Origin of the sequence: Exobacillus caeni, assembly GCF_005747095.1 — a bacterium.
GTDB lineage: Bacteria > Bacillota > Bacilli > Bacillales > Guptibacillaceae > Exobacillus > Exobacillus caeni.
Genome location: NZ_SWLG01000008.1, coordinates 230,687 through 279,893 on the forward strand (window position 1 = coordinate 230,687; position 49,207 = coordinate 279,893).

Annotated in this window: 53 protein-coding genes, 1 riboswitch and 4 other annotated features; of the genes, 11 read left to right on the top strand and 42 right to left on the bottom strand. The window is 39.9% G+C overall.

The features are described from left to right. Positions 1 to 114: 114 nt before the first annotated feature. Positions 115 to 573: a YkyB family protein gene (locus FCL54_RS13425; RefSeq protein WP_171016839.1), complete on the top strand. Its 459-nt coding sequence runs from the start codon at positions 115 to 117 to the stop codon at positions 571 to 573. A 56-nt stretch (positions 574 to 629) separates the two neighbouring features. Here the strand turns inward: FCL54_RS13425 and FCL54_RS13430 are convergent, their stop codons facing one another. The 13 genes from FCL54_RS13430 to FCL54_RS13490 form a co-directional block, all read right to left on the bottom strand. Beyond that, positions 630 to 1,808: an MFS transporter gene (locus tag FCL54_RS13430; RefSeq protein ID WP_138127142.1), complete on the bottom strand. Its 1,179-nt coding sequence runs from the start codon at positions 1,806 to 1,808 to the stop codon at positions 630 to 632. Between the two features lie 147 nt (positions 1,809 to 1,955). Then, positions 1,956 to 2,993, bottom strand: a complete 1,038-nt coding sequence (locus tag FCL54_RS13435; RefSeq protein WP_138127143.1) for an ABC transporter substrate-binding protein — start codon at positions 2,991 to 2,993, stop codon at positions 1,956 to 1,958. Beyond that, on the bottom strand, positions 2,975 to 3,727 hold the full coding sequence (locus FCL54_RS13440; protein WP_138127144.1) for an ABC transporter permease: 753 nt from the start codon (positions 3,725 to 3,727) through the stop codon (positions 2,975 to 2,977). The genes FCL54_RS13435 and FCL54_RS13440 overlap by 19 nt, the downstream gene beginning before the upstream one ends. Beyond that, the gene (locus FCL54_RS13445) at positions 3,724 to 4,500 is read right to left on the bottom strand and encodes an ABC transporter ATP-binding protein (RefSeq protein WP_138127145.1); all 777 of its coding nucleotides are present in this window, start codon (positions 4,498 to 4,500) and stop codon (positions 3,724 to 3,726) included. Before FCL54_RS13445 ends, FCL54_RS13440 begins: the two co-directional genes overlap by 4 nt. Beyond that, positions 4,493 to 5,167, bottom strand: coding sequence for a thiaminase II (gene tenA, locus FCL54_RS13450; RefSeq protein WP_138127146.1), 675 nt, complete (start codon positions 5,165 to 5,167; stop codon positions 4,493 to 4,495). Before tenA ends, FCL54_RS13445 begins: the two co-directional genes overlap by 8 nt. A 19-nt stretch (positions 5,168 to 5,186) precedes the next feature. Then, positions 5,187 to 6,461 (bottom strand): acetylornithine deacetylase, encoded by a 1,275-nt coding sequence (locus FCL54_RS13455; protein WP_138127147.1) that lies wholly within the window; start codon positions 6,459 to 6,461, stop codon positions 5,187 to 5,189. A 347-nt stretch (positions 6,462 to 6,808) separates the two neighbouring features. Then, positions 6,809 to 6,911, bottom strand: a riboswitch (TPP riboswitch). A 412-nt stretch (positions 6,912 to 7,323) separates the two neighbouring features. Continuing rightward, a complete protein-coding gene (locus FCL54_RS13460; protein WP_138127148.1) occupies positions 7,324 to 8,481 on the bottom strand; it encodes a GNAT family N-acetyltransferase in 1,158 nt (385 codons plus the stop codon). 106 nt (positions 8,482 to 8,587) lie between these two features. Next, positions 8,588 to 9,433 carry an alpha/beta fold hydrolase gene (locus FCL54_RS13465; RefSeq protein WP_138127149.1) on the bottom strand — a complete coding sequence of 282 codons (846 nt, stop codon included), beginning with the start codon at positions 9,431 to 9,433 and terminating at the stop codon, positions 8,588 to 8,590. A 110-nt stretch (positions 9,434 to 9,543) separates the two neighbouring features. Continuing rightward, complete coding sequence (locus tag FCL54_RS13470; protein ID WP_138127150.1) at positions 9,544 to 9,834, bottom strand: hypothetical protein; 291 nt, start codon at positions 9,832 to 9,834, stop codon at positions 9,544 to 9,546. A gap of 60 nt (positions 9,835 to 9,894) precedes the next feature. Beyond that, positions 9,895 to 10,347 (bottom strand): GNAT family N-acetyltransferase, encoded by a 453-nt coding sequence (locus FCL54_RS13475; protein WP_138127151.1) that lies wholly within the window; start codon positions 10,345 to 10,347, stop codon positions 9,895 to 9,897. An 88-nt stretch (positions 10,348 to 10,435) separates the two neighbouring features. Further along, positions 10,436 to 12,073 carry a methionine--tRNA ligase gene (metG, locus tag FCL54_RS13480; protein WP_138127152.1) on the bottom strand — a complete coding sequence of 546 codons (1,638 nt, stop codon included), beginning with the start codon at positions 12,071 to 12,073 and terminating at the stop codon, positions 10,436 to 10,438. 56 nt (positions 12,074 to 12,129) lie between these two features. Continuing rightward, positions 12,130 to 12,396: a binding site (T-box leader), on the bottom strand. A gap of 57 nt (positions 12,397 to 12,453) precedes the next feature. Further along, a complete protein-coding gene (locus tag FCL54_RS13485; RefSeq protein WP_138127153.1) occupies positions 12,454 to 12,996 on the bottom strand; it encodes a GNAT family N-acetyltransferase in 543 nt (180 codons plus the stop codon). Between the two features lie 115 nt (positions 12,997 to 13,111). Continuing rightward, positions 13,112 to 14,002 (bottom strand): LysR family transcriptional regulator, encoded by an 891-nt coding sequence (locus FCL54_RS13490; RefSeq protein WP_171016840.1) that lies wholly within the window; start codon positions 14,000 to 14,002, stop codon positions 13,112 to 13,114. A gap of 122 nt (positions 14,003 to 14,124) precedes the next feature. Between FCL54_RS13490 and FCL54_RS13495 the strand changes: the two genes are divergently transcribed. Further along, positions 14,125 to 14,745, top strand: coding sequence for a class I SAM-dependent methyltransferase (locus FCL54_RS13495; protein ID WP_138127155.1), 621 nt, complete (start codon positions 14,125 to 14,127; stop codon positions 14,743 to 14,745). Between the two features lie 73 nt (positions 14,746 to 14,818). Here FCL54_RS13495 and FCL54_RS13500 read toward each other — a convergent pair whose 3' ends face one another. The 5 genes from FCL54_RS13500 to FCL54_RS13520 form a co-directional block, all read right to left on the bottom strand. Continuing rightward, on the bottom strand, positions 14,819 to 16,051 hold the full coding sequence (locus FCL54_RS13500) for a dicarboxylate/amino acid:cation symporter (protein ID WP_246055238.1): 1,233 nt from the start codon (positions 16,049 to 16,051) through the stop codon (positions 14,819 to 14,821). A 917-nt stretch (positions 16,052 to 16,968) separates the two neighbouring features. Further along, positions 16,969 to 17,751, bottom strand: coding sequence for an arylamine N-acetyltransferase family protein (locus FCL54_RS13505; protein ID WP_138127156.1), 783 nt, complete (start codon positions 17,749 to 17,751; stop codon positions 16,969 to 16,971). 93 nt (positions 17,752 to 17,844) lie between these two features. Further along, on the bottom strand, positions 17,845 to 18,333 hold the full coding sequence (locus FCL54_RS13510; RefSeq protein WP_138127157.1) for a GyrI-like domain-containing protein: 489 nt from the start codon (positions 18,331 to 18,333) through the stop codon (positions 17,845 to 17,847). 87 nt (positions 18,334 to 18,420) lie between these two features. Beyond that, the gene (locus tag FCL54_RS13515; protein WP_138127158.1) at positions 18,421 to 19,086 is read right to left on the bottom strand and encodes a DUF421 domain-containing protein; all 666 of its coding nucleotides are present in this window, start codon (positions 19,084 to 19,086) and stop codon (positions 18,421 to 18,423) included. A 121-nt stretch (positions 19,087 to 19,207) separates the two neighbouring features. Next, positions 19,208 to 20,173 carry an MBL fold metallo-hydrolase gene (locus tag FCL54_RS13520; protein WP_138127159.1) on the bottom strand — a complete coding sequence of 322 codons (966 nt, stop codon included), beginning with the start codon at positions 20,171 to 20,173 and terminating at the stop codon, positions 19,208 to 19,210. Between the two features lie 215 nt (positions 20,174 to 20,388). On the opposite strand from FCL54_RS13520, the gene FCL54_RS13525 reads away from it, so the two are divergent. Both FCL54_RS13525 and FCL54_RS24815 read left to right on the top strand, forming a co-directional pair. Beyond that, the gene (locus tag FCL54_RS13525; RefSeq protein ID WP_138127160.1) at positions 20,389 to 20,589 is read left to right on the top strand and encodes a hypothetical protein; all 201 of its coding nucleotides are present in this window, start codon (positions 20,389 to 20,391) and stop codon (positions 20,587 to 20,589) included. Next, positions 20,590 to 20,859 carry an OsmC family protein gene (locus tag FCL54_RS24815; protein ID WP_138127161.1) on the top strand — a complete coding sequence of 90 codons (270 nt, stop codon included), beginning with the start codon at positions 20,590 to 20,592 and terminating at the stop codon, positions 20,857 to 20,859. It abuts the gene before it with no gap. 264 nt (positions 20,860 to 21,123) lie between these two features. Here FCL54_RS24815 and FCL54_RS13535 read toward each other — a convergent pair whose 3' ends face one another. Next, positions 21,124 to 21,600, bottom strand: a complete 477-nt coding sequence (locus FCL54_RS13535; RefSeq protein WP_425467127.1) for a YhcN/YlaJ family sporulation lipoprotein — start codon at positions 21,598 to 21,600, stop codon at positions 21,124 to 21,126. A 163-nt stretch (positions 21,601 to 21,763) separates the two neighbouring features. Between FCL54_RS13535 and FCL54_RS13540 the strand changes: the two genes are divergently transcribed. Further along, a complete protein-coding gene (locus FCL54_RS13540; protein ID WP_138127163.1) occupies positions 21,764 to 22,087 on the top strand; it encodes an LSm family protein in 324 nt (107 codons plus the stop codon). A 168-nt stretch (positions 22,088 to 22,255) separates the two neighbouring features. Here the strand turns inward: FCL54_RS13540 and FCL54_RS24420 are convergent, their stop codons facing one another. The 4 genes from FCL54_RS24420 to FCL54_RS13555 form a co-directional block, all read right to left on the bottom strand. Beyond that, positions 22,256 to 23,272 (bottom strand): 3'-5' exonuclease, encoded by a 1,017-nt coding sequence (locus FCL54_RS24420; RefSeq protein WP_246055242.1) that lies wholly within the window; start codon positions 23,270 to 23,272, stop codon positions 22,256 to 22,258. Positions 23,273 to 23,450: 178 nt separating this feature from the next. Further along, complete coding sequence (locus FCL54_RS24425) at positions 23,451 to 24,551, bottom strand: HelD family protein (protein WP_246055244.1); 1,101 nt, start codon at positions 24,549 to 24,551, stop codon at positions 23,451 to 23,453. 173 nt (positions 24,552 to 24,724) lie between these two features. After that, positions 24,725 to 25,885: a hypothetical protein gene (locus tag FCL54_RS13550; RefSeq protein ID WP_138127164.1), complete on the bottom strand. Its 1,161-nt coding sequence runs from the start codon at positions 25,883 to 25,885 to the stop codon at positions 24,725 to 24,727. Then, positions 25,878 to 26,435, bottom strand: coding sequence for a sigma-70 family RNA polymerase sigma factor (locus tag FCL54_RS13555; protein WP_138127165.1), 558 nt, complete (start codon positions 26,433 to 26,435; stop codon positions 25,878 to 25,880). Before FCL54_RS13555 ends, FCL54_RS13550 begins: the two co-directional genes overlap by 8 nt. Before the next feature lie 267 nt (positions 26,436 to 26,702). Between FCL54_RS13555 and cspB the strand changes: the two genes are divergently transcribed. Further along, positions 26,703 to 26,900: a cold shock-like protein CspB gene (gene cspB, locus FCL54_RS13560; RefSeq protein WP_138127166.1), complete on the top strand. Its 198-nt coding sequence runs from the start codon at positions 26,703 to 26,705 to the stop codon at positions 26,898 to 26,900. A 47-nt stretch (positions 26,901 to 26,947) separates the two neighbouring features. Here cspB and FCL54_RS13565 read toward each other — a convergent pair whose 3' ends face one another. Further along, positions 26,948 to 27,232: a phospholipase gene (locus FCL54_RS13565; protein WP_342773889.1), complete on the bottom strand. Its 285-nt coding sequence runs from the start codon at positions 27,230 to 27,232 to the stop codon at positions 26,948 to 26,950. Between the two features lie 254 nt (positions 27,233 to 27,486). After that, on the bottom strand, positions 27,487 to 27,954 hold the full coding sequence (locus tag FCL54_RS13570; protein ID WP_138127167.1) for a hypothetical protein: 468 nt from the start codon (positions 27,952 to 27,954) through the stop codon (positions 27,487 to 27,489). 144 nt (positions 27,955 to 28,098) lie between these two features. Between FCL54_RS13570 and FCL54_RS13575 the strand changes: the two genes are divergently transcribed. Next, positions 28,099 to 28,335 (top strand): hypothetical protein, encoded by a 237-nt coding sequence (locus FCL54_RS13575; protein WP_138127168.1) that lies wholly within the window; start codon positions 28,099 to 28,101, stop codon positions 28,333 to 28,335. 178 nt (positions 28,336 to 28,513) lie between these two features. Here the strand turns inward: FCL54_RS13575 and FCL54_RS13580 are convergent, their stop codons facing one another. Continuing rightward, positions 28,514 to 29,074, bottom strand: a complete 561-nt coding sequence (locus FCL54_RS13580) for a sugar O-acetyltransferase (RefSeq protein WP_138127169.1) — start codon at positions 29,072 to 29,074, stop codon at positions 28,514 to 28,516. 82 nt (positions 29,075 to 29,156) lie between these two features. Next, a complete protein-coding gene (locus FCL54_RS13585; RefSeq protein ID WP_138127170.1) occupies positions 29,157 to 29,570 on the bottom strand; it encodes a VOC family protein in 414 nt (137 codons plus the stop codon). A gap of 173 nt (positions 29,571 to 29,743) precedes the next feature. Here FCL54_RS13585 and FCL54_RS13590 point away from each other — a divergent pair, with 173 nt between their 5' ends. Further along, complete coding sequence (locus FCL54_RS13590) at positions 29,744 to 30,484, top strand: CAP domain-containing protein (RefSeq protein ID WP_138127171.1); 741 nt, start codon at positions 29,744 to 29,746, stop codon at positions 30,482 to 30,484. A 97-nt stretch (positions 30,485 to 30,581) separates the two neighbouring features. Here FCL54_RS13590 and tyrS read toward each other — a convergent pair whose 3' ends face one another. From tyrS to FCL54_RS13615, 5 genes are all read right to left on the bottom strand, one after another. Then, positions 30,582 to 31,835: a tyrosine--tRNA ligase gene (gene tyrS, locus FCL54_RS13595; RefSeq protein ID WP_138127172.1), complete on the bottom strand. Its 1,254-nt coding sequence runs from the start codon at positions 31,833 to 31,835 to the stop codon at positions 30,582 to 30,584. 41 nt (positions 31,836 to 31,876) lie between these two features. Further along, positions 31,877 to 32,092: a binding site (T-box leader), on the bottom strand. A 412-nt stretch (positions 32,093 to 32,504) separates the two neighbouring features. Then, a complete protein-coding gene (locus FCL54_RS13600; protein ID WP_171016841.1) occupies positions 32,505 to 33,050 on the bottom strand; it encodes a GNAT family N-acetyltransferase in 546 nt (181 codons plus the stop codon). A 33-nt stretch (positions 33,051 to 33,083) separates the two neighbouring features. Further along, on the bottom strand, positions 33,084 to 33,584 hold the full coding sequence (locus FCL54_RS13605) for a hypothetical protein (protein WP_138127174.1): 501 nt from the start codon (positions 33,582 to 33,584) through the stop codon (positions 33,084 to 33,086). A gap of 91 nt (positions 33,585 to 33,675) precedes the next feature. Further along, entirely contained in the window at positions 33,676 to 34,677 is a 1,002-nt protein-coding gene (locus FCL54_RS13610; RefSeq protein WP_171016842.1) for a phosphotransferase enzyme family protein, read from the bottom strand. 23 nt (positions 34,678 to 34,700) lie between these two features. Continuing rightward, positions 34,701 to 35,528 carry a phosphotransferase family protein gene (locus tag FCL54_RS13615; protein WP_138127176.1) on the bottom strand — a complete coding sequence of 276 codons (828 nt, stop codon included), beginning with the start codon at positions 35,526 to 35,528 and terminating at the stop codon, positions 34,701 to 34,703. A 96-nt stretch (positions 35,529 to 35,624) separates the two neighbouring features. Between FCL54_RS13615 and FCL54_RS13620 the strand changes: the two genes are divergently transcribed. Next, positions 35,625 to 36,857, top strand: a complete 1,233-nt coding sequence (locus FCL54_RS13620) for an aminopeptidase (protein WP_138127177.1) — start codon at positions 35,625 to 35,627, stop codon at positions 36,855 to 36,857. 194 nt (positions 36,858 to 37,051) lie between these two features. After that, complete coding sequence (gene bcbE, locus FCL54_RS13625; protein ID WP_246055246.1) at positions 37,052 to 38,311, top strand: bacillibactin exporter BcbE; 1,260 nt, start codon at positions 37,052 to 37,054, stop codon at positions 38,309 to 38,311. Between the two features lie 53 nt (positions 38,312 to 38,364). On the opposite strand, the gene FCL54_RS13630 is transcribed toward bcbE, so the two are convergent. Further along, a complete protein-coding gene (locus tag FCL54_RS13630) occupies positions 38,365 to 39,969 on the bottom strand; it encodes an FMN-binding glutamate synthase family protein (RefSeq protein ID WP_138127179.1) in 1,605 nt (534 codons plus the stop codon). 49 nt (positions 39,970 to 40,018) lie between these two features. Then, on the bottom strand, positions 40,019 to 40,636 hold the full coding sequence (locus tag FCL54_RS13635; RefSeq protein WP_138127180.1) for an NAD(P)H-binding protein: 618 nt from the start codon (positions 40,634 to 40,636) through the stop codon (positions 40,019 to 40,021). Between the two features lie 142 nt (positions 40,637 to 40,778). Between FCL54_RS13635 and FCL54_RS13640 the strand changes: the two genes are divergently transcribed. Beyond that, a complete protein-coding gene (locus FCL54_RS13640) occupies positions 40,779 to 40,964 on the top strand; it encodes a YfhD family protein (RefSeq protein WP_171016843.1) in 186 nt (61 codons plus the stop codon). A gap of 65 nt (positions 40,965 to 41,029) precedes the next feature. Here the strand turns inward: FCL54_RS13640 and thrS are convergent, their stop codons facing one another. The 8 genes from thrS to FCL54_RS13680 all read right to left on the bottom strand — a co-directional run bounded on the left by thrS (position 41,030) and on the right by FCL54_RS13680 (position 49,166). After that, positions 41,030 to 42,949, bottom strand: a complete 1,920-nt coding sequence (gene thrS, locus FCL54_RS13645; RefSeq protein WP_138127182.1) for a threonine--tRNA ligase — start codon at positions 42,947 to 42,949, stop codon at positions 41,030 to 41,032. A gap of 51 nt (positions 42,950 to 43,000) precedes the next feature. After that, positions 43,001 to 43,224: a binding site (T-box leader), on the bottom strand. Positions 43,225 to 43,256: 32 nt separating this feature from the next. Next, positions 43,257 to 43,476, bottom strand: a binding site (T-box leader). Positions 43,477 to 43,616: 140 nt separating this feature from the next. Further along, positions 43,617 to 44,531 (bottom strand): phosphotransferase family protein, encoded by a 915-nt coding sequence (locus FCL54_RS13650; RefSeq protein ID WP_138127183.1) that lies wholly within the window; start codon positions 44,529 to 44,531, stop codon positions 43,617 to 43,619. 77 nt (positions 44,532 to 44,608) lie between these two features. Next, a complete protein-coding gene (locus tag FCL54_RS13655; RefSeq protein WP_138127184.1) occupies positions 44,609 to 45,022 on the bottom strand; it encodes a CoA-binding protein in 414 nt (137 codons plus the stop codon). A 158-nt stretch (positions 45,023 to 45,180) separates the two neighbouring features. After that, positions 45,181 to 45,936, bottom strand: a complete 756-nt coding sequence (locus tag FCL54_RS13660) for an MBL fold metallo-hydrolase (protein WP_138127185.1) — start codon at positions 45,934 to 45,936, stop codon at positions 45,181 to 45,183. 292 nt (positions 45,937 to 46,228) lie between these two features. Continuing rightward, entirely contained in the window at positions 46,229 to 47,218 is a 990-nt protein-coding gene (locus FCL54_RS13665) for a GNAT family N-acetyltransferase (RefSeq protein ID WP_138127186.1), read from the bottom strand. A gap of 119 nt (positions 47,219 to 47,337) precedes the next feature. After that, a complete protein-coding gene (locus FCL54_RS13670) occupies positions 47,338 to 47,658 on the bottom strand; it encodes an MGMT family protein (RefSeq protein ID WP_138127187.1) in 321 nt (106 codons plus the stop codon). 22 nt (positions 47,659 to 47,680) lie between these two features. Then, complete coding sequence (locus FCL54_RS13675) at positions 47,681 to 48,445, bottom strand: DeoR/GlpR family DNA-binding transcription regulator (protein ID WP_138127188.1); 765 nt, start codon at positions 48,443 to 48,445, stop codon at positions 47,681 to 47,683. Continuing rightward, positions 48,435 to 49,166, bottom strand: a complete 732-nt coding sequence (locus tag FCL54_RS13680) for a UDP-N-acetylglucosamine 1-carboxyvinyltransferase (RefSeq protein ID WP_138127189.1) — start codon at positions 49,164 to 49,166, stop codon at positions 48,435 to 48,437. Before FCL54_RS13680 ends, FCL54_RS13675 begins: the two co-directional genes overlap by 11 nt. Between the last annotated feature and the right edge of the window lie 41 nt (positions 49,167 to 49,207).

Below are 49,207 nucleotides of genomic sequence, written 5' to 3' on the forward strand. Positions count from 1 at the left end.
GTATTGTAAAGACTTCTCTATCCTCCTTCTCCTTTTTATTCCTCGAACAGCTTCCTGGTTTTAAAATTCAAAATAAACAGGTATACTAATAAGTATAGAAAGGGAGTAATAAAATTGAATGAAAAACAAATTGAAACAATCGCTGTTGCGCTGTACACGGTCAACAAGCATGCAAAAGTTGCCTCGAAAGAAAGCCAGCTTTATCTCCTGAAAAATAATGCCCTCAATAAACTGCTTAGAGAAGGAATCGCCAAGAAGATTGGAATCCACAAAGCCACTTCAGCAAAGTACTCCAAACAACAGCTGGAATTATTAATCCAGATAGGCCGTTTTACTTTTCATCAGAAACCAACCAAACATGACCTCAAGAATTTTCCGCACCTTGGGGAACGAGATGAAGGCATTCGAAATCCGAAAATCCATATGCCGTTAAAAAAAGCAAGACAAACCCTGGAACAATATGCAGGACGTGTGAAACAGCCAGAACTGAAAAAGAAAAAAGATGACAGCAAACTGTCGCTCTGGGAAAGAAACAAAAAGGCACAGGAAAAGATCGGACTTGGCTCATGGTAATGTGAAAAAACCGGACAGAAAAATTTTTCTGTCCGGTTTTTTTGCATTTTTTACAGTTATACCGCTGCCCCTGATTCTTTTCGCAAGCGGGAAAATTGTGTCGCTGCAAACCATACAGCAACAGCAAAGACAATACCCGCGAAGATAAATTCGATGCGGTTGCCGAATTGATAGAAGAATTCTCCTATCAGCGGTCCTGCCGCCATCCCTAGATAGCGAAAAAAGTTATAGACGCCTATTGCTGTCGCACGATTATGATGAAATTCCTCAGCAAGTATAGTCGTTTGAACCGGCAACGAAAGGCCGAGACAAAATCCGAACAAAGAGATGCTGACAATGAGCGCAGGCAATGCAACAGGAGCGAGCAAGACGAATAAAAAAGTTGCGAACACATTGAGTGAAGCAGTAACCGTCAACAACTTATTGCCCTGAAAGTATTCCTGCACCCTTCCTCCTGTAAAACTGCCGATCACGACGAACAAGGACATCGGGAGAAACACCAGTCCGTTCTCACTCGCCGATAAACCATAGAAACTTGTTAGTAGATCTGGCAAGAAGACCAGGAAGTTATAGAACGTAAAATATTGAATGAAACCTAACAATATAACAGCCGACCCTGACCGTTTTGATAAAACATCGGAAAATTGTCGCATACTGAAGCGGGCTCTCAGGTCAGAATCCGGCTTCGTTTCAGGTAAATAGATAAAATTAGCTAGCCATAATAACAGTGCAGTGACAGCCAGTACCCAGAACACACTGTGAAAGCCGAAATGTTCTCCTACAAATCCGCCGATCACAGGTCCCACGACCGGCCCTAACGCCACAAGCATCTGAAAGGTTCCCATCGCCCTTCCACGTAATTTCCCTTCATATAAATCCCCGATCACACTCACTGCCACAACAGAACCGACAGCCATTCCACCTGCTTGCAACGCCCGGAACGCTAGCAGCAAATAAATCGAGGAAGAAAATGCTGCTCCAATAGATGCGACAACATAGATCAAGATCCCCGTTAATAATACTTTTCTCCTTCCCCGCCTATCTGTCATAGGACCATAGACGATTTGCATCAACGCCAGAACGAGAGTGAAAATCGAAATAGTCAGGTTTACCATAAACCCGGAAGTATGAAGCTGCTGTTCGACTTCCGGCAGCATCGGTGTATAAATCGTCTGTGTAAAAGGCCCGAAAAAGGCAGCGAACGAAACAAGATATACAATCCATCTTTTATTCATAATTTAAAACCAGCTTTCTATCTTTCATTCTAAGATGTTCAAATTTTACCAAAAAAGGTTCCTGATTTCGAAAAATGTGTTTTCCACAGGTTTGCTATGCAATAAAACGGCCACCTTCTCTACAAAGGTGACCACTATTTTCTGCATCTATTCTTCTATATCAACGATCATATCATCCACTTCCGGTGAAGATTTGATCAGGCCGGCATCATACATCCAGTCCCGGACTTCTTCCCATGACGCTTTGCTTTGAGACCCGAACTCCGCTCCGTCCTCTTCCATTTTCGGAAGGAGAATATCGATGCTCTCTTGTTCTACCTCTTCTACAAGCGGGAAGTTTGCTTCATCCTGGTTACTAAGTAGGATGTTCAATGCTTCATCAGGATTTGCCTTCATAAATTGATAACCTTTTTCAGCTGCTCTCCAGAAAGCCTGAATCGCATCCTTATCTTTTTTCCATGTTTCATCCCCGGTCACGAGCACGATCTCATTGTAAGCGGGCACGCCATAGTCGACCGGGTTGAAATAGCGGGTATCGTAACCCTTATGTTTTAACACCGGTACTTCATGGTTAATGTATGCACCGATCACGGCATCCACTTTTTCTGAAACGATCGATGAACCAAGTTCAAAACCAACATCGACCATGTCCACCTTGCTGAAATCTCCGCCGTCATTTTCGACCATCGTTTGAAGTAAAGCCTCGTTCAACGGGATACCCGGGTAACCTACCGTTTTCCCTTCTAAATCTTTTGGAGATTGAATCGGGCTGTCTTCCATAAAGACAACATGGTTTAACGGTGAGCGAACGATCGACGCAACTGATTTAACAGGAACCTTTTCGTTTGCACGGGCGATGATCACATCCGGCTGATAGTACAATCCAAGCGTCACTTTTCCAGAAGCTGCAAGGTTCAACGGATCTGTCGGGTTGGCCGGGAACTGGATATCCACCTTTACTCCCTCATCTTCAAAGTACCCTTTCTCCTGTGCTACGTATAAATAGCTGTGCACCGCGTTCGGATACCAATCGAGCATGATGCTCACTTCTTTAAGACCTTTATTGCCCGGGTCCCCATCTGTTCCGTTACTGCCTGCCGTTTCCGAATTTCCGCAAGCAGCTAACGCTAATAAAGCTAGAATAGTAATGAAAACTAAAAGTTTCTTCACACCTGTTTCCTCCATCTCAATACGATTTTTTCAATAACTGTAACGAGTAAAAACAATAGGATGCCGACTGCTGATAACAGGACGATCGGAGCGAATACAGCAGCACCATCAAACTGGGTCATCATACGGCGGCTAAAATATCCAAGTCCAGCCTGTGCCCCGAGCCATTCGCCGATCGCTGCTCCGATCACACTCATCGTGACCGCGACCTTTAGCCCTGAAAAAATGGACGGCATAGCTGACGGTACATCCAGTTTAAGAAACAGGTCTTTTTTGGATGCTCCCATCGTCAGCATCAGTTCTTTCAAATCTTTATCAGAAGAACGCAATCCATCGAACGCACTCACTGTAATAGGGAAAAACGTGATCAACACCGTTACGACGACCTTGCTCCAGATCGAATAGCCGAACCAGAGCACAAAGATCGGTGCAAGTGCGATGATCGGAATGGTCTGTGACGAAATGATGATCGGATAAAAAGCTTTCTCCGCGATTCTGCTCACGTTCATCCAGATCGCAAGGCCAAAGCCGACGATGATTGAAATGGCGAGTCCGATCACGATGATCAAAAGAGTAGCTGGCAAGTGTTCGAATATAAGTACCTCCCGCAGTTCCCAGAGCTTCACTGCGATTTCGCTCGGAGTCGGGAGGATGAAGCTTTTACCGTAAGACCATGCGCCGATTTCCCAGATGACCAGCAAGACGAGAACGAGTGAACTTGATAGTAGATAGGAATGAAGTTTTCTCATGATAACTCCTTCGAACGAAGCTGGTCGATCAGTTGTTCTTTTAGTGTCACGACTTCCGGACGGCTCAGGTCACGGACGGTTCTGGGACGCCCGAGCGGTACCGTTACTTCTGTCAACTGGTGGTTCGGTCTTCCGGTCAGAACGAAAATTCGGTCTGATAAAAACAACGCTTCATCCACATCATGCGTGATGAACAATATCGTCTTCTTCCATTTCTGCCACTGGGCAAGCAGCCATTCCTGCATCGAAAGCCGGGTGATCGCATCGAGTGCGCTGAACGGTTCATCTAGTAAAAGGATGTTCGAACCACTCAAGATACTTCTCAGAAAAGAAACACGCTGCCGCATCCCGCCGGAAAGATCGCCAGGATATTTATCCTCCACGCCTTTTAATCCGAAGTCATCTAACAGCTGCAGTACACGACTTTCTGCTTCTGCTTTCTTCATGCCTTTGATCTCGAGAGGCAGCACGGCGTTTTCCTTGATCGTCCTCCAGGGCATCAACAGATCCTGCTGCGGCATGTAGCCGACCTGCCCGAGCCTGTTCTCAGTCTTTTTCCCGTTGAGGAAAATCTCTCCCGCCGCTGGATTCTCAAGCCCTGTGACCAGACGGAATATCGTACTCTTGCCAGATCCGCTCGGTCCGATGATACTGACGAACTCCCCGTCATTCACACGAAAGTCGATGCCATCAAAAATAGAAACAGCTTCTTTCTTTTTGCCAGTTTGATAGTGGAATGCAATACTATTAAAGGCTAAAACCGAATCACTCATCGGTCGGCCACATTTCCCTGTTGTACGCCATATCCCAGAACATATATTCATAACGGGTCGTGTTGAGGAAGATTTCTTCGAGCTTCTGGAGCTCCTCCTCTGACTTTCCTTCCGCCGCTTTATCCATCAATTCGATGCACCATTGGGCCAGCTCTCCGAATTCTTCCGAGCTGTACATCTTGATCCATTCCCCGTACAATTCATGGTCGCATGCTCCAGGTACCTCATTCAGCTCTTTACCGATCTCCCAGTAGCTCCACATGCATGGAAGAAGCGCCGCGAGCAGTTCTGCAAGCGTTCCGTTCTGGGCAGAATACAGCATGTAATGGGTGTATGCCAGAGTGACCGGAGAAGCTTCCGCATTCTCCAGCTCCTCGTTCGAGATACCAAAACGCTCCGCATACTGCCGGTGAAGCGCCATCTCTTCGTTCATAGTGGAATTAAGGAGTTCTGCGAATTTCCCCATGTCCTCCAGGTTCGTCGCTTTTACAGCACCGATCGCAAACAGCTTGCTGTAATCGATCAAATAAATATAATCCTGGATCATATAAAAACGGAATTTATCCTGATCTAACGTTCCATCCCCCATCTCTTTTACAAAAGGATGGGCATGGTTCTTTCGCCAGATTGGCTGAAGCTTTTCATATAGATGCTCGGTAAACGTCATTTGTCTCACTCCAATTCAGTTATTTTTGTGTATGGCACCATTGGTAGATGAACTTTAAAAGCACCTGTGTATAGGAAACTAACTGCTCGATCGAAACCTGTTCATTGACGGCATGGGCATTTTGCAAGTCGCCAGGACCGTAGATGGCAGCAGGGATTCCCGCGTCGCTGAACCAGCCACCGTCTGTTACGGTCGGTGAAACATCGACGATCGCCTTTTCGTTCAGGATGCATTCATGTGAGTTCATGAGAGTATGAACGGCAGGATGCACTGAATCAACTTCAAGCGACGGAAAAATTTCGCCGCGGTCTTCGATCATCGATGTGCCGCCCCACTCAAATGTTGGCGGGTTCTCACGCAACCATGGATCTCCTTTGGCAACAGCCAGGATATGCTCTTCAATTTCTTTGGAAACCTGCTCATATGTTTCATCCGGATAAAAATGGACCGTAATCCATAAGCGGCATTCATCAGCGATAAAGGCCGCATGCCTTCCCCCTTCGATCACCGCAGGATTGATCGTGTTCGTTCCCGGTGGATACCCCGGATAGCTTTTCATTACAGCCCAGTGCCTTTCCAGCTCCTGAAGCCCCTGGATAATTTTGGCCATCTTCTCGATCGTGCTTGCTGCGTGAAGCTTTCCTCCCGCATGGATCATGTTCCGGCGAGTCGCATCATGATAAGTTTTCTTACTTTTTACAGTGATCCAGCCGGTGATGACGCCGCCCTGGCCCTGAATATGTAGATCGCTCGTATCAACCACAACCGCAAAGTCTGCAGTATATCCTCGCTTGCAGCATTCCAGCGTACCCGCTTCTCCAACTTCTTCTCCTATAACAGACTGGAAGGTTAGATCACCCGGGAGTTTGATTCCTGCTTCATGGAGTAATTGGATTGCGAATAACGCTCCGGCGAGACCGCCCTTCATATCTGCTGCTCCTCTACCGATCACCTTGCCATCTCTTATGATAGGAGTGAACGGATCTGTTTCCCACTCTTCATCCTCGCTAACCTCGGCTACATCCATATGGCCGTTGATGATGAGGCTCTTATGCTGTTCTGGATCAGTCCCTTTCAGCAAACCTACGACGTTCGGATCACCGGGATACACATCCCACTTGTCGATGCAGAATCCTTTTTCTTGAAGGAACTCGGTGACAAACTTCTGAGCATCTTCTGTGTTTCGTGCTGGAGGTGCAGGCGTTTTAAAGCGGATGAGCGTTTCTAACAGATCTATTAGCTCATCCTGCCGTTCTTTTACTTGATGGAGTATAGTCAATAATTTTTCATCCACTAGCGATACCTCCCTTGAATTGGTTAGTGGGTCAGGCTAATAAACGATGAGATTTGGACAACAAATTTTTTATGTGGCAAATAAATCAGGCAAACCCGACAATAAAACAAGAATGAAAAACTATAAGCCTGGCTTCTAAGCGGTCCCGACGGCTATTTCGGCAAATATATCAATTAAACTATTAAAAAGCTCCCTATTCCTTACTTTTGGTCATTAAAAACCCCTTACTAACATGAATGCTCGGCGAAATTGCAATTAAAAAAACCACTTCATCAAGAAGTGGTTGCGTTGTATGTCTTAAGAATGTTGATTTTACCTAATTACATATAAAACAATTAGATATCACCAAACGTTCCGTACCACTTCCCTTCGCTAGTATTACCTAGATCAGGTTCAAGGGTTAAGGCAGCGATTGCCTCTCTCAGCTTTTCAGCACCCCTAGTGTTACATATGAAGTTTTGTTCCAAATTTCTTATTAACATAGTTACACAATTAAAATTTGAAGTCAACAGTCTTTTCTTGAGGATAGTTAACGAAAGACGTCCTCTAAATAACAATGAGGTCATTACTTAGATGAACAGAAATAATCTTGTTCAACTCTTCTACGGTCAGCGCCGGCATCTCTTGATTTGTCTTCTTAGAATACATGGTCTGCCTGGCATTTTCCTGGTAATCCCTGAATTGCTTTTAAGAGGATTAATACTTTCTCCTCAAGCCTGTTGTCATCTCCAACAGGAGGTAATTCCGCATTCACCGTGCCCTGTCATGTTAATTCCGTACGGAGGTTCAGCATCATTTATTCGGAGTTTCAAGATAAAATCATTGAAAAAGGAGCAGCTAGCAGCTACCCCAAGAATATTTTTTAGAAAAAGTCATAAAAACTAGCCGGTCTCGTAGGAATACCTTCTTTAAACTTTTGAAACTCTTCCTTGCTTCCAGATATTTTCCTGCAATCATATAAGAAGTCAGCTGTTTGATAACCGATTAAAGCTGCCATCAGTGTCTGGATGTCCATCTGTAAACCTTGCTGCTTATCCGCATTCTCGGAATACTCTACCTTACCTTCTGAAACAACAAAGGTTCCATTGTTCCACTCTGCAAAAGAATCCTTAATATGCAATGTCAGTGGTTCATCAGTTTTGTTCAGCTCATACTGTTCAAGGAATGGATTAACATCTACAATACGTCCCATAAAATACGGAAAGATTTCCTGCTCAATCTTCGGCTGTTTTAATAAAAACGGCTGCTGGTCATCGATCGGTAAGATCATTTTTACTTTATTTGCCATAGAGTCGTGCTGTGAGATAAAGTTCCAGAGCCCTCTTCGCGCCAGTTCATCCATGTAAACCATTTCCTGTACATCTAGCAGCTGGTCTTTCATTTTGTAGAGAACGTAGCCCTTTGGATTTTTATTCTCATCATAATAGACGCCCGCCTGAAAACCTTTCGTGAAAATGGCCTGTGTCCACCAGTAGTCTTCCCTTTTTAATAACCCGTTGTACCTTTTGAAGTAATACTCGTAAATTTTTTTAACAGGATCAAGATTATCGTCCTTGTATATCCGCTCTACTGTTCCGTTTATATCTTGATATATGAACAGGTTCTTTGCTTCGAAATTGTATTTTTTCATGGAAGCGGTGATTTCCCATCCAAAGCGACGGTAAAAATCAATATCGAACGGATGGAGGAAGCTGACCATCTGCCCTTTTTCTTTCATACTGAGCAATGATTTTTTTAAAAGTCTTGAAACAGAACCTTTCCTTCGATGTTCTGGCCAGGTCGCTACTCCAGCTACTCCACCCATGGAATAAAATTTCTCATTGATGGAAACCTCGAGCGATAGAATATGTATCTTTGACATAAGTTGCTCCTCTGTAAACTCACCCCATATTTCATGCCTTTTCAGTCTTTCAAGCCTTTCTTCCTTCTCACTCTCACTGACTTCATACTGAAATGCATATTCAGATAACCGCAGAGCCTTGATCAACTCTTGTTCTTCTAGCTTTCTTATATGAGCCATCACTATTCCCCCTGTTCTTTCGACTATCTAAATGATACTACTCCTTGATGAAAGAATATACTGAATTTTTCAGAGGCTCTTTAAACTCAAATCGTAATAATATGCTTTAAGCGTCTCCTAATGTTTTTAATCCCTGGATGATAACATCCGGTCGATCGATATGAATTTCATGATCACTTTTTTCAGCAACAATCAATACTCCCTTCGTTGATAAACGGGATAACTCGACCTGAAGCTTTCTCCAGACATCTTCATACATTATAGCCTCTTCTTCTGGAATCTTATGTTCTATAAAAGGTTTGATTGATTCTTCTTTGTCCCTGGCTATTACCACCAGCGGAATATCAGGGAACGCTCCCATCTCCTTGATCATCCTGCCGCTTTCATCCCAGTGTCCGAAATCGTTTGCAATCGTTTGAAACAGTGTGGGATCGGTTATAAATTCCTCAAATTTCTTTCCCTCGTGTTCAGACAGATCTTCCTTATTCTTCTCAATCATACCTTTGAATTCTTCTCGGAGTCCTTTTGACGATCTTTGAGATGCCATTACGTTACTTTCTATCATTTTCTCCAAAGAGATCAAGGAATTCATCACAGGTAGATTCAAGTGGTACAGCTCTCTAAAATTATAAGAAGTGGAATCTAGCAAGATCAATCCTTTTATCTTTTCAGGATATTTCTTAACAAAGTGCTGGGCACATAATCCGCCATAAGAATGGCCCATCAGCAAGAATGGCTCGGTTATGCCAAGGTATTCGACAAGACTATTTAGTTCTTCTGAAATATATTCGGTTGTTCTCGCTTTCGTAGTTGCAGTGCTGTTTCCGTAGCCTGCCCGATGGTAAAGGATAACTGTAAAGTCTGCTTTAATTTTATCAACAAAAGGATACCAGCTATAAAAGGAACAGCCGATACCAGTTTCAATTAATAAAACAGATTTACGCGGATCCAAATACTTTGTATTCTAGTGATGGTTGAGTCAATTGCGGTACCTCCAAAAACTTAGTCATGAACTACTTCCTTTGATGGATTCCATTTCCTCCTGAAAAATAGAACAACATGCTAGGCATCTCCATAATAGTCCGCGAAATACAGAAATCCTTTTTTCTTCACGATGTAATTTTTCAAAAATCCCTGTGTGCTCTTTTCCACCGGTGGACTAGAAAGGCTATAGCATTTAGCATTTTCTTCAGCTAGTTTTTCTTTATCCACCCTGTTATGAAAATAGTCATCGACAATGGATGAAGATATCGCTGCCTGTGGGTGCCCCATCATCAATACGTGCGTTCTAAGTGCTAGATTCGGAGTGAGATGCAGCGAAACAAACAGGACAATCACAGTACCAATAAACATAATTAATTTTCTAATGCCAATCGTCTCCTTTTTTTAAGCATGATTTAATGAAAAAATCTATCATTCCTTAAGAAATCTCGCCTCTTCCAAATACTTTTTCGCTGGCTCCGGATCTAAGTATCTGGCCATCGCTGTCTTATGCTTTCTTAAGCCCAGTTTTTCATAGAAAGGTTCTCGTCCCTCTGTAGTCGTAAGATGAATAAAGTTCACATCATCCATTTTTGATAAAATATTAGCCATCAGCTTCCTGCCGATACCCTTGCCCTGATAGTCGGGATGAATAATCACATCATAGACCGCACCATAAAAGACTCCATCGGAGATAACCCTTCCACAGCCTATCAGCCTGTTATCATCATATAGAAGTGCAACATAATAACTCGAATGAAACGCCTGCTGAAGATTTTCCTTTGTCCGCCCTTTCCATTCCACTGTTTCAAAGAGGTTTACAAGTTCTCCCCAATCTAATCCCTCTAATGAATTACAGATCTTTATCTGATTTGTATTTTCCATTTCCTGTGATCCTCCTGTTAAATTCTTCTTTTATGTTATCAAAAATATATTCTTTTCGTAATTCTCCCTCTCCTCTTTTCCTCGTACACTATTTAACACTTTCCCGACGCAGTTTATCCAGCTCCTCTTCTATACGTTCCTTTTCAATTCTTTCGAAAAGCGGTTTAACCTCATGTAATGAGACAACCGTATGCTCGGTTTCTTCCCACTTTAATTCTCCCAGCCGAAGCATTTCTTTTACTTTTTCACTGGAAAAAGGAAGAAAAGGATATAGCAGCTGTGCAAGGTTTGCAATAATATAAACACAGGTTGCCATCGTATCATCACAGGATGTTTTCTCTTCTTTCACCTGTTTCCATGGTTTCTGCTCATCAAAGTATTTATTTGTGTTTCGAATATAACAGAAGATTTCTTGAAGAGCATTTTTAAAATGAGTGTGAGAGATCAATGAACCGACTTTTTCATATAGTTTATTTGTAGTTCTTTTGATATCTACATCTACTTTTCCAACCGGAACGTTTCCTTCATAAGCTTTTTCGATAAACTTTAATGTTCGATTGACAAAATTGCCATACGCTCCAAGCAGCTCGCTATTATGACTATAAATAAATTCCCGCCATGAGAAATCCGCATCTCTGTTTTCAGGAGCGTTGATCGTTAAGAAATAGCGTATAGAGTCGGCGTTATACCTGCTTAAAATATCCGGAATCCATACTGCCCAGTTCCTGCTTGTAGAAAGCTTTTTCTGTTCCAGGGTTACGTATTCATTAGAAACGATATGTGTCGGCAATGCACGTTTTCTTATTCCAAGGAGAATCGCCGGCCAGATAATCGTGTGGAAAGGTATGTTATCCTTTCCATGCACATAATAGGAAACAGCATTTTCATCCCAGAAAGCCGTCTCCTCTTTTTGGTGCTCGGTAGCCCACTGTTTACTTGCTGAATAGTAACCAGACACCGCTTCGATCCATACGTAGATCTTCTTATCTTCATAACCCTTTACAGGTACACTCACCCCAATAGGCAGATCACGTGAAACTGCCCGGTCATGAAGGCCTTCTTTTAAGTATCTTTCTGTTAATTGAATGGCATTATCACGCCACCTGTCTTCTGTTCTTGCCTTTCCCAGATAGTGTTCCAACTCTTTCTGGAATGAACTTAACTCAAAATAGAAATGCTCAGTTTCTTTGATAATTGGAGTGTAGCCACAAATTTTACACTTTTTCGAAAGAAGGTCTAACGGGTCTAAAATGGCTGAACAATGATCACATTGATCCCCTCTCGCTTCCCGACTGCAATAAGGGCAGATTCCCTCCACAAACCTATCCGGCAAGAACTGTTCACAGGAATCGCAATAGCACTGTTCTACCTCTTTTTTGTAAATCCAATTATTTTCTAGCAATTGAAGAAAGATAGACTGCACCACCTCATGATGGTGGGTTGAATCCGTCCGTGTATAACAGTCGTATGTGAAACCCAGTGCCTTAAAGCTCTCTTCAAACTCCTTGTGGTACCTGTCGGCGATTGTCTTTGGTGAAACACCTTCCTGCCTTGCTTTAATCGCGATCGGCGTTCCGTTACAGTCACTTCCCGAAACATACAGCACCTTTTCCCCTTTCACACGAAAATATCTCGCTAAAATGTCACCGGGCAATAAGCTTGCGATATGTCCCAAATGCAGCGAACCATTCGCATAAGGCCATGCTCCACCAATAAAAATACTCATTTTACATCCTCCTTTTTACAAAAAATAAAAAACCTCGCCCTAAGACAACAGCATTGTCAAAGGACGAGGTATCACTCGTGTTACCACCTTTTTTCGCTAATAACTCACATTATCAGCCTCACTAAGTACGGAGCTTAAAAGAAACTCTTATACTCTGTCATTTGTAACGAGTGACAAATCTCGTCTGAATCTAATTCTTTTAATGAATGTCGACCCATCGGCTCAGAGACCATTTTCAATCAATTATTTTCTGCTTCTTTTCAGCAACCGAAGCTCTCTGTTAGAAAATGAAGTTGATCTACTTTCCTCATCATCGCTTTTCCCTGCTTATAAATTTTCCTTATTATTGCACAGAATAGAAAATATTAAAAGCACTAATTTTATATCAGTTCTTTTCCCATGATTATTTGTGGACTTTCTATAGAAAGGACCGGAGCATTCATTTTGATTAGCATCCATCCTTTCTTTTGATAAAACTTAATTGCAGGATTGTTGCTGGTGCCTGTCGTCAAAACTGATGTCCTATGATCCGCTTGAGATAGCAATTCATCATGCAAGCGGCTCGCAATTCCAAGACGTTTGTAGGAAGGGTCCACAGCTATCTCGACAAACTCAAAGCAATTACTCAACCAGTGTTTTATCTGTTCTTCTGTGAGCTGTGCTGCGATTTTTTGTCGGTAAAATTGGTCTGGAAAACTTGAATATCCATAAGCAAATCCAACGATCCTTTCTTTTGTATCTTTTCCCTTTACACCATAGAATCCCTTGTAACCTGCATGTTTTTTAATATTGGAAACTGCAGCCTCTTTATCATCGGTTGTATAGCCTTCTTTTAAAAATGTTTTACAGTATAGCTCTCCTATTTGTTCCAAATCTGTGTCCTGTTGATCAAAAGTATCGAATGTGATATTTTCTGATAACATACTTCACCCCGTAACCATTCATAAAATTTTGATTGAACAATGTACTACTAAAAATCGATTCTATTGGCTGTTGCTATTGTCTTTATACCGTTAAAAAGCTATGAAGCCATTCCTTTTATATATCGACCATACCATTCAAGACTTTTAGAAAAGTCTTTGCAGATGGTGTTAATGCGTATTCGCTTTCTAAGCTTACCAGCGCTATTTTCCTGAATAATGCCGGAAAATCCGCCGGCTCAAGCTTAACGAGCGTTCTGCTATCTAACAATTCTTTCGCAAACGATTCAGTGAGCAGTGTGACACCATGCCCCTTTCGGATAAAATCCATTGCTGTGAAAGGAGGAAGCTCTAACGATTCCAGCCCAAAGCTCATAAAAGTCTTTTGCCAATGCTTACTCTCCTCACTCCAGTCCGTGAGAATATATGGGTTGCTGTATTTAAACACATCTCCTACAGTATAGCTTTTTGCTTTTAACCTGCTTAATTGATGGTTTTTATTAGCTGCAAGGATAAGGGGTTCCTTTATCAAAAGCAGTTCTTTCAAGTCACTATTAAAAAACGGAGAAGTGATCAAGCCCATTTTTACAAATCCATCATACAGCATTTCCATGATTTGCTGATTATGACCTGTATGGATAACCAGGTTAATCTCTGGATAATTCTGTTGCATTGCCACGATCGCTGAACTAAATAGACCAGTTGTAAAAGTAGGCAATGTCCCTATTTTAATTTCTCCCCTTTTTCCTTCTTTGATCGATTGAGCTCTTTCTGCTCCTTTTAAAAGAACTTCTAATGCCTGCCTTGCATAAGGAAGAAATCCCTTGCCCAAATCTGTTAGTTCCATATGTTTTCCAACTCGATTAAATATAGGGCCTCCGATGCTTTTCTCCAGTTCTTTAATTCGTAAGCTTATCGTAGGCTGTGAAACATCCAGGTACCTTGCCGCTTTACTAAAAGACCCTAGACGGACAACCTGATCAAATGCCTTCAGCTGGTTGATTTCCAACGCTCCCACTCCCTCCTATAAAAAAATCTAATAATAAGTATAGTTTCTATTATATTGTTTAATATCTTTTTCCTACCTATACTTTACCTATACAAATCTTAAAAAGAAAGAAGGAAAGAATCTTGCTATTAAAAAAATTTAGAGACATCATCGACAGTCAATACAGAATGCCGAGTGGATTGTTGGGATGGTATATAGGCGAAAAAATGAATCGCCAGCATAAAACTGAAACTAACTGGACAATCAACCTTTTAAACCTTCAGGAAAACGAAGATATTCTTGATATAGGATGCGGAGCAGGTTATGCAATAAAACTTTTGCTAGACGAATCTCCTACTCATCGGGTTACTGGAATAGACTTATCAAAGACCCTCATCAACTCGGCAAAGAGAAGAAACTATAAAAAAATCACCAATAAAAGAGCTTCGTTTGTTCTTGGAAATGTAAACAATCTTCCTTTTAAAGACAGACAGTTTTCGAGAGTGTTTAGCATCCATTCAATTTACTTCTGGGGAGATTTACAAGGATCAATCAATGAGATACACCGAGTGCTTAAACCAACAAGTTCTCTGTGTATTACACTTTGTGATGGAAAAAATGGAGTAAGCTGGGAGGGGATAACTAAAATGATTCATTCACAACTTCTACCTTTATTGGAAGAGGCTGGCTTCAAAAACGTTAGGATTATAAGGGGTCCACTCTCCAGAAAATACCACACTCTAGCTGTTACCGGTGAACTGTGACCAGGCAGCCTGTGCCTGACAGATTTCTGTTACTTAAAAACCAGACATCAAAAATGATGTCTGGTTCTAAGAATCATGAAGAAACGGGTTCTTTTTCATTATCTTCTGTTTTACTGATCAAAGTAGTTCCGACAAGATCACCTGTGACATTCAATGCTGTTGCTCCCATTCCAACGAGGGCGTCGATTGAAGCAAGCAATGCAACAACTTCGATCGGCAATCCAACCTGCGCAAAGACTGTTGCGATCATGACAAGCCCTGCACCGGGTACTCCAGCAGTACCGATTGATGCGAGTGTACCGACAACAACAATGGCAACCATATTTGCAAGGCTTAGAGTCGTATCCGTATAATTTGCTGCGAATACAGCAGAAACCGCGATTCTAATCGCTGCTCCGTCCATGTTTATCGTTGCGCCAAGTGGCAAGCTAAAGCCATACAAACTTTTAGATATACCTAATTTACTTGCTGCATTTAACGTTACCGGCAATGTTCCAGAGCTGCTCTGGGTCACGAAAGCCGTAATCATCGGAGTACGGGCCTGGGCAAAAAACTGCCCTGGCTTCACTTTAAATAACAACATTAAAACAATATAAATTCCAATTTGAACGAACAAAGCTATATAAAGAACAGCGACCATATTTCCAAGCGAAAGTATGGTGTCTAACCCCTGGTTCCCAACCGTTTTTGCGATAATAGCAAAAATACCGATCGGAACATATTGCAAAATGATGTTCATGATCTGAAAAGTCGCTTCATTCATTCCATCGACCACTTTATAAATGTGATCGCCAAGCACTCTATGTTCATCTGAACTTCTCAATGCAGAAATGGCAATTCCAAAAGTAACTGCCATAAAAATAATGCCGAGTAAATTCATTTCAGTGAATGCCGTAACAATATTGCTCGGCACGATATTGAGCAACACACTCGCAATGCCGGGATGCTCATTAGCCTCGATTGTTTCATTCGTCTGCTGGGTAATTCCTTCACCCGGCCCCATGACCGTCGCCACAATCAATCCGACGATAAGTGCCAGAGCTGATGTTACCACATAATATAAAAACACTTTTCCACCCATGCGTCCTAAATTTCCTAACCGTGTCTGGTTAACTCCGACAATCAATGTAAATAAGATCAGCGGAATGATTATAAACTGAAGCAACCGAATCAACAAGTCACCGAATGGCGCCAATACATTTGCATCCTCGCCAAAAATAAGACCAACGATAACACCAAGAAAAAGCGCAATCGTTATTTTTATTATTAAAGATACATTTAGATATCGTTTCATAAGTGTACCCAAGTTATTCCCTCCTTTTTATCTATTATTCCTATAAGTTTTATCGGGATTATACTAGTAAATTAATCGGAAAATGTCAACTATAAGAACTTTTTCTGTTTTGTCTTATACTAAATGATCTTTTTGCTTACTTGTTGTATAATAAGCTCCCATTAAGGATGAACTGCGACGCAATTGCAGCATTGATTTCCGGGCAGTTCGCTTTCCGCCGGCAACGCTTCAGCTTCCTTGTCAGCAAAAACCGCCTGTCTAGTTTCGGCTCACAGAGACTAGTGGATTTCCCTCACCTCCTTGCGATAAGGCAACATCGGCTCTCTTTCATTCGGCGTTGATTCTTATCTCCATGCGATTCAATCCAATCCATACCTCTCTTGGCGTTCGCCTCCACTTTTCAACACTGCGGGATCTTCAGATGTTGCTTTTCCCGCAGGAGTCGACTGCCCTCTGCTCCAATTAATTGACGTTTTCAAAGATGTGGAACGTCAAAGACAGCTCAGCGAAGGTAATACACGCAGACTCCTCGAAAATGAACATCACAATTTCTCCGTGCGATATAACGCTGCCGTATCCTTCCTTGTCCTGCGAGCCCCCGGAAAGCGTAGTGTACTTCCGTAGCGGTCAGCCGTTTGCTATGTCGCAGTTTTTCGCTTTTGTGGATAAACAACAATCTTTTAGAAAAGAGCCTTACTAAGTAAAGGGATAATTCGAGAATAAAAGGAAGAACTAAAGAAGCTTTCATAAGTAAGAGGGATAAAGTGTTTTATCCACATTGCTCTCTTAAGCGGAATTAACGGAGGTGATAAGAATAAGATGGCTGATTCAAAAGCCAGGAGTTCAATCTAGCGTTCGCACCTGGAAAACAACATGTGACCTGAATGCAATGGAAATGGAAAGCTGACCCTGACCCGCTGTACTCAATATTATCGTTGAATACCAAAGTGTTTTTGCAACATCTCTGTAAATTGTCTTTTATCAATATTCTCTTTCTTCACTTTTCCATCGACCCATTCAGTAAAAGAAGTCCCTGTTAAAGTTATATTTCCTCTGTCTGTTAACCGGGTAGCTAAAGGGCGCTTGTTAAAAGGAGAATCGGGGTGTTTTCGAATTACTTCTTGCACCTCGTTTAAAGTGGATACGTTCTTCATTGCCTCCGACGCATCAAAAACATACCCTGGTTTCCATTCGTTCTCTTTTTGATATAGCTTCATAAAAAATATGTAATCACCGTGTTCAGTATCAACACCTTCAACACGAAACGCACCATTTTTAGATGTCACAATCTCGCCGTTAAACGGAACAGGTTTTAAAGGTAAATTCGTTCCAAAACCAGTATCAATGATATAAGATTGTTCTTTGTGATTCAGAATAATCGCTACATGGGTTTTCCCAATCGTATTCCATCGTTGATTTGAAGAATCATATGTTACTCCCCGAATCAAAGAAACATTAAAACCATTCTCTAGCAAAAACAAATAAAGAATAGCGTTCAGGTCATAACAAAGTCCACCTTGATTTTTTGTCAGTATTTTCGTTATGAGATTCTCCTTTGTTATTTCATCTGCTTGATCTTCTAGAACATTCAAGTTTTCAAATGGGATTTCCATCGCTGCATTATTGAGAACCTCAGGTAAGTTGTTAAAAGTAATTGTTTTATTTTTAGAAAGACCAATCCTTTCTCGAAACAATAAGTTCAGGTTATTCATAAACATTCCTCCTTTACAGGCCATTTTAAAGTATTCTAAGCAAAAAAAAACGTGTGAACACTCACACGCCATGAAGATTGCTATCTCTAATAATCACTTTTTTATAACAGGAATCAAGATATCAAAATGAGGATCTTCCAAATCGCGGCCAACCGGGTATCTCTCATGTTTGATAGGAAGGTCATCGTAGTACGTTAAATCTGTTTCTGTATATGGAGAATACTCGCTTTCCTTAAACCATTGATAAAGGTTTTGGTAAGATTCTCCGATATCCTTCCCTTTTTTATGATGTGTAATAATGTAGGTCATTTCCGGCACTTTGATTTCCACCATACCTTCAGGAACTTCCTGTTCTTCTCCAACTTCAAAAACCGAATAATGTACAAAGCCATCAGGTCTCAAGTGATAGGATAAACCTAATTGAACTTCCGGGTTTACTGCTTGTTCTAGTTCTCCAACACGGCTGCTCATTTTCAAAATTACATCTTTAAGCGTATGGATCTCAGTGTAGGGTCCCTCCCATTTAAATCCGATGCCGCGATATGCCGGCACTTCTACAATGTCATAACTAAAATTAGCCACTAAAAAACCCCCTTTAATTTTTATCCGGGAGTAATTTCGATTTCAATCGTTTCTTTTCCTGCTTTCTCTTTAAATAATCCATACCTCTTAGTTGCTGGAACGTTTATTAATGTTTAACTTTTTCGTCTTTTCGTTAACATAAGCATAAATAATATCCTTCACCTTCAAATCGTTTGATTCTAAATGCTGTTGTAGCCACTCTTTGGATTTGCCAAGCAATCTTAAATTCCGATGTTGAATTCTTCCATCGATGATGACAGCGATAGGCATCCCTTCATCATCGATAGGTATTTCTAAGTGTTGAACTGTTACCGGTGTGTTTTCGGCTTTTGGAATCACACTTATTTCGCCGATCGGTTCAAGCATTGCATACTCCACGTCTGATATTTTGGGATAACCCTTACTCCTTAATATCGAAAGCACCTGTGATACAGATAAATGAGACTTTTCTAGATTGTCTTCAAGAATCTGGCCATCCTTTATTAACAAGGTGGGTTCACCTAAAAAGAAACGGTTTCCGAATTGGCTTAATGTAAGCATTGAAAAAATGATATGTAATCCAACCAGAATGGCTAATACATACAGAGTGGGCAAATATTCAGTACTGATCAGTGGTTCTGAAGCAACTGTTCCCACAATGATGATGGCAACTAAATCATACGGTGTCATTTGAATGATTGTTGACTTTCCCATCAATCTCATTATTGCTATCGTAATCAAGTACAGACTTAGAATCTTTATTACTAACATCATCGTATCACCGCTTATTAAGTAATTAACAACCTGGTATAATGTATTTTTCCCAAACTCCACATTTGAATGCCATTATTTAAAAAAATCCACCATTCTCACAGAAAGGTGGATTTTTTCTAAGTTATTTATTTAGTGTTTGTTTTGATAAGTAATCCGTTATCCCCATTGCACATACGCTCAAATCAAGATTTAGTATTTCATACACAACCGCATCCCGCGATACGTTCTTAGTATCAAGGAACCTGCTTACCAAATCAAAAAGCTTTTCAGAAATAAGTTGGGATTTTTCCTGAAAGGATAACTCCGGATTCGTTTCTATGACTGTTTTCCCGGCTTCAACAAATTTAGGTAGCCAGTGTCGTAGCTGATCAAAAACTTCATCTGGATTTTCTGACATTCCATAATGGCCAAAATAAATACGATCAACACCATAGTCCTCAATCCGTTTAGCTGATTGTAACATTGCCTCCGGACTAAATTGATTAGGAGAAGTTGAGGGCAAATAAAGCTCAACCCCATCAAGAAGCAATTGAGGATAATAAACACCAACTGTATCACCTGTAAAAACACCGTTACTTTTTGAATCAAAAATAGAAAAGTGATGTTTTGCGTGTCCCGGGGTATCCATAAAAGTAAGGGTTCTTCCTTCGCTTAACTCCAATGTATCTCCATCTTCTTTTATAATAAGGTTTTCTTCTGGAATCGGAAGTATCGGATCAAACAGTTCATCAAATTTTTCGCCATAAACAGCTTTTGCACCTTCTATAAGCCTGGAAGGATTCGAAAGGTGTCTGTATCCCTTCTGATGGACAACAACTTTTGCATTCGGGCACTTTTGAAGCAAAAGGCCCACTCCTCCTGCATGATCAAGGTGAATATGAGTCACAATGATATATTTTATTTTTTTAAGAGCTATTTTCATTTCTTCTAACCCATTCAACAAGTGAGGGAGGGACGGACTGGCACTCGTTTCAATAATAGTAAGTTCCTCTTCATGAAACACGTAAGAACCTGTTCTCTGGTTCATCCCTAAATCAAATAAGTCGATTAGTGATATGTTATAACCTAATTCAATCGGTTTCTCCATATTTTCCTCCTGTGAAAAAAAGTCGTCTGTATCTTATTTCTGTTTAATATAACAAAAATCCTTTTAACGGTAGGAAAAACCAGATAAGATATGAATACATATGCAAATTATGGGTTTTAGTTTTATAAGAAGTAACTGGTATATGTATAGCTAATCTACCCATTTGATTAGTAATCGTATAGTCGGGTATTCTTATAAATAGGTGGTGATATAAGATGAGCAAACCAATTGAATTAACGGAAATTAAAATCATCCAGAAAGATACCGCAAATAAGATCCGAGAAGCATATATCGGTGATTTCGAGGAACCTGTTATGTATGGTGTACATGGAGGGGTAAAGGAGTTTTATGGAACTGAACCTGAAACAGAATATCCGTCTACACTTGACCACATCGTGGCAGCTGCCGGCGGCTGACTGGTCGGCACTCTTTCTGGCGCGCTGGAAGCGCGTAAAATACCCACTTCGCCGGATAAAGTCAATGCAAAGGTTCAGGGTACCATCGAAGCCCCTGAAGGTGTGTTAAAAATCACTAAGATCAGCTGTGAATATAACGTCAAGGTTCCGGAGGGTAAACGAGATGCTGCCGAACGGGCTCTGTCTGTTTTTGATAGAGGCTGTCCAGTCGCCCAAACCCTTAAAGGGGCTATTGAGTTCGAACATAATTGGAACATTGAAGAATATTAAAATCTATATGAACAGAAATTCCTGATCTTTTTAAATTAGAATAAAGCCTATGGAAAAATGGTTGTAAACTAAAAACGTTTACAACCATTTTTTCTACAATATTAATAAAAAATCTTTTGGGTACATATCGATTAAGGTAAGTCAAAGTTAAAACGAAAGCTCCAGCCTAAAAATAGCCTTCTTTATCAGACAAAAAACCCCCACACCGCTGCAGATTTCCACATAATCTGGAAGCTGTATGGGAAACCAACTTCATCCTTTTAGTTAACGCTGATTTGGAAAAACCCTGCGAATCGTTTCACTGAATTCTTCTCCAAGTCCCTGAATAGGGTTACCATTTTGTACTTTATTTGCGTAGTTACCCATCCTCTTGAAAAAGTCAGGATTTGTGGATACATAAACATTGTCTATATCTTTATCTGTATCTTTTACCTGTTTAGATATTTTCTTTTCTATATCTCGTGTTAATTTACCTTCTTCGTTATCCTTTAGTGTTGCTGCCACATATGCATTATTGTCAGTTGTAATGACGTAAGCATTATTAACTTCTTTAAGATTCTCCACTCGGTCTGCCGCTTCATCCGCTACTTCATAACGGTTATTTCTGTCGTTATCGTTTACATTTTGGATGTTTGCATTGTTGTTTTTATCATTGTTATTGTCCCCATTCACGTTACATCCGACTAAAGAAAATACGCATAATCCGATAACTATTAACAAATTTTTTTTCAAATTTAACACCCCTAACCTATCTATTTATAGGTTAGAATATCCATTTTGAAAAAAATCATTCAGATGAACATTTTCCTGAGAAAACGGAAAAAGTTTTTTTATTTTTTAATGGTCAAACACATCTCTTATCACAATGAATATTTTACTAAGGTAAAAAAAGGAGGCGGATATCATGGAAAGCTATAGAGATTCAGAGTCTTCGAGCTCTTATGAACACCACCATCATGACCATCATCACTTTCATCATAAGTGTCAACAAAACTTGTACCAATTCGTTCAAGTTGAAACAAGGGATGCCTCGGTTTACCAGGGAATCCTCCATAGTTACGATAACGACAAACTTTATTTATTAATGCCTACAACCGCTCAGCCTAGAAACGATCTTGACCCCGACCAAACCCGTCAATTTTTTCCGTTCTTTGGACCGTTTGGACTATTCGGTTTTCCGTTCTATGGAATTGGCAGATTCGGACCGTTCTCACCTTTCTGGTGGTAAAAAGAAACAGGATCGGCTTCAATCTTTACAACAATGAAGCAGGCTCTTATGAGTCTGCTTTTCTAACGTTAAGCTTTAATAAAAAACAAAGGTGGATTTTAGTTATTTAACAATTAAACTACCGCTGTAAGTATAAATTGAATTTATCATAGTCATCAAGTTGTACTATTAGTTCACATTAAAAAGTTCAGATGAAATCCTATCCAGCATAAAAACACCCGGTTCTTTACCAAAGAATGACAAATGATGAAGTGGCCTTGTCATCGAAACATACAAAAGTTTTATATCGATTTCATTTTCCTCAAATACTTCATCAAAGGAACAAATGAGAACAGCGTCAAACTCCAGACCTTTTGATAAAAGGCTGTTAACTATGACAACCTCTTCTTTATTAATTTCTTCGTTTTCTCTCAGTAACTGAACAGGCAGATCGGAATGCTTCTTCAAAAGCTTTGAAATCCGCTTACACTCTTTATCATTCTTTCCTATAACCGCTACCGTTTTCATCCCATCCTTATGAAGATTTTTGATATGGTTCGATATTTTTTTGGCCGTTTCTTTTTCTGTGCTAGAATGAGGATGAAATTCAGGTTTCCTGCCATGTCGAACGACCGGTTCTACTGTTGGCAACTCAAGATTCAACAGCTTCATAATTCCATTTGCAGTGTTCATAATCTCAACTGTGGTCCGATAACTCTTTTGCAATGTTCGATAAGAAGCTCTCGGAAAAATTTGATTTACTACTAAATCCCAGTCATTAATTCCCCGGTATGAGTGAATTCCCTGTGCAAGATCACCGACAATGGTAAACATATCCGTCTCAAGTGCACTCTTCAAAGCATATAGCTGGAAGTAGCTATAGTCCTGCGCTTCATCGATCACCACATTTTTCACTCGCAGATCTTTATCGATTCCATATAACTTGTATTGAAGGTAAAGTAGGGCAGCAAGGTCTTCCTGTTCGTAGGTCTTTTCTTGATGGAGGTTTGTTTCATAGTGTATAAAGTAGTCAATTTCTTCAGTTGTTAACATTGTTTCCGCGTATTTTCCAAAGATATCCTTTTTTGTAACTAGTTCTTTATAATAGGTAAATAAATTTACATTCGGCAGCTTTTTAAGATAGGCATGAATTGCTGTGCGGGATTGTTTCTTAATTTCATTAATCGCTTCCTCTTTTTTGTCCATCGCTTTGACAACATAGTTCCGCCTTTTTTCTGCCGCACTATGAAAGAATAAAGCCTTTTCGATTTTTTCATCATAAAATTTAGTAACCTTTTCAATGAACTTCTTTTTATCTGTTCGAACATGATTCTGGAGGATTCTCTTTATCTTGTCTTTCCGTTGGTAGAAAGGTAAATAGGTGTTATTCTTCCTTCATTAGCCTGCGAATGTCTTTTGCTTCATAAACCTTGAACTTCCAGATATAAAAATCTTGATCAGGGAGCAAAGTTTGCAAGATATCTTCTAAGTAAGCATCGATTATATTCCGGAACTTTAAAGACCCTTTAAAAGCAGCAATCCATTTAAGCTTATCCGGTTCTTTTGCACTTCTGTTAATAAACTTTATCAGTTTTTCGTCCGGATGTTTTATCTTCATTTTCTTGGCGATACATGCTTTGGCGTATTCAACAAATGTTGTTTGCAAAGAACGCTCAACGCCTAACTCAGGGAGTACTTCTGAAATATAATCGATAAACAAACGGTTCGGTGCAAGAATCATCAGATCACCTGGAGAAAATCGTTCTGCATATGTATAAATAAAATAAGAAATCCGGTGTAAAGCGATGGTTGTTTTACCGCTTCCCGCAGCCCCCTGGACTATGATCGGTTTATTTAAATCGGCTCTGATGATCTGGTTCTGTTCTTCCTGGATAGTAGATACGATATCAGTTAAACGGTTGCTTGAGCTCTCTGCTAACGACTTTTGCAAAAGTTCATCGTTTGTTGTTAAATCTACATCTCGAATTTCCTGAATCTCTGCATCTTCAATTATATATTGCCTCTTCAGGGATAAATATCCTTTGTACTCTCCGCCTTCTGCTTCGTAAGATACCTCCCCCAACCTTCCATCGTAATAGAGGTTGGCGATAGGCGAACGCCAGTCCACGATTATCGGCTGCTGGGTCTCTTTGTCAAACAATGAACCTTTTCCAAAGTAAAGTTCTTCGTTCTCCTCTTTACCTTTTCTTTGAAAATTGATTCGTGCAAAGTATGGCTTTTTGTGGATTTTCTTTAAATTGAGGACTTCCTCTTCTGTTCTTCTAAGGAAATTGGCATTGGTCAACATGTTAAGATAAGTTAAACTGCTGTCTTTAAAATCAACACCCTCAAGTGCGGATTTTAAGTTTTCTCTTAAATTTTCTTCCGTTGACTGCGAAGCTCTGATTACCACATCGATATACTGCATCGTGAACTGAAGCCGTTCGACTTCCTTCTGATAATCTGCATGCTGCTTTTTTTCCATCTGACCACTCCCTCAATTTCATTTTTCACGACAGAAAAAACCATGGATTATTCGAGAGAATCCATGGTTCAAACGCTTTCAATTGTCATAGCGCAGTGTTTAATCTCAGTTAAGAGCCGTATTTACAATTATATGATAACTTTTCTGGCATTTTCAAGTTATTTTTAACCAGCTTACTTTTTCGTAATCGAATCCAACATTTTTTCCAGCATGTTTTGAGAAACATCCCCCTGGTAAATAAGGTTATAGTTTAAATCATTTTTTTCATCACGCCATTTTAAATCAATAGAACGGTCAGTCTTCGTGATGACTATATTTTTTCCATCCTTTAAATCTACTTCTTTATCACCAGGAGGCATAGAATCTTCCATGACTTGCTTTACTGAATAAGTTAATGTTTGTCCGTCCTTTCCTGTTATGGTTTGTTTAATTTGATTTTGATCAGGAAATGCATGCGTTTCTGCTTTAATTAGTTTCATATCCATTATTAACTTGTATCTCGGCGGTTCCATAAAGAAGACCATCTCATCAGGAAATTCATGGATCGTTCCTGTCGGTTCAATCGTTCCGATCCTAAATACCTCTCTATTTATTACATCGTTAAATTTTAGGCCGGTTGTTTCCAGATAGCTTCCATCCTTGTTTTTATATTTAAGCAATATTCCGGTTTTAGAGTGGAACCATGCTTGAAAAGAATCGCTTTTAATTTTTATTGCCTTTTCCCCTTTTACCTTATCTGTCCCCTGGTATGTCCACTCTTCTTTATTATTTATCATAGAAGGTAGCATAGGGAAGACATCGGAGCTATTTGCAAGTTGTTTTTTAATAGCAACCTCATCAAAAAGCTTTTGTTCATGTATACCCGTACCTTCAATTATCTGTAAGAAAGAGGTATTGTTATTTGTGTTTATTTTGTCACTTTTGGTGCTCACCTGGTAAGTTATTTTTTTTGTAACATTTTTATTTTTATTAAAATAAATGTACTTACCTTCGAATGAACCGAAAAATAAAAGCGGATCTTTAAGACGTTCGAGAAGCTGTTCTTTTGTTGTAACCTCGTTGTTCCCGGCACGCATATCATTTCCTTCTATCATTAGCTTTCCTGTTTGTCCATCTGTGAAAATCTTCGTTTCTGCAAGCGGTATGAAAGCGACTATCAGTAGAACACACACCGAGAAACTTAAGACAGGTTTTATATATCTAGATGAAACTGCTTCTGCTTGCTTTGATGTTTTTTCATACAATTGGTGAACTGTTTCCCTATTCCTTTTTGTGAACTTTATTTTTTCAAAACTGCTATTCTCAAAAGATTGTCGAACCTCTTTTTTATTCATGAAAGTCGCCCCCTTCCAATTTATGTTTAAGCAATTGCCTTCCCCTGGTTAATCTGGATTTTAAAGTATTAAGGTTTACATTAATCAAATCGCTAATTTCCTGCAGCGTAAGTTCCTCGTAATAATATAAGTACAGAACTTCACAAAACTTAGTGGGCAATGACAAAATCTCTTGAACGACCCGTTCGCTATCTTGTTTTTCAATCGAGATACTTTCTGTTGATTCCGTCTTTTTATAGCGGATTTTGTTAATGACATCAGTTAAAAAAGTTTTCTTGAAATAAGCGCTCCGTAAATGATCCTTGCATCGGTTGACTGTTATTTTATAGAGCCAGGTTTTTAGGTTTGACTCTTGTCTGAATTGATCAATTTTCGTGTAACACCGTAAAAATACTTCCTGTGCAATGTCTTCCGCAGTTCCGTGATCTCTTACATATGAAAATGCAAGCCGTAAAATATCATCGCCAAAGTCTTTCATTATCTCTTCCATTATTTGAGCTCTTGCTTCACTATCTTCAAAAGAATAATGTTGTGTATTGATGCCCTCCATTTCCATCCCCTTTTCTTTAAGTTGCTATTAATTAGACGGTTTTCATACTGAAATGGTTGATTTTCATCAAAAATTTCCTTCGCCCCAGGTTTATTAGTTCAAATTACCTATATCTTTATTTTGTATCCCTGTTATACTAAGGTTAACTGATTTTGTTCGGTATGATTGAGAGAATGAATAGCTAAAAAGTGTTTCGTCTTGAAAGATGACTATTAGAGCAACAATTAGTAATACAAAGTGGCCATATGCCACACAGGAGGATTTACAATGCTACAAGGTAAAGTAAAATGGTTTAACTCAGAAAAAGGTTTCGGATTCATCGAAGTTGAAGGTCAAGACGACGTATTCGTTCACTTCTCTGCTATTCAAGGCGAAGGCTTCAAAACTCTAGAAGAAGGTCAAGAAGTTTCTTTTGAAATCGTTGAAGGAAACCGCGGACCACAAGCTGCTAACGTTTCTAAGTAATGAAAAATGAGGCACCCATCCGGGTGCCTTTTTTATTTTGATTTTTATTACAAACAAGTAAACATCGTCCGAAACTTCATATATTGATACATAACCTGTGCATGGCGCCCTTCTTCAGTATATGGGTTGACCAGCGGTTCAAGCTGTTTCATAAATGCTATATCACACTTGCAGGATGGCCCATATTTTTTATAACAAAAATCATGAGCTTTACAGGCTGCATCAACCTCGTTGATCGGTTCTTCTGGTCCACTACATCCCGGTCCACACCACTTGTATCCAGGAAATATACAGAATCCGGGACGCGGGCCTCTCTTTTTTTCCATTGCCATATTAATCCTCCCTAAATCCCGTTAAATGTAACTATTTACTATATATTATGACCTGGAATTTAAATAGGTTTAGGAATATGCGATAATTAGTTTATGTGCACAGAACAACGATATTACCTGCTTGCAGTTACCTTTTCCATTTCTTTTTCACTTCTGCCACAACAACTTCTGTATCGTCCCAATGAAGTATGTGGGTTCTATATTCTTCCTTTTTAATCATCGCTTTCGCCTACTTCTTAAATACTTCCGACTGTCTACCTATAATTCTCTGCCATGTTCACTAACCACTCTTTGTCACTTTTTTGTTCAGTCACCAGATATTTGTAACTTTCCTTTTTTGTTTCTCGCCATTTAAGAACGTATTCTTCATCTTTATGGATCCATTCCAAATCTCTATTTGATACGTTTTTAATACTTTCAGTTGGCCAATCATCATATAAAGAAGAAGCGAGTATAAAAGTAATTCTAGAATCGTTATTAGAGTATAAAATTTTTGTAACAGGATGAGTGAAACCGTCATTGTCATATGTTATCTTTTGGATTCTATAGTTTTCCGTTAACCCTGGCTGTTTAATTTTCCCTATTGTTTTTTCGGCTTCATCTAATTGATAAAAAGTTAAATGTGTTTCATTGATATAACGATCATATAAAATGAATGCCATACCACCGATGAAAACGAGCAAAATTCCGGCAATCAGCCCCCATATTTTTATTTTCTGCATTTTTATGAAGTTCCTCCTTTGTTCCGCAGGCATGAAGTTCTATCACACGTAATTCCTGTTTAAAATCAGTTCTAAATCGATACTTTGTGTCATGGCTATCATTACAGGTATACTAAAGAAAATGGGAAAAAGGAGTGATTACTTGTGGCTGGTCCAGGACCCGGCATGGATATATTCGGCATGATGTTTGGCTTTTTGGGAATCATCTACATGCTTATAATGCTGTTTATCGTCGTCCTAACGATCGTCTTTATTTTTAAAGCAATGAGTTTTATGAAGAAAAAAACGGAAAACGACGAGCGTTTAATTCGAGCAATCGAGAATTCTAACTTAAATAAAAGGGATTTTACGATTGATCGGCCAGAGGATGAAGAATTTTAGATCAAATATGAGAAATGGCATGTTAAAAACATGCCATTATTTACTTTCTATGAACTACTGCTTGCGTTCTTATTATAAAACGAAACAAGATGAAGCTATTCACAAAGCGAATAATATGTATACGTTGGTTTAAAAGGTTGCTCCTTTATTCCTTTACGATTCCCGCCCCTGATTATAATTACTGAATTTCCTTTATTATTCTGGCAGGATTTCCTCCTACAACAACATTATCGGGAATATCATTTATAACAATTGCTCCCGATGCTATAACAACATTATTTCCGATTGTAACGCCTGGATTTATAACAGCCTTTCCCCCTATCCACACATTATCACCGATTGTTACTGGCTTTCCATATTCTGTGCCAGCATTTCTTTCAAGCGGATTTATAGGGTGTGTCGCAGTATAAATATGAGCCCCGGGAGCAATCATACAATTATCGCCTATTGTAACATTGCAAACATCTAGAATGACACAATCAAAATTAGCAAAAAAATTATTGCCAACGTGAATATTAGATCCATAATCGCAGTAAAAAGGAGGTTCGATATAAAGATTTTTCATGGATGAACCGAACAGTCCTTTCAATAAAGTTATCCTCTTATCATGATCAGTTTCAAGCGTTTGATTAAATTGCCGCGTTAATCTCCGAGCATTCTCCCGTTCTTTAAACAATTGTGGATCGAGGGGATTATATAACTCCCCTGCTAGCATTTTTGCTTTTTCAGTTTTCGACATTTGCAACTCCTTTATAAATTTTGTTTTAAGGCTCTGTTAGAGAGCGGTGTTTTTATTGAAAATCCAGAAAAACACCATATTTTTATAGACCAAAGTAATCCTTGAACCGTTTACTCAATACGCTCCAAACATCGAACTTGTTGCCGTCCGGATCATAAAACACAAAATTTCTCCCTTGATGGCCTCGGTCTTCGATTTCCCCCACCCTGACTCCTTTTTCCATTAACTCGTTATGTAGCTTCACCAGTTTATCTTCTCCGTCAACTTCAAAAGTAAAAGGAAAGTGTTCATTTCCATCGATATCCGTAAAGTTTAAAATCTGTCCGGCTTTTGCCTTAACTAAAAAGAAACTCTGGTTCGCCAGTTCTAATATACTTTTTTTATTATCCTTATAGTTCACTTCTGCACCTAGCTTTTCATTATACCATTCAGTCGATTTTTCAAGGTCGGTAACTGGTATGTAAGTCGTCCCTATTCTCAATAGCTCTTGCTTCAATTCAATTCCTCCTCAAAAAAATGCTTATAGTTTTATTCTCTTTACTTATATCGAATCCTGCTTCTTCAACTCAATGATAGCAAACCAAAAATTACATATTTCCACTCGGATAAAAACAGTCTGTACATCAAAAATTAAAGATGTCTAAATGAATTTCTAAAGGAGACAGCAAAATGAAAAAATATAACAAAAGCCTGGTCGTTATAATGCTTTCCTTAAGCGTTTTGGCGGCCTGCAATACAACTGATAATCAAGAAGCAACTAACAATAGAGCAAATTATAACCCGATGACCTTTGGCCCGGATAATCAACGGCAACTTGATAACCGAAACAACCGATTTGTCACACCGATAATTCCGAATCCAGAGGAACAGAGGGAAACCCGTTACTTTGAAAGAGACCGCCGCAATATACCTGATCAATTTTACACTCAGCCCCCTGCTCCTGAAAGAGAGCTAAACAGAGAACCGCAAGAAAACATTGATATGGGCAATCGAATGGATAAAGCTCAGCCTGCACCAAAAGTAAACTCTGAATTTAAAGAAAGAGTAATACAGCTAACTAACCAGGAACGGCAAAAAAATGGTTTACCTGCCTTAAAGCCCGATCTTGAATTAACAAAGGTTGCTCAGAAAAAGTCCGAAGATATGGTGGCAAACGACTACTTTTCGCACAATTCACCAACCTATGGTTCGCCTTTTCAGATGATGAAGCAATTCGGGGTTGACTATAGCAAAGCTGCTGAAAACATTGCTGCTGGCCAGTCATCACCAGAAGAAGTGGTTAAAGCCTGGATGAACAGTCCGGGACATAGAAAAAACATTTTAACTAAGGATTTAACACATATAGGTGTTGGAAATGCAAAAGATGAGACACAGGGTATTTACTGGACACAAATGTTCATCAGGAAATAAACTATTGGCAACCAGTTAAAAGGGATGCAAAGATGCATCCCTTCTCTATTGTTCAAAAAAATCTTAATTTGTTAATAAAAATTCTGTGTCTTTAATTTTATTTACTCTTCGTCTTCAGCTGCACAAATCTTCTCTTTCCAACCTGAACAATCAGATCGTTTGTTATGGAGACATCAAGCTTAAGATCAGTAACCTTTTCTCCGTTAAGCTTCACACCGCCGTTTTGAATCATTCTTCGCGCTTCGCTTTTAGATTTCTGCAGGTCTAACTGAACAAGCAAATCAATAACAGGAACAAGCTTTTCACCTTCCCAGTTTACAGTAGGAATCTCATCTGGCATTGCTCCTTTTTGGAATACCGATTTAAAATGCTTTTCGGCAGATTCTGCAGCACCCTCTCCATGGTACATCCTCACTAGTGTCTTACCTAAAAGTATTTTTGCATCTTTTGGATGCAGCGAGCCATTTACGTATTCCTCTTCCAATCGGTCCTTCTCCTCATATGGCAGATCAGTCACTAGTTTAAAGTATTTAATAATTAACTCGTCCGGGATCGACATGGTCTTTCCAAACATATCATTGGGTTTATCGTCGACGCCAATGTAATTGTTCTTGGACTTTGACATTTTCTCTACTCCGTCTAACCCTTCGATAAGCGGCATCATCATAACTACCTGTTTCTCTTTTTCATAATGTTCCTGTAAATGTCTTCCCATCAAAAGGTTAAAGTGCTGATCGGTTCCGCCTAACTCTATATCACTTTTCAATTCAACTGAATCATAGCCCTGCATCAAAGGATAGAAAAATTCGTGGAGTGATATTGGCTTTCCTGAACCTAACCTGTTAGAAAAATCATTTCTTTCAAGCAGGCGGGCCACAGTGATGGTACCCGCTAAGCGAATGGTGTCTTCCAGAGTAAGGGATGACAACCATTTAGAATTATAAAAGAGCTCTGCTTTTTCCATATCGAGCACTTTCCCGAACTGTTCAAAATAGGTCTGTGCATTTTTCTTCACTTCTTCATCCGTAAGCTGCTTCCTCACCGCTGACTTTCCTGTTGGATCACCGATTTTTCCTGTGAAATCTCCTATAATCAATTGAATAACATGGCCATTTTCTTGAAACTGCCTTAATTTGTTTAATACTACCGTATGGCCTATATGCACATCAGGAGCTGAAGGATCCAATCCGAGTTTAATTTTTAATGGTGTTTCATGGTAAATTGACTTTGCGATTTTATTTTTCAATTCTTCTGCAGGGATGATTTCTTGGGCACCCTGGGAATAAATCGAAAATTGCCTTTCTACTTCTTTTAATTGTTCGTTTGAAAGCTTCTCTAAAAAATTATCCATGACTCTTTTCCCCTTTCAAAATAAAAAAACCACATCCCTAATAAAGGGACGTGGTTGCACGCGGTACCACCCTTGTTGAAGAATTGTATAAAACCCTTCCGCTTATACGTATAACGGTACGCCCGTTCCCCGCTACTCCATTTCACAGGGAAAGTTCAAGGAGGTAATTCACACTTATCTTTGTTCCGATTCGCACCTGCCATCGGCTCTCTGATACAGGGAGATAAGATGCTACTGATTCCTTTCATTACTTTTAAAATATATTAGAGATTATTTTAGCTTAAAAACCTTATTTATGACAAGGATTTTTTACTCTATTCAAAACTTAGCGGTTGCAATTTTAGATCTCTCATTGGAAAGCAGATATAATGGTAAAGGCCAGGGCTTCGCCACATCTCAAATAATTGCAAATAATGAAACTAGAAGACATACATTAATAAAAGAACGCTGGGGAGCTACCCCCCAACGTTACGTAGCTATAACGCAAGAAGAGCGGTGGCTCGAAGACTATTAAAGATTGACTCATCCTATCCCTTGCCGGGGCAGGATGGTTATTTTTTTGCTTGTAACCGCAATAATAGTAACCATAAGTTTCAAGCAAAACTGCTCGTTAAAATCAACGCTTCATAGGCACTGAAGCTTTATTCTCCACCCTATACTCTTTTAATCCTAATTACTTACCCAATCTTCCTTTAGAATTCCATATAGTGCATGATCTTCAAATTTTCCGTGCAAATATTCTTTTTGCCGGATAATGCCTTCCTGTTTAAAACCGAGTCTTTCAGGGACTGCCCTGCTTCTATTATTAGAGGTAACAGCCTGAATCTGCACTCTGTTTAAGCCAAGCTCATGAAAAGCTGCATCGAGCAGGCCTTTGCATGTCCTGCTGATTATTCCTTTTCCTTCATAATTTTTAGATATCCAATAGCCTATTTCGGCACTCTTATTGTTCATGTCAATATCATGCAGGCTCATTGTACCTACCAACTCACGGTTAAATAAAATACCCATATGATAAGCGGAATTTTCTGCATAACTGCGTAGCGCAGTTTCAATAAATTTCTCTGTATCACTTACTTCTTTCGTACTATCTGTAAAACCAAGGAAAGTTCGAATATGCTCCCTTGATTCTTCCATAAGTTCAAATAACCTTTGGGCATCTTGTTTTTGCCATAACTTTAACTGCAGTTCTTGATCAATTCGATAGGTAAACATTTGACTCCCCCGTTCCATTTCTTCTCTCTTTGTTCACTGCTTTTCTAATAATAAAAATTCATCAGGATGACTTCGTATGTGTGCACAGATCAAGCCTTTTGTGCCCGGCACTATTCTTAGAAAATCTTCATAGAGATCAGTAACTATTTGTTCCTTTTTTCCATCGAGTAATTGTCGAGGTTCAGACCCCTGCAAAAGAAAATTTTCCGTAAATTCCCTTTCTGTCTTTTCTAAGAAACCCAACATATCATTGTCCTGAAAATATAGAAACGATCGCTTGATCTCTTTCCAAGTAGCAGGTTGTTCCCCTACAAGAAGAGACATCCATAAATAAAATTCTGTCACACTATCCTTCCCATGGTCATAAAGGACTCGAAACATCATAAGGGATTGCTGTCCTCTCGTAAGCTGGTTATACACACTGGATTTCACATCATAACTTTTGCCGCGTATTTTTAAAATCACCGGCTCAATCACCTTCCATAACGACTCCTCATTTTCCATGGATATCAAGTCCTTATTCGAGATTGTCATGAACACTTCCACCTCTCCAAGAGTATTGTGAATCCCTTTGCCATGGTTAAAATGTTTTAAAATATACCGAAGACTTTTTGGATTTTGTTTCTCAGGTTAGCTTTTCTGTCCGTTCAAATCCAGTTCGATACCGATCCATCACATTCATAAGCTTTGAGCTTAAACCGGCCAGCCACTCAGCCTTGTTATGAGAAGGCGCACCATCAACAGCGCGTTTCAACTTCGCAAATGTCACCAAGTTATGAAGCCTCATAAACCATTCAATCTGTTGAAGCAGCTCATAATCTATATCGGTTTTTATTTGATAACCTTTGATAAATGCCTTAAAAGAAGGATGTTCCAATTCGATTTCCTCTTTGAATAAATCCCTAAGCGCATAGGCAATATCTGCGACATACCAGTTTCCCGAACAGTCGTCAAAGTCCAATATATTGATGGTATCTTCTGTCCAGCAAAGATTATCAAGTTCAAAATCATAATGAATCAAACCATAGTTTTCCTTTGTAGCATGCAAGCTTTCAAGCCAATCACTTACTAAATGAAGTTCTCTTTCTGTAACAGGATCATGTTCAACAACCGTCTCTTTAATAAAAGCAAGCTGGTCTTTCCAGTTTGTGCGGTTATGTAAATGTTTTTCAGAGACACTTTTCATTGCTTTATGAAGGTTCCCCAGACTTTCGCCCCACCGCATAAATTCTTCTTCAGCCAAATCTTCGAGCTCCTTGTGTCTTCCTTTAAGTTTTTTAAATACAACTGCATAGAATGTTCCGACTTCTGTTTGAACTTCTTCTACAAGATTACCATCCAGCGACTTAATAGGCTGCACTACGTTTAAAGAATATTGATTTAAATCCTGTAAAATAGCTATCTCAGACTGAACTGTGTAAAAGGTTCTTTCAGAAGCTTCGTTTATTCTTAGAAAATAAATATCTTCTCCTTTTTTAAATATAAACAAAAAATTGGCGCTTGCACGATAATACTTTACTGTTCCTGGGGTATGCTCCCACCTATTAAGAATCATTTCTGCAATCGGGCTTTTCCAATTTTCATCAAGAGTATCGACGACCTTTTCCATCATGCTGAGCTTCATCATAGCAACGCACCTCATCAGTTTCACTAAATTGTTTTCAGGTTTTCATCTGAGATATTTTCTAAGTGGTATTCAATTTCCTTTAACAGCAACTGTTTTTCTTCTTTTGACAATTCTTCCTCTAATCTTGCTGCCATAAGAGGCAGGAGCCACATCTTCATCTCTTCCTCTTTCGTTCCTGTAAGCCTCGAGTATTCTTTAATGTATTCCTCACACAATACTGTTCTTAATTCCTCGATTTTCTCTCTCGCAGCTACCGGCATTTCGGTGGGTAAAATTGCATATTTGTAGATCATCACTGTTCTTGCCACATCAGAGAGAGGGTTTCCTTTACATGCCGTTTCCCAGTCTATGACCACCTTCTTTTCCTGCTCAACTAATACATTATCAGTATGAAAATCCCCATGGCAAAGAACGTTTGCATCCGGAAGCTTTGCAAGATAGGATAAGATTTGTTCTTTAGACCGATAATCGAGTAGCCGCGTACGTTTAATAATTGCTTGTAATTTTGCTGTAAAAGCTGGCAGGTTTCTTGCATCAACACGGTGTATGTTTTGATGCAGTTTTGCTAACTCCTTTGCAGATTCGGTGACATTTCCATTGGGATCAAGTAGCTTCTCTGTCATAGAAACACCACTGATCTTTTCGTAAACAATCCCTGAACGGCCATCCATCTCAACACTTCCGTAAACTTGAGGCACCATTAGTCCCATGCTTTGCAGCCATTTACCAAGCACTACTTCCTGTTCAACAAAAGACTCTTTCACCGAATGAAAGAACAGCTTAATTACCTTACCTTCTTCCCAGTCGTAAATTTCCCCTGTCCTTCCCTTCCCGATCAATTTTCCAATCATTGAATTCACCCCATTTACGTATCGTAAAAGTTTCAAATCGCTTTCCAACCTGTTAAAATGAATTTATTGACAATTTACATAAAGGAGACTTATTTTATGCTTACATACCAAAAAAACCTTGAAAAATATGCTGATCTAGGTGTTAGAGTCGGCGTGAATATCCAGAAAGATCAAACGCTTGTTGTTAATGCACCGCTAGCAGCTGCTGAATTAGTTCGCCTGGTTGCAAAAAAGGCATATGAAGCGGGAGCAAAGAATGTGCATGTTGAGTGGCATGATGATGATCTTACTAGAATTAAATTCGACATGGCACCTGATGAAGCCTTCAAAGATTTCCCGATGTGGAAAGCAAAAGGATATGAAGAGATGGCAGAAAATGGAGCTGCGTTCATGTCAATCGTTGCTTCTAATCCCGATCTGCTCAAAGGGGTAGACCCCGAAAGAATCGCTGAAGCTAATAAAACCGGCGGAAAAGCAATGGGCAAATACCGTGAATATGCACAGGCCGACAAAATCAGCTGGACCGTTCTTGCCGCTCCTTCTAAAGAATGGGCTGCCAAAGTTTTTCCTGATGCAAATGAAGAAGAACAAATGTCTAAGTTATGGGATGCTATCTTTAAGGCAACAAGAGCTGATTTAGAAGATCCTATACAAGCGTGGAAAAAACACAATGAAAACTTAAGTGAAAAGGTAGATTACCTCAACAATAAAAAATACAAAAAGCTGCACTATAAAGCTGAAGGCACCGACTTAACAATTGAACTTCCGGATGGCCACCTGTGGGTTGGAGGCGGCGGCCCAAATGAAAGAGGAGCGATATTTGTAGCTAATATGCCGACAGAAGAGGTATTTACCACTCCTTTAAAAGACGGCGTTAACGGTACTGTTTCCAGTACCAAGCCTTTAAGTTACGGTGGTAATTTGATCGAAAACTTCAGCCTTACTTTCGAAAAAGGAAAAATTGTCGACTATAAAGCTGAAGAAGGCTATGAGACGTTGAAGCGATTGATCGAAACAGATGAAGGATCCCATTACTTAGGAGAAGTAGCCCTAGTCCCTCACGATTCGCCAATTTCAAATACGAACATCATTTTCTTCAACACACTGTTTGATGAGAACGCATCCTGCCACCTTGCGATTGGAAACGCTTATGCTTCCTGTCTCGAAGGCGGAACAAAAATGAGCAAAGAAGAATTAGAAAAAGCAGGTGCAAACTCCAGCATTACCCACGTTGATTTTATGATCGGCTCAGCTGAAATAGACATCGATGGAATTATGGAAAACGGTGAAGAAGAACCGTTGTTTAGAAACGGCAACTGGGCATTTTAAAAACCCCCACATTTTAGCCCCTTCCTGTATGACAATGCAGGAAGGGGCTTTTTTCATGGAGTGAAGTCCAAACAACTTATGGTGTAGGTTCTTTTCTCTCTTTCTAACCAAAAATGCCCTTGTATAACAGAAACAAATTAAACCAGCATAATAACATCGTGATAATTCAGATAGCTGTTTGGAGGGACAATACCTTGAAAAAGAAATGGGATCTTTTTGCATTAGCTTCTATCCCGCTCGTTATGACATTAGGAAACTCCATGCTTATTCCAGTTTTGCCTACCATGGAGAAGGAAATCGGAATCACCCCTTTCCAGTCCAGTATGATCATTACTGTATATTCGATCGTAGCAATCCTTCTCATTCCTTTTGCCGGTTATATCTCAGATCGAATCGGAAGAAAAAAAGTTATCATCCCAAGCCTAATTATCACAGGTCTCGGAGGGGCACTCTCCGCCTTTGCTGCCTGGAAATTAAATAATCCTTATACCGTTATTTTAATCGGCCGTTTCTTACAGGGAATAGGAGCCGCGGGAGCTTTTCCAGTCGTTCTTCCAACCGTGGGGGACTTATTTAAAAAGGATGAAGAGATTAGTAAAGGGTTAGGAATTATCGAAACCTCCAATACATTCGGCAAAGTTTTAAGTCCGATTTTAGGGGCAATCCTGGCGGCAATCATATGGTTTATCCCTTTTGTCTCTATCCCTATCTTTTCACTAGTATCTGTTTTATTGATGCTTTTTTTAGTTAAACCCCCGGTAAATGACGAAGAAAAGGTTACGTTTAAAAAGTTCGCCTATTCTATAAAAGGAATATTCTCTAAAAACTGGCGTTGGTTATCATCTGTGTTTTTAATAGGATGTTTTAACATGTTCATTTTATTTGGCTTTCTTTTTCACTTGTCATCCATATTGGAATCAAAGTTTGGCATAAATGGAATTTCAAAAGGCGGAATATTGGCTATCCCACTTTTCGTTCTATGCCTGGCATCTTATTACACCGGCAAAAAAATAGGTAAAAATAAAAATATTATGAAATGGACAATCTTTATTGGAAATTTAACCTGTGGTGTTACGCTACTTTTAATCAAACCTGGAGCTAGCCTATTAATGATCATAACGTTGCTCTCCTTTGGCAGTGCAGGAATCGGAGTTTCATTACCATGTCTGGATGCTTTAATTACGGAAGGGATCGATAAGCAAGAAAGAGGGACGATCACATCAATTTACAGCAGTATGAGATTTATAGGGGTAGCTGCCGGACCCCCGGTCGTTGCAACATTGATGGGATTTTCCTTTAATTTGGTCTACCTTTGCCTGGCTGTGTTCAGTGTTCTTGGTTCTCTGTTAACCTTTTTTGCCATTAAACCCGATCCATCTCCAGAAAAACGGGGATTAGCTGACAAACTGGACAAGCTGGATGTGCCAAACACTCTTTTTGCATCGAAAAAATAAGAAGACGGACAGCTAATAACTGCTGATCCGTCTTCTAATCCTAGCAACATGATTTAGTGTTTTTGGAGCTGGGCTCTTTTTGCTGCATGAATAAGATCTTCCACAGGAGAAACACGACCCAGGTCATCCTTGTGGACAATATGTTTTCGTTCAAACTTCGTAGGAGAATCGAGTCCAGCTGCAGCCGCTAGATTAAACAGGCCTTCACGCAATGAAATTACATAGTTTGCAACCCGATAATGCTTCTCTTCTACAATTAACCCTTCTTGCAGTTTCTTATCAGTAGTAGCGACACCTACAGGGCATTCATTCGTATGGCATACTTGAGCCATGATACAGCCTACACTAATCATGAACCCGCGTGCGATGTTGACTAAATCTGCTCCCATCGCAAGTGCGATTGCAATTTTATCAGGAGTAATCAACTTTCCTGATGCAATCACCTTCACTCTATCCCTTACTTCGTATTTCTTCAGTATTTCATCCACTACAGGAAGGGCAGCTTGAATCGGCAGCCCGACTCCATCAGCAAGTTCCTGGAATGTAGCACCTGTTCCCCCTTCTCCACCATCTACAGTGATAAAATCGGGTCCTTTTCCTGTTTCCTTCATCGTGGAGACCATGTTTTCTAGAGCATCGAGGTCACCTACTACAATTTTCATACCAACCGGTTTTCCGCCAACATCTCTTAACTTCTCAATAAAATCAAACATAGAATCCGGATTATCAAACTCGTAGAATCGATTTGGACTGTTAATCGTTTTACCTGGTTCAACAAGGCGAATTTTTGCAATCTCTTCGGTTACTTTGGATCCTTCCACATGTCCGCCCCTTGTCTTAGCTCCCTGTGCTAGTTTTAATTCAAAAGCTTTCACCTGATCCATTTCACTTTTTTTCTTAAACTCTTCCCAGGAGAACTCACCGCTTGGCTTTCTTACTCCAAACAGATCCGGACCGATTTGCATAATAATATCCGGGTTTCCGGCTAAATGGTGGTCAGACAGGCCGCCTTCTCCAGTATTCATCCATGTTCCCTTTGCAAGGCCCAATCCTTTTGATAGTGCGGTAATCGCATTCTCTCCAAGAGCTCCAAAACTCATTGCAGATTGTCCGACAAGCCCTTTCACCTTAAATGGCTCCCTGCACCTGTTTTCACCAAGAACAACTGCGTCTTCATCTCTTAAAAAGTACGGATCAACAAGCTGTTCTTCATGATGTTCTTTACGAGTAAAAAGACCGTCCTTGTCTATTTTATAGGCCTTCGTTTTGATCTTATCCGTGTTATCTACCTTCAGCTCATCTCGCAACTTGGGGAATAAAGTATTTCGAATATAAAAGCCCTCAGCTTGAAAGTCTCGGTCAGATCCAAAGCCAATCAAGCGCTGTTTATATTTTCCGGCCTTTACAACGTCCTGGTATTCCTTCCTCGAGAATGGTTTTCCTTCATTATCGTTATTAAATAAATATTGCCGTAACTCCGGCCCGATTTTTTCTGTCATATACCGGACATTACCCAGAACAGGAAAGTTTCTCAAAATCGCATGCTGCTTTTGCCGATCGTCTTTTATATAAAGCCAAACTAAAAACCCGACCGGAATTAAAAGAGCAAGAACTACAATTACGAGAAGAGCTATTACTAAATATGCAACAGTACTCACAATATCACCCTTTTCTTGTCATTACTTTATTTTTATCTGGTCTAACCGATTAAAATGCTTCTTCTATCCTCGTGTCACCAGCGGTTACTTCGTATGTTTGTTTATATGTAGCCTCATTCTCTAGTACTTCGACTAGAACTGCGGCAACATCTTCTCTTGGAATTTCGCCTTCACTGCTTACCGATTCAGCTGCTTCAATCTTTCCACTGCCCGGTTTGTCCACCAAATGACTGGGACGGATTATCGTATACGTCAGTCCTTCCTGTCTTAGAAGTTCATCAGGTTCATCCTTCGCACCTGTCGTTCGGGAATCACTATCTTCCGGTTCATTGGCGCGGATCGCACTCAAGAAAACAAACCGGTCAATTCCCTGTTTTTTTGTTTCCTTTACAGAGTCAATTACAGCCCGATGGTCAACTAGGACTGTTTTCGTTTCGCCGGCATTTGGACTCGCTCCGGAAACATAGATAACTGCATCACAATCAGCAAATGCTTCTTCAAAATGTTCATCATTACTGACCGCTACTTCTGTTGCGCCTAACTTTTTCATTTCCTCAGTCTTGTTGGTTTCGTTTATTACTGCGACAGATTCGTAATTTTTCCTGCTAAGAAATTTGATGACATGTTCTCCCACACTGCCGCTGGCGCCCATAACTGCAACTTTCATCTTAAATCCCTCCTTAAACGGGTTACTCTTTTTTTACCACTCTTTTTTTGATTAAAACCTTTTTATTGAAATATTAGGCATGCATTTCTTTGTGTTTTTGCTACATTCTAATACTGTTATTATCTTTGAAGGAGGGAATTCCATGGGAAGGATGGATCATGGTCAAAAAGGCAATAACCATAAGAAAAAAATCTCACAGGCGCCTAATCAGACTGGTGGCTTGAGTAAAGAAGAAGTCGAACTTTCAAAAGAACTGGCTGAGACTTACGAATACGAAGAAAAGCCAGGCTTTGAACCTACAGATGTTCAAAGAAAGAAACAAAAGTAAAAAAAATGCCCCGCATAAATCTGCTGGGGGCATTTTTTTTCTTGGGAATTGGTTATGGGAAATAATCAAGATAAATCTTTAGCACTTATAGCATCCAAAACCTTTTTCTTATAATCCTCCAGTGTCATGGCTTTTGAACTGTCCTGTCCGTACCTTCTGACGTTAACAGAATTATTCTCCGCTTCTTTATCACCCACAACCAGAAGATATGGGATTTTTTTCACCTGTGCCTCTCGGATTTTATACCCGAGTTTTTCACTGCGAAAATCCGCTTCTACCCGTATGCTATTCTTGCTTAACTGGTCAACGATCGATTGTGCATATTCATGGTGGACCTCTGAAACCGGAATTACCTTTGCCTGTACTGGAGCGAGCCAGACAGGGAAAGCTCCTGCAAAGTGTTCAACAAGAATACCGAAGAATCGGTCTAACGAGCCAAGGATTGCCCGATGGATAACAACAGGCCGTTCCTTTTCACCTCGTTCTCCAACATAGTGCAAATCAAACTTCTCCGGCATTTGAAAGTCGAGCTGAACAGTTGCGCATTGATGACTGCGATTCAACGCATCTTTAATGTGAAAATCGATTTTCGGTCCATAAAAAGCTCCATCACCCTCATTAAGGTCATAATCGTAGTTCATTTCATCTAAAACTTTTTGAAGTGCTCCTTCGGCTTTCTCCCAGAGCTCATCACTTCCCATCGAGTCTTCCGGCCTTGTTGATAATTCTACTCTATACTCAAATCCCAAAACTTGATATACCTGGTCGATAATGTCCAGGACTCTTTTGATCTCTTCTTCAATCTGCCCCGGAGTTACGAAGATATGTGCATCATCCTGGCAGAAAGTACGTACTCTCAACATGCCGTTCAATGCTCCGCTGAACTCATGGCGATGCACCTGGCCAAACTCAGCGATCCGGAGAGGGAGATCACGATATGATCGTAACTTGTCTTTAAAAATAAGCATATGTCCAGGGCAGTTCATTGGCTTAAGCACGTAGTCTGATTCATCCACTTTAGAAAAGTACATATTCTCCTTATAGTGCTCCCAGTGCCCTGACTTTTCCCATAAGCGTTGATTCATCATTAGCGGAGTACGGACTTCTTTATAGTTTTCTTTTATTTGCAAGTCCCTAAGAAAGTTTTCTAGCTCGTTGCGGATGATGTTTCCGTTCGGCAGGTAAAACGGCATGCCTGGCGCTTCTTCTGAGAACATAAACAATTCAAGCTCATTTCCAAGTTTCCTGTGGTCTCTCTTCTTCGCTTCCTCAAGGAATTGAAGATGGTCATTCAGATCCTTTTTATTTGCAAAAGCAACACCATATATTCGCTGGAGCATCTGATTATCACTGTTGCCACGCCAATATGCCCCGGATACGTTCATAAGCTTTATAGCTTTTAACATCCCAGTTCTCGGCAGATGTGGTCCTCTACAAAGATCAAAGAATTCTCCCTGTTTATAGATTGAAACGACCTCATTTTCTGGAATATCGTTCAACAGTTCTAGTTTAAGATGATCGCCTATTTCCTCAAATATTTCCTGGGCTTTTTCTCTAGAAACCACAATTCGTTCGATAGGAAGGTTTTCCTGAACGATTTTTTCCATTTCTTTTTCAATTTTCGCAAGGTCTTCTAAAGAAAGGCTTTCTTTCAAGTCCATATCATAGTAAAATCCATTTTCAATGACAGGTCCCACCCCGAACTTTACTTTTCCGTAACTTCTTTTAACTGCCTGTGCCAAAATGTGAGCAGCAGTATGACGGGCAATTTCCACTCCAGCCTCAGAATCGTTTAAAACGATTTCTACAGAAGCATCCTTTTCAATTCCTTTTTGCAAATCAACAAGCACTCCATCCACTTTTCCAGCAACGGCTTTTTTTCTTAAGCTAGGACTAATAAACTGCGCGATCTCTGCAACTGTTGTCTTCCGGGCAAAACCTTCTTTATGTCCATCTGGAAAAGCAATCATAATTTGTTCCTTCATTTTTAACACTCTCCTTTTTAAATAAAAATAAAAAAACACATTCATCCCCTATATAGGGGCGAATGTGTCATTCGCGGTTCCACCCTGATTCCTGCCAGTATAAACAAAGGCCGGCAGCTCAATTGGCTTTAACGCAGCTAACGGCAAAGGTTACTGTATACTTCACCTTGCAGCTCAAAGGGGGTAGATTATTCTTCTGCGTTAGGAAGTTTCCAGCAATCCTTCCCTCTCTGTTAACCGGTATAAATAACCCATGGCCTTATCATCGCTTTCATTTTCTTGAAAAATAAAAACACACTGCATCCCGCAAAGGGACGAGTGTGTTTGCTCGTGGTTCCACCCTGATTCCCGCCTGATAAATCTGGCGGCTCAATCGCTTTAACGCAGCTCCTGCGGTACTGGTTACTGGATTTCATCAGTACAGCTCAAAGGCGGTAAGTTAGATTCACTTTGTTAGGAAGTTTCCAGCTACCCTTCCCTCTCTGTTAACGGTGAGAAATAACCCATGTCCTTTTCATCGCTTTTCATAAGTCGTTGTAGATGTAATTAATAATATAGAAAAATCGAAATGCTTTGTCAATAGGTTTTTTGAAGAGTTTTACATTTTTTCTCTCCCTGCAGCTCTTTTTTAAAAAGATGAACCCAAAGTCTTCATCAATAAGGAGCTTTATAACAAGTTATTTATTTCTTTCATCAAAACTTCTACGCGTTTTTTGTAGTATCGCCCTTTTTCCTGGATTTTAAGCTGGGAGATGAATAGGTTTGCGAGCATTACGGCTGTGTCAAGTCTATATAATCGGACGACGATCGGTGGCAATGAATGGGAGATCTCACTGTCTCCGTATCCTTCTATAAACTCTGCCCACGAGATTTCATTTGTTTCTGCAATCCTCATTAAATCGAGCAAAGGGTGCCCAATCAATGCGTTATCCCAGTCAACAATCGCTTTTACTTCTCCTTTCTGCCCGATTAGGTTAACAGGCCGAACATCCATATGGAGCAACCTTTTTACATTACTACCAGGCTCTAAAATTTGTTCAATATCATTAGAAATTGGCAATTTATAGTCACTTGATGTGATCCGATTGAACGCTCCCATCCGTGAGACAAGCCGTTTGGCTATATGCTTTTCTAGTGTTTCTTCGCTTTCATTTGGAAAATCGAGATCATGTACAGGCATGTTATGTAGATTTTTAACCGTAAGACCGATTTTTCGTGGACTTATCGGAACGGAATCAGCTGCCACAAACTCAGAAATCAAGAAATCGAGTTCTTCACCGAAATGTAATCCAAGTATGCCGGGAACCGGTATACCATTTTTAATGCAATACGTTGAGAGGTTTGCTTCCTTTTGCAATGACAGACGGCTGCTGAATGTCTTCTCGTTGATATTTGAAACTTCTTTATGCCATGGCACTCGAAAAGCTAGAGGACCATGTTCAGAATTCCCGCGAAATACAACATTTTGAACACCGCTTCCTGCAATCTCCAATTCACTTACATTCATTTCTTTATATCCTGTGGCCAAAACTATTTCAAGCTTTTTACGTATTTGTTCTGCTTTCACTTGCAGATCATTCATTTTCCCATCTCCTGTTTCAATCCCAAAAAAAGTCGTTACTTCTTCGTTAGGATTAGAAGTAACGACCTGGCTTATCTTTATCTTGTTAACGAATGCTCTACCTTAATACAGCGGTTCATGATGACAGTCATTCCATGTTCTTTCCCGTACTTATAAGCTTCTTCGTTTTCTACACCAAGCTGAGCGAAAAACACGTCGGCTCCAATTTCTACAGCATCCTTCATAATTTCGGGCAGGTATTCACTTCTCCTGAAGACGTTGACAATGTCTACATGGCCATCAATATCTTTCAATGAGCCAACAGCCTTGACGCCAAGGGCCTCATCAATGTTTGGATTGACAGGAATAATCTCATAACCTGCATCCTGCATAGCTTTTGAGACAGAATTAGAAGTTCTTGCAGGATCATCGGATAGTCCGACTACTGCAATCCGATTTTTTGTCTTCAATATCTTTCCTATTTCATCTCTACTGGGGTTTTCAATTGCCATTTGGACCACCTCTTCACTTGTAATCGCTTACTTTAATCTTAACCGAAAAGGGAAATTTTTTCTATTTATTAGTTTCCTTAAGCTATATTAAGTTGCATTATTTTATAAAAGAAAGAAGAGTGTTTGCCAATGTTGGCCACACTCTACAATGAAGCTTTCTATCTCATTATAAAAACCGCTTCATCTCGCTGTTCAACTAAAAACTTTATCTGCTCTTTCACATTTTCATTACATAAACCGCCGTGGTAACAAATTACGCTCTCTATATCATAATCTAGAAGCTTTTTAAGAGAATGAACAGCTGTTTTTAAATCCAGGGTTGTTTGTTTGACCGGTCCCTTTAAGGATCCATCGATTGCAATTAATCCATCGCCTGCCAAAAGTGTCTTGCTTTGCTTCAAGTAAAGTGATACATGGCCAGCCGTATGCCCTGGTGTATGGATCACTTGAATACCGCCGAAATAAGGTAGCTCCTGTCCGTTCCTTATCGTTTCATCAACTTTGGACTTCGGTGGATTTTCATACAAATGTTTCACGGGTTCAGGTAATACATTCCATTCTTCGCGACTCATTTTTGCTGGGTCTGATTTGATTAATGGTCGTTCTCCTTCGATGTATGGCTTGTCAAGCTCGTGGGCGTATACTGTTATAGGATTAGTTGATGACTTTATAACTTCCGGTAAACTGCCAACATGGTCAAGGTCCTGGTGGGTAAGTATTACTGCTTTTAGCTTTTCAAAAGGTACTCCTGCATTATTGATCGCTTCTAATATCTGAGGGAATTGCCCTGGCATACCAGTATCAACTAAAACGGCTTCCTTTTCATCCCATATCAGCGTTGGATAAATAGCGGCGCTCCGTCCGAATGCCTCAAATCCAATTTCTAACATATCAACCCCATTAGCAACCTTCATAGATTTACCTCCTCTTAATCCTTTTGCAGTACATTGATCCAGGCATGCTTTCTAAAGACGCATGTAAAAAGATGCCATTTTCTCCCGATATATTTTATTTTATTTTTCTTAAAAAGAAACTCCTTAAAAATCGCCGCGAAAAATAAACCCAGGCAGAAGTCATGTTTCTTCCGGGTTATCTTTTATCCTTATTGCTATCAGGATGAACTTTCCGTTTCTCTATCGCCCGTTTTTTTACCGATCCTCTATCCCTCGCAAAATGTGTACTATTTAATTGCAGTAGATGACTTGCTTATTTTATTTTTTTCCTCACTCGATAATGGCCTCCTGGAGATACTTGATAACCCAGCTTTTTATTTATAGCAAGCATCGGGACGTTTAATGAGTCATTATCCGTTCTCATTTTTTCGATCTTAAAAGATTGAGCGAGTTGAATCGCTGTCAGTTTCAAGGATAGGGCTACATGCATCCGGCGATAATCCCGGTCAACTCCAGTATAATCATTGAACCATTCCTTGTTTCCTTCGCGTGGAATGAGAATTGTCATCCCTATGTATTTTCCATCCTTTTTAGCGAGGATCATACCTTCCGGAAAATCTGAAACAATCTCTTTCCATTCTTCTTCCTCTGGAATATCATCTTCCGTCATAGCAGGATTGTCCCATAGCGTCTTTTTAAACAAATTAAAAATTTCTGTATGTAATTGTACGTCATTCACACTTCTTGCATCTTCAAAATGGATACCAGAAAGTTTAACTTCCTCAAGTACACTATCGAATGCATCAGCATTAAACGTTGTGATATCAAGTGTAGACTGATATAAATGCCTTTCGGTCTGATATCCCCGTCTGGAAGAAAAGCTGTTTGATTCCAGCTCATGATCGGGAACCTCTCCCAGTAAAAAAGAAGCCCCTTTCTCCTTTCCCCATGCTTCCAACTCTATCAAAAGCTGAGAGCCTACACCTCTTTTACGAAAATCGGGATGAACAATCAGTTTGCTTGCAAGTCCCCCGGGCTCAGCAAATGGTGTTCTCCAACCAGATGCAAAACCTATTACCTTATCTTCGTTAGAAACAGCCACTAATCGCTCCCTGCAAAAACCTGTTAACATCCCCTGGTCATTAAAACTGGTCCTATCTTTTACCGGGATATTTTCGTCTTCTTTTATTAGCGCTTCAACTGAAATCTTCTCTCTACCGAAAAGGCTCTCATTTAAAGAAAGTAATGTTGATATTGTTTCATAGTCTTCCGGGAGGTTCACTTGCCTTATTTTATTAGTCATGTTTTCTAGTCTCCTAATAGTACAATTTAACAAAGATAATTATTCTTTCTTTTTGGCTTCTTTTCCTGCTTTTTCAAAAAAACTGTCCATATATAGAATTACTTTATGTATTACACCAATCACTCAGCTCTTATTTCTGGCTGATATATATAATCTTCAAGGCAAATGGAGTTACTGTTTTTAAATATTACCCCTTCGCTCTCAAGCGACATTTTCTGAACGTAAAATAGTTCCTCATTTTCCAAAGCTACTTCTCCATTTCTATTGACCACGCGATGCCATGGAAGGTTATGCTTGCTGCTCATAGAATGAAGTATGCGGACAACCTGCCTCGCCCCTTTTGGACTTCCGGCTAATTTCGCAATTTGTCCATATGTCATAACCTTTCCACTTGGAATTTGTTTAATAATTGTTACTACCCGTTCTGTAAAGCTTTCCAATGTGATTCTCCCCTTACGATCCTCAACTCTTTATGACTTCCACAGCGATCCCTTTTTGTCTTAACTTATTAAGCTCATTTTCAGAAGCTTCCCAATCTGTTATTACTCTTCCTACCTTCTCAGCAGGCAAAACACGCACAAAAGTTTCTTTTCCTATCTTATCCCCCGACATTAAACAGATACTTTTCCTTGATGCTTTCTCTACTGCCCGCTGAAATACAGCAACCTCCGTGGTGTTGGTGCTAAGTCCATAATTTGCGCTTAATCCTCCCCCAGTGGAAAAAGCGATGTCTATTTTGAACATCCCCATATATTCACTGGCAAAGGCATCTGTTATGTTGCCGGAAGTTTTTATTTTTCCAGGAACCATTATCGTTTCAATGTTTTCATTCCCCTTTATCGAATCTGCGATCTTGAGTGAATTAGTGATTACGGTAAATGGAAAATCCTCTGGCAAGTGTTTTACCATTATATAGTGGATGGATCCTCCTCCTATAAAGACCACATGCTCTTTTTTAATCATTTCTGCTGCTTTTTTAGCAATCGCATTTTCCGGTTCGGTCCCTTCGTTAAAGCGGATCGAAGGTGGCTGGGAATAGCTGCGCACTTTAGCCGGAATAGCACCGCCGTGTGTCCTTTCTATCAATCCTCTTTCTTCCAGCACTGCTAAATCTCTTCTGACGGTATCGATTGATACAGACAGTTGATCAGTTAGCTCTTTTACTAAAACCCGCTTCTGATCTTTTATTAAATCAAGAATTTTCTGTTGACGTTCCTCAGCAAACATCAAGATTCACTCCTACTTCAGGCTCGCTAGTTTGGCATTCTTTCAAATTTGCTCCAATCCCGCGAAAAAGTTCCGTGATAGATGAACACCCACGTTCAATGTGCTCTACTCCGGTTATCCTTGTTATTCCTTCCGTCATAAGGCCTGCAAGTATCAGGCAAGTTCCCGCTCTAACGTCGGTTGCATGGACCCAGTTTCCTTTAAGTGTTTGGTTCCCTAAAATATAAGCGCTGTTGCCCTTAACTTCTATAGAAGCTCCCATTCTCTTGAGTTCAGGTATATGGTTGAATCGATTAGGATAAATTGGATCGGTTATAATACTTTTGCCTTCTGGAACAAGTAAAAGGGAAGTTATCGGCTGCTGGAGGTCTGTGGCAAATAATGGGTACATCCCCGTCTTTACCCTCGTTGCTTTCAGCCTTCCGCTCGCTTTTTGAACCGAAACAGATTTTTCCCCCACGCTAAATTCCATCCCAACTTCCTTTAGCTTCTCTAAACAGGATGTTAAATGTTCCGGGATGATGTTTTCGATCGTAACACTTCCTCCTGTTACTCCTGCAGCCATAAGCATCGATCCTGCTATTAGCCGATCAGGAATCACTTCGTATTCTGTACCCTTAAGTTCTTTTACTCCATCGATAACAATTTTATCCGTTCCAGCACCCTTTACCTCCCTCTGTAAAGCCAGTATATCTTTAAAATGCTCCTGATTTCTTAGGATTTCTTATCCACTTATTTAAGAATGTTGCAGGGGTGAGGATT

What these genes read in the sequence shown, in the direction of transcription:
- FCL54_RS24425 (WP_246055244.1), bottom strand. Translation starts at nt 24,551, where the DNA reads ATGGAAAAAAAGCAGCATGCAGATTATCAGAAGGAAGTCGAACGGCTT.
- FCL54_RS13485 (WP_138127153.1), bottom strand. Translation starts at nt 12,996, where the DNA reads ATGTTATCAGAAAATATCACATTCGATACTTTTGATCAACAGGACACA.
- FCL54_RS13430 (WP_138127142.1), bottom strand. Translation starts at nt 1,808, where the DNA reads ATGAATAAAAGATGGATTGTATATCTTGTTTCGTTCGCTGCCTTTTTC.
- FCL54_RS13655 (WP_138127184.1), bottom strand. Translation starts at nt 45,022, where the DNA reads ATGGCAATTGAAAACCCCAGTAGAGATGAAATAGGAAAGATATTGAAG.
- cspB (WP_138127166.1), top strand. Translation starts at nt 26,703, where the DNA reads ATGCTACAAGGTAAAGTAAAATGGTTTAACTCAGAAAAAGGTTTCGGA.
- FCL54_RS24420 (WP_246055242.1), bottom strand. Translation starts at nt 23,272, where the DNA reads ATGGACAAAAAAGAGGAAGCGATTAATGAAATTAAGAAACAATCCCGC.
- metG (WP_138127152.1), bottom strand. Translation starts at nt 12,073, where the DNA reads ATGAGTATTTTTATTGGTGGAGCATGGCCTTATGCGAATGGTTCGCTG.
- FCL54_RS13525 (WP_138127160.1), top strand. Translation starts at nt 20,389, where the DNA reads ATGAGCAAACCAATTGAATTAACGGAAATTAAAATCATCCAGAAAGAT.
- thrS (WP_138127182.1), bottom strand. Translation starts at nt 42,949, where the DNA reads ATGAAGGAACAAATTATGATTGCTTTTCCAGATGGACATAAAGAAGGT.
- FCL54_RS13445 (WP_138127145.1), bottom strand. Translation starts at nt 4,500, where the DNA reads ATGAGTGATTCGGTTTTAGCCTTTAATAGTATTGCATTCCACTATCAA.
- FCL54_RS13555 (WP_138127165.1), bottom strand. Translation starts at nt 26,435, where the DNA reads ATGGAGGGCATCAATACACAACATTATTCTTTTGAAGATAGTGAAGCA.
- FCL54_RS13660 (WP_138127185.1), bottom strand. Translation starts at nt 45,936, where the DNA reads ATGAAGGTTGCTAATGGGGTTGATATGTTAGAAATTGGATTTGAGGCA.
- FCL54_RS13435 (WP_138127143.1), bottom strand. Translation starts at nt 2,993, where the DNA reads ATGGAGGAAACAGGTGTGAAGAAACTTTTAGTTTTCATTACTATTCTA.
- FCL54_RS13470 (WP_138127150.1), bottom strand. Translation starts at nt 9,834, where the DNA reads ATGTTTATTGGTACTGTGATTGTCCTGTTTGTTTCGCTGCATCTCACT.
- FCL54_RS13615 (WP_138127176.1), bottom strand. Translation starts at nt 35,528, where the DNA reads ATGATTGGAAAATTGATCGGGAAGGGAAGGACAGGGGAAATTTACGAC.
- FCL54_RS13650 (WP_138127183.1), bottom strand. Translation starts at nt 44,531, where the DNA reads ATGAATGATCTGCAAGTGAAAGCAGAACAAATACGTAAAAAGCTTGAA.
- FCL54_RS13580 (WP_138127169.1), bottom strand. Translation starts at nt 29,074, where the DNA reads ATGTCGAAAACTGAAAAAGCAAAAATGCTAGCAGGGGAGTTATATAAT.
- FCL54_RS13520 (WP_138127159.1), bottom strand. Translation starts at nt 20,173, where the DNA reads ATGGAGAAACCGATTGAATTAGGTTATAACATATCACTAATCGACTTA.
- FCL54_RS13505 (WP_138127156.1), bottom strand. Translation starts at nt 17,751, where the DNA reads ATGAATAACCTGAACTTATTGTTTCGAGAAAGGATTGGTCTTTCTAAA.
- FCL54_RS13600 (WP_171016841.1), bottom strand. Translation starts at nt 33,050, where the DNA reads ATGTTTACCTATCGAATTGATCAAGAACTGCAGTTAAAGTTATGGCAA.
- FCL54_RS13460 (WP_138127148.1), bottom strand. Translation starts at nt 8,481, where the DNA reads ATGGCTCATATAAGAAAGCTAGAAGAACAAGAGTTGATCAAGGCTCTG.
- FCL54_RS13640 (WP_171016843.1), top strand. Translation starts at nt 40,779, where the DNA reads ATGGGAAGGATGGATCATGGTCAAAAAGGCAATAACCATAAGAAAAAA.
- FCL54_RS13440 (WP_138127144.1), bottom strand. Translation starts at nt 3,727, where the DNA reads ATGAGAAAACTTCATTCCTATCTACTATCAAGTTCACTCGTTCTCGTC.
- FCL54_RS13540 (WP_138127163.1), top strand. Translation starts at nt 21,764, where the DNA reads ATGGAAAGCTATAGAGATTCAGAGTCTTCGAGCTCTTATGAACACCAC.
- FCL54_RS13565 (WP_342773889.1), bottom strand. Translation starts at nt 27,232, where the DNA reads ATGGCAATGGAAAAAAAGAGAGGCCCGCGTCCCGGATTCTGTATATTT.
- tenA (WP_138127146.1), bottom strand. Translation starts at nt 5,167, where the DNA reads ATGACGTTTACCGAGCATCTATATGAAAAGCTTCAGCCAATCTGGCGA.
- FCL54_RS13665 (WP_138127186.1), bottom strand. Translation starts at nt 47,218, where the DNA reads ATGACTAATAAAATAAGGCAAGTGAACCTCCCGGAAGACTATGAAACA.
- FCL54_RS13675 (WP_138127188.1), bottom strand. Translation starts at nt 48,445, where the DNA reads ATGTTTGCTGAGGAACGTCAACAGAAAATTCTTGATTTAATAAAAGAT.
- FCL54_RS13635 (WP_138127180.1), bottom strand. Translation starts at nt 40,636, where the DNA reads ATGAAAGTTGCAGTTATGGGCGCCAGCGGCAGTGTGGGAGAACATGTC.
- FCL54_RS13475 (WP_138127151.1), bottom strand. Translation starts at nt 10,347, where the DNA reads ATGGAAAATACAAATCAGATAAAGATCTGTAATTCATTAGAGGGATTA.
- FCL54_RS13570 (WP_138127167.1), bottom strand. Translation starts at nt 27,954, where the DNA reads ATGCAGAAAATAAAAATATGGGGGCTGATTGCCGGAATTTTGCTCGTT.
- FCL54_RS13515 (WP_138127158.1), bottom strand. Translation starts at nt 19,086, where the DNA reads ATGATGTTAGTAATAAAGATTCTAAGTCTGTACTTGATTACGATAGCA.
- FCL54_RS13610 (WP_171016842.1), bottom strand. Translation starts at nt 34,677, where the DNA reads ATGATGAAGCTCAGCATGATGGAAAAGGTCGTCGATACTCTTGATGAA.
- FCL54_RS13620 (WP_138127177.1), top strand. Translation starts at nt 35,625, where the DNA reads ATGCTTACATACCAAAAAAACCTTGAAAAATATGCTGATCTAGGTGTT.
- FCL54_RS13550 (WP_138127164.1), bottom strand. Translation starts at nt 25,885, where the DNA reads ATGAATAAAAAAGAGGTTCGACAATCTTTTGAGAATAGCAGTTTTGAA.
- FCL54_RS13605 (WP_138127174.1), bottom strand. Translation starts at nt 33,584, where the DNA reads ATGACAATCTCGAATAAGGACTTGATATCCATGGAAAATGAGGAGTCG.
- FCL54_RS13590 (WP_138127171.1), top strand. Translation starts at nt 29,744, where the DNA reads ATGAAAAAATATAACAAAAGCCTGGTCGTTATAATGCTTTCCTTAAGC.
- tyrS (WP_138127172.1), bottom strand. Translation starts at nt 31,835, where the DNA reads ATGGATAATTTTTTAGAGAAGCTTTCAAACGAACAATTAAAAGAAGTA.